The sequence below is a fragment of the Mesonia hippocampi genome, from assembly GCF_014197445.1.
GTDB lineage: Bacteria > Bacteroidota > Bacteroidia > Flavobacteriales > Flavobacteriaceae > Mesonia > Mesonia hippocampi.
Genome location: NZ_JACIFO010000001.1, coordinates 288,358 through 346,028, shown reverse-complemented (window position 1 = coordinate 346,028; position 57,671 = coordinate 288,358). Strand labels below are relative to the sequence as shown.

The 57,671-nt window shown below is 34.0% G+C and carries 48 protein-coding genes and 1 riboswitch (2 of these 49 only partly in view); of the genes, 30 read left to right on the top strand and 18 right to left on the bottom strand.

Translation table 11 applies throughout. The annotated features are described in order from the left end of the window. Positions 1 to 3,135, bottom strand: partial view of a metallophosphoesterase gene (locus GGR32_RS01620; protein ID WP_183475696.1) — the 5' portion only. The gene continues 561 nt to the left of window position 1, outside the view; 3,135 of the gene's 3,696 nt are visible here — the first part of the coding sequence; its start codon is at positions 3,133 to 3,135; its stop codon lies beyond the left edge, outside the window. 58 nt (positions 3,136 to 3,193) lie between these two features. On the opposite strand from GGR32_RS01620, the gene GGR32_RS01615 reads away from it, so the two are divergent. Further along, a complete protein-coding gene (locus GGR32_RS01615; protein ID WP_183475695.1) occupies positions 3,194 to 4,378 on the top strand; it encodes a Pycsar system effector family protein in 1,185 nt (394 codons plus the stop codon). Here the strand turns inward: GGR32_RS01615 and GGR32_RS01610 are convergent. Continuing rightward, a complete protein-coding gene (locus GGR32_RS01610) occupies positions 4,370 to 6,739 on the bottom strand; it encodes a GAF domain-containing protein (RefSeq protein ID WP_183475694.1) in 2,370 nt (789 codons plus the stop codon). The genes GGR32_RS01615 and GGR32_RS01610 overlap by 9 nt on opposite strands. A 144-nt stretch (positions 6,740 to 6,883) precedes the next feature. On the opposite strand from GGR32_RS01610, the gene GGR32_RS01605 reads away from it, so the two are divergent. Next, positions 6,884 to 8,035: a redoxin domain-containing protein gene (locus GGR32_RS01605; protein ID WP_183475693.1), complete on the top strand. Its 1,152-nt coding sequence runs from the start codon at positions 6,884 to 6,886 to the stop codon at positions 8,033 to 8,035. Positions 8,036 to 8,151: 116 nt separating this feature from the next. On the opposite strand, the gene GGR32_RS01600 is transcribed toward GGR32_RS01605, so the two are convergent. The 4 genes from GGR32_RS01600 to GGR32_RS01585 are packed head-to-tail and all read right to left on the bottom strand — an operon-like array spanning position 8,152 to position 10,192. After that, entirely contained in the window at positions 8,152 to 8,688 is a 537-nt protein-coding gene (locus tag GGR32_RS01600; RefSeq protein ID WP_183475692.1) for a DUF4252 domain-containing protein, read from the bottom strand. A 16-nt stretch (positions 8,689 to 8,704) separates the two neighbouring features. After that, positions 8,705 to 9,229, bottom strand: a complete 525-nt coding sequence (locus tag GGR32_RS01595) for a DUF4252 domain-containing protein (RefSeq protein ID WP_183475691.1) — start codon at positions 9,227 to 9,229, stop codon at positions 8,705 to 8,707. A gap of 11 nt (positions 9,230 to 9,240) precedes the next feature. Further along, positions 9,241 to 9,696 carry a hypothetical protein gene (locus GGR32_RS01590; protein WP_183475690.1) on the bottom strand — a complete coding sequence of 152 codons (456 nt, stop codon included), beginning with the start codon at positions 9,694 to 9,696 and terminating at the stop codon, positions 9,241 to 9,243. After that, a complete protein-coding gene (locus tag GGR32_RS01585; protein WP_183475689.1) occupies positions 9,677 to 10,192 on the bottom strand; it encodes an RNA polymerase sigma factor in 516 nt (171 codons plus the stop codon). Before GGR32_RS01585 ends, GGR32_RS01590 begins: the two co-directional genes overlap by 20 nt. Positions 10,193 to 10,301: 109 nt before the next feature. On the opposite strand from GGR32_RS01585, the gene GGR32_RS01580 reads away from it, so the two are divergent. After that, the gene (locus GGR32_RS01580; protein WP_183475688.1) at positions 10,302 to 11,693 is read left to right on the top strand and encodes a S41 family peptidase; all 1,392 of its coding nucleotides are present in this window, start codon (positions 10,302 to 10,304) and stop codon (positions 11,691 to 11,693) included. Positions 11,694 to 11,770: 77 nt separating this feature from the next. Here GGR32_RS01580 and GGR32_RS01575 read toward each other — a convergent pair whose 3' ends face one another. Then, positions 11,771 to 12,874 carry a YncE family protein gene (locus GGR32_RS01575; protein ID WP_183475687.1) on the bottom strand — a complete coding sequence of 368 codons (1,104 nt, stop codon included), beginning with the start codon at positions 12,872 to 12,874 and terminating at the stop codon, positions 11,771 to 11,773. A 5-nt stretch (positions 12,875 to 12,879) separates the two neighbouring features. Beyond that, complete coding sequence (locus GGR32_RS01570) at positions 12,880 to 14,709, bottom strand: TonB-dependent receptor plug domain-containing protein (protein WP_183475686.1); 1,830 nt, start codon at positions 14,707 to 14,709, stop codon at positions 12,880 to 12,882. A 32-nt stretch (positions 14,710 to 14,741) separates the two neighbouring features. After that, positions 14,742 to 14,976: riboswitch (cobalamin riboswitch) on the bottom strand. Positions 14,977 to 15,041: 65 nt separating this feature from the next. On the opposite strand from GGR32_RS01570, the gene GGR32_RS01565 reads away from it, so the two are divergent. The 8 genes from GGR32_RS01565 to GGR32_RS01530 all read left to right on the top strand — a co-directional run bounded on the left by GGR32_RS01565 (position 15,042) and on the right by GGR32_RS01530 (position 25,987). Next, positions 15,042 to 16,190 carry an ABC transporter substrate-binding protein gene (locus tag GGR32_RS01565; protein WP_183475685.1) on the top strand — a complete coding sequence of 383 codons (1,149 nt, stop codon included), beginning with the start codon at positions 15,042 to 15,044 and terminating at the stop codon, positions 16,188 to 16,190. Positions 16,191 to 16,194: 4 nt separating this feature from the next. Continuing rightward, a complete protein-coding gene (locus GGR32_RS01560) occupies positions 16,195 to 17,217 on the top strand; it encodes a FecCD family ABC transporter permease (protein ID WP_183475684.1) in 1,023 nt (340 codons plus the stop codon). A 1-nt stretch (position 17,218) separates the two neighbouring features. Continuing rightward, positions 17,219 to 17,989 carry an ABC transporter ATP-binding protein gene (locus GGR32_RS01555; RefSeq protein ID WP_183475683.1) on the top strand — a complete coding sequence of 257 codons (771 nt, stop codon included), beginning with the start codon at positions 17,219 to 17,221 and terminating at the stop codon, positions 17,987 to 17,989. A gap of 115 nt (positions 17,990 to 18,104) precedes the next feature. Then, positions 18,105 to 19,889, top strand: a complete 1,785-nt coding sequence (locus GGR32_RS01550) for an AMP-dependent synthetase/ligase (RefSeq protein ID WP_183475682.1) — start codon at positions 18,105 to 18,107, stop codon at positions 19,887 to 19,889. A 137-nt stretch (positions 19,890 to 20,026) separates the two neighbouring features. Then, positions 20,027 to 20,479, top strand: a complete 453-nt coding sequence (locus GGR32_RS01545) for a MarR family winged helix-turn-helix transcriptional regulator (RefSeq protein ID WP_183475681.1) — start codon at positions 20,027 to 20,029, stop codon at positions 20,477 to 20,479. Between the two features lies 1 nt (position 20,480). Further along, positions 20,481 to 22,889 (top strand): 3-hydroxyacyl-CoA dehydrogenase/enoyl-CoA hydratase family protein, encoded by a 2,409-nt coding sequence (locus tag GGR32_RS01540; protein ID WP_183475680.1) that lies wholly within the window; start codon positions 20,481 to 20,483, stop codon positions 22,887 to 22,889. 84 nt (positions 22,890 to 22,973) lie between these two features. Next, the gene (locus GGR32_RS01535) at positions 22,974 to 24,161 is read left to right on the top strand and encodes an acetyl-CoA C-acyltransferase (protein WP_183475679.1); all 1,188 of its coding nucleotides are present in this window, start codon (positions 22,974 to 22,976) and stop codon (positions 24,159 to 24,161) included. 29 nt (positions 24,162 to 24,190) lie between these two features. After that, positions 24,191 to 25,987 carry an acyl-CoA dehydrogenase family protein gene (locus GGR32_RS01530; RefSeq protein ID WP_183475678.1) on the top strand — a complete coding sequence of 599 codons (1,797 nt, stop codon included), beginning with the start codon at positions 24,191 to 24,193 and terminating at the stop codon, positions 25,985 to 25,987. Positions 25,988 to 26,055: 68 nt separating this feature from the next. On the opposite strand, the gene GGR32_RS01525 is transcribed toward GGR32_RS01530, so the two are convergent. The 5 genes from GGR32_RS01525 to GGR32_RS01505 all read right to left on the bottom strand — a co-directional run bounded on the left by GGR32_RS01525 (position 26,056) and on the right by GGR32_RS01505 (position 29,644). After that, positions 26,056 to 26,586, bottom strand: coding sequence for an RNA polymerase sigma factor (locus tag GGR32_RS01525; RefSeq protein WP_343066414.1), 531 nt, complete (start codon positions 26,584 to 26,586; stop codon positions 26,056 to 26,058). A 60-nt stretch (positions 26,587 to 26,646) separates the two neighbouring features. Continuing rightward, positions 26,647 to 26,844 (bottom strand): membrane or secreted protein, encoded by a 198-nt coding sequence (locus GGR32_RS01520; RefSeq protein WP_183475677.1) that lies wholly within the window; start codon positions 26,842 to 26,844, stop codon positions 26,647 to 26,649. 101 nt (positions 26,845 to 26,945) lie between these two features. Then, positions 26,946 to 27,959 carry a UDP-N-acetylmuramate dehydrogenase gene (gene murB / locus GGR32_RS01515; RefSeq protein WP_183475676.1) on the bottom strand — a complete coding sequence of 338 codons (1,014 nt, stop codon included), beginning with the start codon at positions 27,957 to 27,959 and terminating at the stop codon, positions 26,946 to 26,948. Positions 27,960 to 27,964: 5 nt separating this feature from the next. Next, on the bottom strand, positions 27,965 to 29,161 hold the full coding sequence (locus GGR32_RS01510; protein ID WP_183475675.1) for a pyridoxal phosphate-dependent aminotransferase: 1,197 nt from the start codon (positions 29,159 to 29,161) through the stop codon (positions 27,965 to 27,967). 114 nt (positions 29,162 to 29,275) lie between these two features. Continuing rightward, positions 29,276 to 29,644, bottom strand: a complete 369-nt coding sequence (locus GGR32_RS01505) for a DUF1573 domain-containing protein (protein ID WP_183475674.1) — start codon at positions 29,642 to 29,644, stop codon at positions 29,276 to 29,278. Positions 29,645 to 29,757: 113 nt separating this feature from the next. On the opposite strand from GGR32_RS01505, the gene GGR32_RS01500 reads away from it, so the two are divergent. Beyond that, positions 29,758 to 32,388 carry a valine--tRNA ligase gene (locus GGR32_RS01500; protein WP_183475673.1) on the top strand — a complete coding sequence of 877 codons (2,631 nt, stop codon included), beginning with the start codon at positions 29,758 to 29,760 and terminating at the stop codon, positions 32,386 to 32,388. Positions 32,389 to 32,460: 72 nt separating this feature from the next. On the opposite strand, the gene GGR32_RS01495 is transcribed toward GGR32_RS01500, so the two are convergent. Next, positions 32,461 to 34,518: a dipeptidyl-peptidase 3 family protein gene (locus GGR32_RS01495; protein ID WP_183475672.1), complete on the bottom strand. Its 2,058-nt coding sequence runs from the start codon at positions 34,516 to 34,518 to the stop codon at positions 32,461 to 32,463. Positions 34,519 to 34,597: 79 nt separating this feature from the next. Here GGR32_RS01495 and GGR32_RS01490 point away from each other — a divergent pair, with 79 nt between their 5' ends. The 4 genes from GGR32_RS01490 (at position 34,598) to GGR32_RS11955 (ending at position 36,592) form a co-directional block, all read left to right on the top strand. Continuing rightward, positions 34,598 to 35,671, top strand: a complete 1,074-nt coding sequence (locus GGR32_RS01490; protein ID WP_183475671.1) for a GyrI-like domain-containing protein — start codon at positions 34,598 to 34,600, stop codon at positions 35,669 to 35,671. 5 nt (positions 35,672 to 35,676) lie between these two features. Then, the gene (gene crcB / locus GGR32_RS01485) at positions 35,677 to 36,048 is read left to right on the top strand and encodes a fluoride efflux transporter CrcB (protein WP_183475670.1); all 372 of its coding nucleotides are present in this window, start codon (positions 35,677 to 35,679) and stop codon (positions 36,046 to 36,048) included. A gap of 71 nt (positions 36,049 to 36,119) precedes the next feature. Further along, positions 36,120 to 36,377: a GlsB/YeaQ/YmgE family stress response membrane protein gene (locus tag GGR32_RS01480; RefSeq protein ID WP_183475669.1), complete on the top strand. Its 258-nt coding sequence runs from the start codon at positions 36,120 to 36,122 to the stop codon at positions 36,375 to 36,377. A gap of 56 nt (positions 36,378 to 36,433) precedes the next feature. Further along, entirely contained in the window at positions 36,434 to 36,592 is a 159-nt protein-coding gene (locus GGR32_RS11955; RefSeq protein WP_221403672.1) for a hypothetical protein, read from the top strand. Between the two features lie 54 nt (positions 36,593 to 36,646). On the opposite strand, the gene GGR32_RS01475 is transcribed toward GGR32_RS11955, so the two are convergent. From GGR32_RS01475 to GGR32_RS01465, 3 genes are all read right to left on the bottom strand, one after another. Then, the gene (locus GGR32_RS01475; RefSeq protein ID WP_183475668.1) at positions 36,647 to 40,087 is read right to left on the bottom strand and encodes a methylmalonyl-CoA mutase family protein; all 3,441 of its coding nucleotides are present in this window, start codon (positions 40,085 to 40,087) and stop codon (positions 36,647 to 36,649) included. 106 nt (positions 40,088 to 40,193) lie between these two features. After that, positions 40,194 to 41,144: a phosphoribosylaminoimidazolesuccinocarboxamide synthase gene (locus tag GGR32_RS01470; RefSeq protein WP_183475667.1), complete on the bottom strand. Its 951-nt coding sequence runs from the start codon at positions 41,142 to 41,144 to the stop codon at positions 40,194 to 40,196. Between the two features lie 6 nt (positions 41,145 to 41,150). Then, complete coding sequence (locus GGR32_RS01465; protein ID WP_183475666.1) at positions 41,151 to 42,107, bottom strand: PhoH family protein; 957 nt, start codon at positions 42,105 to 42,107, stop codon at positions 41,151 to 41,153. A gap of 99 nt (positions 42,108 to 42,206) precedes the next feature. Between GGR32_RS01465 and GGR32_RS01460 the strand changes: the two genes are divergently transcribed. From GGR32_RS01460 to GGR32_RS01420, 9 genes are all read left to right on the top strand, one after another. Further along, positions 42,207 to 43,037: an SAM hydrolase/SAM-dependent halogenase family protein gene (locus GGR32_RS01460; protein WP_183475665.1), complete on the top strand. Its 831-nt coding sequence runs from the start codon at positions 42,207 to 42,209 to the stop codon at positions 43,035 to 43,037. Between the two features lie 2 nt (positions 43,038 to 43,039). Further along, positions 43,040 to 43,336, top strand: a complete 297-nt coding sequence (locus GGR32_RS01455) for a putative quinol monooxygenase (RefSeq protein ID WP_183475664.1) — start codon at positions 43,040 to 43,042, stop codon at positions 43,334 to 43,336. 2 nt (positions 43,337 to 43,338) lie between these two features. Further along, on the top strand, positions 43,339 to 44,064 hold the full coding sequence (gene gldF / locus GGR32_RS01450; protein ID WP_183475663.1) for a gliding motility-associated ABC transporter permease subunit GldF: 726 nt from the start codon (positions 43,339 to 43,341) through the stop codon (positions 44,062 to 44,064). A gap of 11 nt (positions 44,065 to 44,075) precedes the next feature. Next, positions 44,076 to 45,749 (top strand): gliding motility-associated ABC transporter substrate-binding protein GldG, encoded by a 1,674-nt coding sequence (gene gldG / locus GGR32_RS01445; protein ID WP_183475662.1) that lies wholly within the window; start codon positions 44,076 to 44,078, stop codon positions 45,747 to 45,749. Between the two features lie 162 nt (positions 45,750 to 45,911). Then, positions 45,912 to 47,030 (top strand): DNA polymerase III subunit beta, encoded by a 1,119-nt coding sequence (gene dnaN / locus GGR32_RS01440; protein ID WP_183475661.1) that lies wholly within the window; start codon positions 45,912 to 45,914, stop codon positions 47,028 to 47,030. Positions 47,031 to 47,185: 155 nt separating this feature from the next. Then, positions 47,186 to 47,491 (top strand): phosphoribosylpyrophosphate synthetase, encoded by a 306-nt coding sequence (locus tag GGR32_RS01435; RefSeq protein ID WP_183475660.1) that lies wholly within the window; start codon positions 47,186 to 47,188, stop codon positions 47,489 to 47,491. A gap of 104 nt (positions 47,492 to 47,595) precedes the next feature. Beyond that, complete coding sequence (locus GGR32_RS01430; protein ID WP_183475659.1) at positions 47,596 to 48,066, top strand: Dps family protein; 471 nt, start codon at positions 47,596 to 47,598, stop codon at positions 48,064 to 48,066. A 5-nt stretch (positions 48,067 to 48,071) separates the two neighbouring features. Beyond that, positions 48,072 to 48,977 (top strand): mechanosensitive ion channel family protein, encoded by a 906-nt coding sequence (locus tag GGR32_RS01425; protein WP_183475658.1) that lies wholly within the window; start codon positions 48,072 to 48,074, stop codon positions 48,975 to 48,977. Between the two features lie 706 nt (positions 48,978 to 49,683). Then, complete coding sequence (locus tag GGR32_RS01420) at positions 49,684 to 50,718, top strand: glycosyltransferase family 9 protein (protein ID WP_183475657.1); 1,035 nt, start codon at positions 49,684 to 49,686, stop codon at positions 50,716 to 50,718. A gap of 46 nt (positions 50,719 to 50,764) precedes the next feature. Here GGR32_RS01420 and GGR32_RS01415 read toward each other — a convergent pair whose 3' ends face one another. Next, positions 50,765 to 53,983: a cytochrome c biogenesis protein gene (locus tag GGR32_RS01415; protein ID WP_246415149.1), complete on the bottom strand. Its 3,219-nt coding sequence runs from the start codon at positions 53,981 to 53,983 to the stop codon at positions 50,765 to 50,767. 165 nt (positions 53,984 to 54,148) lie between these two features. On the opposite strand from GGR32_RS01415, the gene GGR32_RS01410 reads away from it, so the two are divergent. From GGR32_RS01410 to GGR32_RS01390, 5 genes are all read left to right on the top strand, one after another. Further along, positions 54,149 to 54,898: a Rossmann-like and DUF2520 domain-containing protein gene (locus GGR32_RS01410; RefSeq protein ID WP_183475656.1), complete on the top strand. Its 750-nt coding sequence runs from the start codon at positions 54,149 to 54,151 to the stop codon at positions 54,896 to 54,898. After that, on the top strand, positions 54,891 to 55,391 hold the full coding sequence (locus GGR32_RS01405) for a KdsC family phosphatase (protein WP_183475655.1): 501 nt from the start codon (positions 54,891 to 54,893) through the stop codon (positions 55,389 to 55,391). Before GGR32_RS01410 ends, GGR32_RS01405 begins: the two co-directional genes overlap by 8 nt. A 13-nt stretch (positions 55,392 to 55,404) precedes the next feature. Further along, positions 55,405 to 55,980 (top strand): Maf family nucleotide pyrophosphatase, encoded by a 576-nt coding sequence (locus GGR32_RS01400; RefSeq protein ID WP_183475654.1) that lies wholly within the window; start codon positions 55,405 to 55,407, stop codon positions 55,978 to 55,980. 4 nt (positions 55,981 to 55,984) lie between these two features. Further along, complete coding sequence (locus GGR32_RS01395) at positions 55,985 to 56,524, top strand: mechanosensitive ion channel domain-containing protein (RefSeq protein ID WP_183475653.1); 540 nt, start codon at positions 55,985 to 55,987, stop codon at positions 56,522 to 56,524. A gap of 90 nt (positions 56,525 to 56,614) precedes the next feature. Next, positions 56,615 to 57,671, top strand: the 5' end (the start) of a protein-coding gene (locus GGR32_RS01390) for a PIG-L family deacetylase (RefSeq protein ID WP_183475652.1). It continues 1,448 nt past the right edge of the window; 1,057 of the gene's 2,505 nt are visible here — the first part of the coding sequence; it begins with the start codon at positions 56,615 to 56,617; its stop codon lies off the right edge, out of view.

The following is a 57,671-nucleotide window of genomic DNA, read 5'->3' as shown; positions in this document are numbered from 1 at the left end:
TCCTCCAAAATGCATAGCTTCAAAAAGCTTATCGTTAACAAGTAGTTTATCAGAAAAATACCTATCGGTAGTATTAGCTACTTTTCGCCTAGCGTAACTCAGCTTAATAGCCGCAAAATTATTATTGTAATTATTGCGTTTTACTAGCCCTATACTTGCTCCTGCTCTACTAATTCTAATCCGGTTATAATCTTCCACTTTATCGCCGTAACGATTTTCATTAACAGAATTATTGCCGTAACCAAAAAAAGTAGTCGCATAATTAGGGTTTGTATAATGTGCCGAAACTTGTAAATTCAACTCTTTTACTACCTTAGCAAACTCGCCTTGATAACTGGTTGTAATCCCTTTAGACTCGAAAAAATAACCTGCGGTAAATTGATGTTTTGCAGAAAACGGATTCGTAAAAAATTTATGTGTTGTTAAACTGTGTTGTAAACCTAATTTTAAGCCATCGTCTGGGTTAAAGCCTACTGCTGGAACTAGCAAATTATTTTTGCGTACTTTCTTGTCTTTATCATATAGGTTAATGTTATAATCATCGGTACGTCGAATAATAGATTTTTTGGTAGCTCCAAATGTATTGGGTTTAGTTTTGTGATCGTAAATACGTATTTTTTTAGGGTTCTCTATGTGGTAAACATCATTATTTTGCCCGCCTATTATACGCGTTTTGATGTATTTATCAGACTGCCCTTTTACAGTAATAACATCATCATCATCTAAGGCATAAACCCAAATCTCTTTAGTTTCTGCTTTTTTAAATGTTCTCTCTTTCATTAAGGACTTCCGTTTTCCTTTTTTATTACGGTACACTTTTATGTTTGTTTCGCCATTAGGCAGCCTTGTTATGTCTATAAAATCATCTTTATCTGTGCCGGTTATAAGCCCTAATTTTGTAATATGTTTATAATACCTTTCGGTTATTACTTGTAAATTATCTCGGCGCAGCTTGGCTTTTTCTATAAGTTTTTTTGTTGAGGCATTGGTATATATTTCCTGCGGAAGCTTTTTAAATGCCTCATCTATTATAGCATCACTAAGCTGAGATTGTAGGTACTTAGCTTCGCGCAGCCAATCTGCTTTTGTTGCATTTTGTATTAAATTATGGTCTAAGTTTATGGCGGCAGTATTAAACCATTCTAAGTTATGAATGTCTTTCCCGTAAACCCCAAATTGATCGAACAAGTCGGTAAACATGCGTAAGGCTCCAAACAGAAATCCGTCATAATTAGAAAATACCTGGTCGCGATCTCTAGGGATTGGATTAAAGATATGTTCTCCGTTTTTATTTTTATTTTCTGTCCATCGCCACTGGTCTTTATGCCTATCCCAATCGCCCAAAAACATATCAAAAACCCTTGCTCTTATATAATTTGCTTCATCTATTTTATATTTTTCATCTCTACGTAAATGCTTAAATAAGCTTTCGGTACTTACTATATCTTTATTAGGTTTACCAAAAATATCATCTTGCATCCAGTTCTCTTCGGGTCGTTGTACAATCATATACAGTTCATCTCCATAATCTTCATTATATACACCTAATGCTCTTTGTTTTGGAATATAAAACAACAGCGGGGTTGTATGCAGAACATTGACTGCTTTAGATAGTTTAGGAACTACAGTAAAAGCATACGGATGTGAAGAGGTATAAAAATCTTCAATAATTTTTGTTGCTAAGGTATTCTCAAATTTATCTGTTACTACTTTTTCTTTAAAAGCTACTGTTTGTAAAAACTGTACAGCACTTTTTTTTAAGGCCCTCATATTGTATTCCTTCCCTTCTCTATCTCGTAAACGAAGTGAGCGCGTTTGGTGCCCTCCTCCTGCTCTTACAATTTCCACACCTCCAAAAAGTGTATCTAGTTTTACTTGTTTTACTTCGATATCTATACCGTAAAGCTTACGGTAGTGTTCTCCCCAAAAACCGCTATGCAATTTACTTTTTTGAGTGTTTTCTTTATCATAAACACTGGCTTGGGTATTTTCTGTAATAGGATAGGTAAACTCAAATGTTTTAGGTAAAGGATTTTCTATTATTTTCTTTTTAAAAACCACTTCTACACCTTGTTTTTTAGCCGCATAGAAACTTAGCCAAGCTTCTTTATTTTTAGTGATTTCTAAAACAGCAAAACCTTGCTTACTATAGGCAAAATCTGATGCGTTTTTTGATTTCGCATAACTTTCTTTAGAGCCTGCACCAGAAATAATTTGCCGTACATGTTCACGCGCTATATATTGTAAATTATGCTCATGTCCCGATACAAAAATCACATTGTCATAACCCGCGGAAAGTGTATAAATACGATTTACTAAAGAGCTGTACTTCTCATTTTGGATATCCTGATTTATCACTCCTCCATTTTTTCTTAATAATACGGCTAAAGAAGCGACCCCAGGAAGAGGAATATTTTTTTGAAATGGAAATAAATGTGCTCTTGCCGAAAAATTCCCTCCATGTACTCCGTTAGAAACTAGAGGATGATGCAAAGCTATAAGTAAAGTTTTATTCTGGTTTTTCTTTAATACCGATTCTATTTCGGTAAACACCGATTCTCTAGTTTTATGCTCTTCACAATCATCGTTTATTGTAGGATGTTTATCCCAATTTTCGAGGTACCATTGCGAATCGAGAATCAACATACTTATGTTGGCGGTAATTGCACGTACTTCCAACCCACATCCTGGCGTTGGCGCCCAAGTATCTTGCTTATGCGGTAAGTTTTCCTCTATATATGTTTTTTGTGCTTTTAGTCCTTTTATACCTTGTGCATACCAGTCGTGATTTCCAGGAATAAAAAGTACATTTCCTTTAAAATCCTGCAAAATATCAAGTTGCTTTTGTAACCTTAATTCTGCTTGTTTTCTGGTTTTATCGGTTATGCTTGGCATCCCGTTAGGGTAAATATTATCGCCCAAAAAAACAGCCGATGTATTGCTAGTATTGTGCTTTTTTATATATGCTGAAAAAGCTTTTAAGCCCTCAGAAGCTTCTAAAGCAGAGGAGTTTCCTGCATCTCCAATCAATACAAAACGCTGCTCTATTTCATGTTCTAAAACTTCTTGTGCGTTAAGAAAAAAAGAGCTTAGAAATACTAAAAATAAGAAAAGGGAAGTGTATTTTTTTTTCATATCTCAATTCGAGTCGCTTTATTTTTGTAATTTGGTACTTTAATTCTTTTGCAAATTTATGGATTCTATTTATCAGAAAGCCGATGATTTTGTCTTTAAGCTATTTAAAGAGCAGCTTCCCAGCACATTTTTATATCATAACTACAACCATACTTTGCGCGTGGTTAAAAGTACAAAAGAAATAATAGAAGCCTCTGAAATTGCTCCTAAAACTCAAGAACTTTTACTCCTTGCGGCATGGTTTCATGATACTGGATATGTAAAATCTATAAAAAATCATGAAGAAGCCTGTACCAGCTTTGTTAGTGCATTTATGCAGCAGCATGGGTATACAGAAAGCGATATTACCCAAGTAAAGCAATGCATTTTTGCTACAAAACTTACACATGAGCCTAAAAACCTGATGGAAAGTATTATAAAAGATGCCGACACCTCACACTTTAGTAAACCTTATTTTTTAGAACTTACCGAGTTTTTGCGTGAAGAATTAAGTTTACATAAGTTATGTGAATTTACAACGCCTGAATGGCTAGAGGAAAACATTAAAATGTTTACCCAACAGCACCGCTACTACACCGATTATGCGGCTAGAAATTGGAAAGAGGGAAAAGATAAAAATCTTTTACTTTTGTTAGAAAAGAAAAAGAAGGAAGACAATAAACTTGCTAAAGAAAAAACAAAGGCAGCCCTAAAAGCTCAATATAAAAACACAACACCAGAACGCAGTATTCAAACACTTTATAGAACAACTTTACGAAACCATATAAAACTTAGTGATATAGCTGATACTAAAGCAAATATTTTACTTTCTATCAATGCCATTATTATTTCTTTTGCTTTGGGTAATATTGTTCCTAAACTAGATGCGCCTTCCAATAGGCATTTAATGATTCCTACCTTTATACTTATTTGTTTTAGTGTAGCTAGTATTGTTTTGTCGGTTATGTCTACCAGGCCTAATGTCACCAATGGAGAATTTACAGAAGAGCAATTAAAAAACAATAAAATTAATATTCTGTTTTTTGGGAATTTTTATAAAATGCCTTTCGAGCAATATGCCAGTGCTATGGATAAGTTGATTAAAAATAAAGACAATATTTACAATGCTCTTACTAAAGATCTTTATTTACTTGGTGTAGTTTTAAATCGTAAATACAAATTATTGCGATGGACGTATACAATTTTTATGACAGGTATTTTAATCTCTGTATTTAGCTATATCTTGGCGTTTTGGTTAATATGATTTTATAACATCATTATAAGTAATTGCTGCTTGTTTTTTGGTTATATCTTCATGATATATTACTTCTACTCGTATAGCTTTAAGCCCAATAACGCCTTGAACATCTTCTAGCTCTACAATCTCTATTTTATCACCTAAATAATTTTTATGTTGTAAATAACTTATATAGCGTAAATACTCTCGCTCATCGGCACGTTGTGTATATACAATTACAATTTTTCCTTTTTGGGTAACACGTTCTTTTGTTCCTTTAATATGTGCTTTGTCTATTCGTTTTTTTATTATTTCGTAACGTGCATTGTAGGCGCCGTCTACATCAAATTTTTTTTCATCGGCACGATAACGAATCCCTAGGGTGGTATTATAAACTAAAATGAGCGATGCGGCCTCTATGCGTATAGGCATATCTGCTTGAAATTGGTAAAATTTATTTTCCATTTCGCACATTAACTGAAGTTGCCAAAGCCTTAAGTTATAAAGGTAAATTTCGTTAAACTGTTTATCTTTAACCATCGATTCGCCTACATAAATAGTATGCTCTACGCCATCGGTTTTAAAACGCTCAAAATAATGCGGATAAATTTTCTGAGCCTCTATTTGTTTTTCGTCTATAAAATGTGTTAAAAGGCTGTTTAGGTGCTGTACGGTTTCGTCATACTTACGGCGTTGGTTATAAATTAACCCTGTTTCTTTATAAGTATTTTTTTTATAACTAGTTATTAACTCCTTTATATTTTCATTATTAATCTCTTGTAAATGAATTAATAGCGGGCTAATTTCATTTTTTATAAAATTAATAAACTTTTGTTCGGTAGCAGCTGTTAAATGCAGCTTAATTTCTTCATAATATGTATCTATACGATAAACCACTTCTTCATAAATAGGGATTTCCTCTATTGTATGTGCTTTTTGAAAAATATCTTTTAATAAGTGTAATTGAAAAATTAAATCTTCTTGTATGCTGTGATTTCTTGTTTGTGCTGAGCTAATAATGTCTATCTGCCCGTATAATGGATATATATTTGCAAAAGCAATATCTTGAAACGTAGCATAGCCTTGTAATTCTTTTTCTATATAATATTTTACAGCTTCTTCCTCAAAAGCCCACAATACACTTGGGTGAATGGTTGTGCATTCATTTTGTATAATGGCTTTTATCATATTGGTATGCTCTTCCTTAGCACGTACAACTGCCATAACAATGTACGGGATAACATCATCTAGTTTTTCTGCATTGATGCTATTTAGCTCGTTTTTACGCGGTGAAACTAACTCTAAAATAGACAATAGCTTGCCTCTTTTTGCTATGGGAGCGAAAATACAACTCTCTTTTCCGCTTTTTAGCAAGTTTTCGGCGAGCTTACTTTTAGGGTTTTTCTTTTTATAATTACTTACGTGAGATATGCTAAAGTTTACACGATCGCTTATTAGCTTTTGATAATTAATTTCCTGTAAAATATCTCGACAACTACAAGATTCCTTGTCGTGTAAGATATAACTGTCTATTCCTTTTTGCGGAACTTTATAAAACGTATAATTATCGTAATAGGTAATGCCTACTTCTAAATCTGGAATTTGGTATATGGACCTAAAAATTTCTGTAACAACTTTATCGCTTGGTTTGGCATAGTTTGCAAGGTCGTTTTGTAATAGTTGTGTTTTTAAATCAGAGATTCCTTCATCTATGGTTACATCGGTTAAGTTTACAATTAAAAAACCACTAGACATCCAACTTCTTAGCGGAAATTTTTCTTCCCAAAGTGTAGTATCGTCTGGGTTTTCTAAAAGTAAATCATAATCTTCCTGCGTAATATCTATTGCCTGCTCGGTGGGTGCAAAGTCTATAAAATCGGCATTGATAGACATCCGGTAGTTTCTAATTATTCCATTTGCATCTGGAATATCGATATAAAAAGGCCTGTTTGCATCGATATTATAACCATAATAAGCATTTAATATAAGTAAACAAGAATAAATATAATCTAACCGCCACTCATAGTTACGAACTTTTAGCTCTGCTTTATCGCCTGCATCGTTCATTATTTTTTGCAAACGTTGTGTAGATTTTAAAACCTCAAAAGTTTGCGGAACAATTGCCGCTTTAATTTCATTATCGCTAAGTACGTTAGGAAAAATATCATCCAAAATAACATCTATTGCCTCTTGGTTTGCCTTGATATCTTCCATATCTGTAAAGCCATGAATCAATTTCGGGTGTTGTTCTACATAAGCAAGAATACCTTCTATATAACGCTGTACAATAGGATTGGTTTCTGAATTTAAACGCTCTTCAAAAGCCTCCACTACACGCTTAAAACTAACAGAAATGGTAAAGGGTAGATTTTCGTATTGGTGATTCATAACACACAAATTATTATTGCGGTTTTCCAAAAAAGCTTGGATACTTAAGTTATTACTCGGATAATACAAAATTACTAATATTTTCTCTGATATGTTCGTACAAACCAAATTAGTTATATACTTTTGTAAAAAACAGATTAAACAATGAAAAAACTAAGCCTTTTATTATTAGCTTCTTTTATTATTTTTTCTTGCCAGCAAAAGCAAGAAGGCGGTGTAAAACTCTCTGCTAAAGTTGATGTTCCCGATAACACAAAAGTTTACCTTTCTGTACTTAATGAGCAAGCAATGCCAGAGGTAGTAGATACCGTAGAGGTAATGAATGGAGCATTTGAGATGCCTTTACCTAATACAGATTTTCAGCAATTAAGCATTTTACGCTTAGACAATGTTCGCGGAAATATTATTTTTATTAATGAAAACAAACCCTTACATGTTTCTTTATATAAAGATAGCTTGCGATCTTCTGTTGTAAAAGGAAGTAAGCAAAATGAAGTGTTTGAAGGCTATTTGGAGCACATGAAAGATATGCGTAAAGAAATGGAAGCCCTGCGTAAAGAAATGGAAGCCCTGCGTAAAGAAGAATTTAGCGACCCTGCCGAATTACAAAAACAAATTAAAGAAAAAAGAGATCTTATTGCTCAAAAAGATACTGAAATTAGAAAAAAAATTATTCAGGAGAATCCAAATTCTTTAGTTTCTATCTTAATGCTTTCTGATTTAGTAAATATGAAAACATTACCTAGTACAGAAACTAAAGCCTTATTCGAAAGCCTATCTAAAGATGCTCAAGAAAGCGCTATCGGAAAAAAGATAAATGAAAGTTTTCAAGCAGCAGCAGTAGCAGCAGCAGCAGCAGCTTCTACAGAAGTAGGTGCTAAAGCACCTGAATTTTCTGCTCCTACTCCAGAAGGTAATCAGCTTGCCTTAAAAGATGCGATGGGGAAAATTACCTTGATAGATTTTTGGGCGTCTTGGTGTAAGCCTTGTAGAATTGCCAACCCAGAAATTGTAAAATTATATGAAAAATTTCATGATAAAGGTTTTAATATTTTGGGTGTCTCGCTAGATAGACCTGGACAAAAAGATAAATGGATAAAAGCTATAGAAGATGATGGCTTAACTTGGCCACAAGTTTCTAACCTACAGTTTTGGCAAGGACCAATTGCTAAACTATACGGCATCCGCTCTATTCCTGCAACCTATATTCTTGATGAAAACGGAATTATTGTTGCTAAAAACCTGAGAGGAAAAGCCTTAGAAGATAAAATAGCAGAACTTCTTGAAGAAAAATAATCGATAATAGTTCTAAGATTTAAAAAAAGGCTTTAGTTTAAAAAAACTAAAGCCTTTTTTGTTTTGGATAGTAAAATATACTTGTAAAAACTTTGTTCTAAAACATCGAGGATTAGTTAGAAATTACTTTGTATATCTGTAAATAAGCCTTCTACATCTATATTTTCATTTTTAATAGAGTGTAATAGTGTAATTATTTTATTTGGATTCATATTATCGCCTAAAATACGGGCAACAGCAAAACCTTTGGTATCATCGTTTCCTAACACAATAAGTTCTTTTATAGCGTCGCGCTGTCCTTGATATAAAATTTTAACTTTTTTCCCGTCGTGATTAAATTGTAGTAAGGTATGGTATTTTTCACCCAAAAGTATTGTGCTTAGCTTTTCGTATTCTTGTGTGTATTCTTTTTGCTTTCCTTCTGCTATAGGATACGCCAGAATATTTACTTTTTTGATGCTTTTTGCTGCTTTTTGATTGTCTGCAGAAAGTTTATCTATTTGTTTTATAAACATACTGCTAGGTACATCTAAGACTATAAAATCATTGCGTTCTTGATTTTTTACATAGTATTCTTGCAGACTTTCTTCTGAGTTACAACTAGAAAAAAGCAATACTATACTGGCTAGGGCAAATGTTATTATTTTTTTCATAAGAATAGTTTTGATATTATTTAGGTTCTACATCTTTTAAGGCATCGGCTCCTGGCACTTTTAAATCTTTGGCTAATTTAGAGACCTGTTTTAAGTCTATGTTTCCGCTAATTGACATTGCTACAGTTATTTTTTCGCCGTTTTCCTCTCCTTTAAAAAACATGATAAGACGTTTTACTACTGCAGCGCTATCTCCTGCTTCAAAATAAAAGCGAGCATCATTCCCGTCATCATTTACACGCATTAACTCTTTTAGTTGAGAAGAAGTAATATATGCATTAACATCGGCTTCTAATTGCTGTGCGATAGCTGGTTTTGATGTTGAGAGCACTTTTATATCTTTTAAATTCTCGATGAGGTTTACGTAGTTTTGCACTTCGGGGTCGCTACTATCAAAATCTATTTCGGCTAATAGCTTAAACATTTCGCTCGTAATTAATACAGAGCTTACACCATTCATACGTTCGTATTTATTAAAATCTTGTGCTTGTGAAAAGCTTAATGTACATAAAGCACAAAAAAGGAAAATTATCTTTCTCATAATATTTATTTTTATTGTTTTGTTTTTATTATCTTATTTTTTGTTTCTTGTATTTTTTCAATATAGCGCAATTGTTCTTTTCCTTCTCCTATAACATCGGTCATCATTTTAAGAAGTTCTTGGGTATTTTGCATTGCCAAAGCTTTATTTTCTGCACTTGGTATTGGTTTTTGGGCATGCTTATTTTGCCAAAGAAAAACGCTAAATACCAACAGAAAGCTTGCGGCAATTCCTGCAGCCAAAAACACATAATACGATGTTTTTGTCTTGGAAGTTATTTTAGGTAAAGGCTCATTATACTCCTGTTGTTTCTCTTTGTTAAAGAAAGAAAATAAGGGCTGATAATGTTTTAAATCGGGGTGTACATTTTCTTGCGAAAAATAAGCACTTAATTGTTTTTCTTCCGCTAAGCTGGTATTTCCCTCGAAATAACGCTCTATAATAGTTTTAATTTGCTGGAGTTCCATACTTATGTAATGCTAATACTTGTTCTCTAATCTTTTTTCTTGCTCTAGAAAGCGCCACTCGTATTGAGGTTTCTTTCATAGTGGTAATGGCTGCAATTTCGGTATATTCTAATTGCTCTATATCGCGTAATTGTATTAATGTTTGTTCTTGTTTGCTTAAAGTTTGTAAAAACGTATAAACTTGTTGTAGCTCATCTTTTACTTCTGTTGTATGCTGTATTTCAATAGCAGCATCTTTATAGTTGCTATGCTCTATACGCAAGTTATTGTGTTGCTTTAGTTTTAACTGGTCGTAGCAATAATTTTTCATCATTGTAACGGCATAGGCATCTGGATTGTTTACCTGTGTTATTTTCTCCTTATGCTTCCATAATTTCATACTTATTTCTTGTACGGCATCTTTTGCAGCATCTTCAGATACCAATAAACGCAATGCTAAACGAAATAGCAAATCTTTTATATTGGTTAAGTAATCTATAAAATTTTTATCGGTCATTATGAGTTATGCTCTTAAAACTTCAACGATTCAATTTACATATTGTTACAAGAATGTTATTTATTTTAATAAAAGAATAGTATTTTTAGTTCTTAAAAACAATCTATTCATGATAAAAAAACCTTTCCTTTATCTCTGTCTAACAGGGCTTTTGTTAAGCCTTACCAGTTGTTTTGATGATAATGATGATGTTGTATCTAAAGCTGATCCCTCTGATATTAATAACTTTATTTGGCGAGGATTAAACCATTATTACCTTTATAAAAGCAGTGTTCCTAACCTTGCCAATAATGCATTTGCTACTTCCGAAGATTATCTGCGTTTTTTAGCAAGCGAAAATAACCCAAAAGATTTTTTTAACAAGCTTCTTTCCCAAAGTGAAGATAGATTTAGTTTTATTACCGATGATTATATAAGCCTAGAAAAAGCTTTTCAAGGGGTTAGCAAAAGTAACGGAATGGCATTTGGCTTAGTACGCATAAATAATACGAATGATATTTTTGGATATGTACGCTATGTAATGCCAAATTCTGATGCAGAAGCAAAACAGGTTAAACGCGGAATGATTTTTAACCGTGTAAATAATACTAAACTAAGCGTTAACAATTATGAAAACCTACTTAATAATGAGCAATATAGCATTGGGCTTGCCACATTAATAGATGACAACCTTGAGGATATTGCTACAGAGATACCGCTAAACAAACAAGAACTTACAGAAAACCCTATACACATAACCAAAATTATCGAAAAAGAGAATCAGAAAATTGGTTACCTGCTGTACAACAGTTTTACCAGCAGTTTTGATAGTGAATTAAATGCTGTTTTTTCTAATTTTAAAGCTGCCAATATCGATAATTTAATTATAGACCTAAGGTATAATGGCGGTGGAAGTATAGAAACTTGTAGTGACCTTGCCAGTATGATTACAGGGCAATTTAACGAAGAGCTTTTTATTACTCAGGTTTATAATGAAAATTTCCCTGAAGAATCTAGAAAGTTTAACAACAAAATTAATACTGGAGCTAGCATAAATAGTTTAGGACTCACGCGTGTGTATATCTTAACTACACAAAGCAGTGCTTCGGCAAGTGAGTTACTTATAAGCGCCTTATTACCTTATATTGATGTTGTACAAATAGGTGAGGCTACTCGTGGTAAATTTCAAGGCTCTATCACCGTTTATGATTCTCCTAGGTTTACTAAAGTAAACGTAAACCCTAATCATACTTATGCCATGCAACCGCTTATTCTCAAAGCTGTAAATGCAAACGGATTTACAGATTATATCGATGGGATTACTCCTAATATCGAGGTAGAAGAAGATTATTTTAACCTGAAACCTTTAGGGGATGAAAACCAAGAACTATTCTTACAAACCGCTATTAACCATATAATAGGAAATGCTTCTACACGTTTACACTTCACCTATCAAAACAAGTTTGAAGAGCTATATGAAAACAAAAGCAACTCCCCTATCTTCCAGCGTATGTATAAATAAACCAACTAACAACTACATAAAGCAAAGAGGCTGCCCGAAAAGGCAGCCTCTTTTTTATAGAATAATCTAATTGACTCTTAGTCTAAATCTAAAACTGAATTAGGTAGAAGTTGTGTTTCTACAGTTTGTTTTAAGCTACCGTCTAGGTTGTAAATAAACAATTCTCCTAAAGAAATATAATCTTTAGCATCGGTGATAAAAATTTGGTCTTCCTCTAACGCAAAACCGTAAATAGACATTACTCCATCTGTTGCAAAATCTATTATTGGAGTAGCAGTAGTAAAATCGGTTTGAATGGTTTCATAAACACTACCGTTTAGCGTATAGTAAAGCTTATCACTCTCTTCCTCTAAGAAACGTGGGTGCTCCCCTTCTGCAAAATCTTTTTGCGCTTCTACCTCATAAGTATCAACATTTATCTTATACAGTCCTGCCATGGTTTCGTCTCCTGTCCATGCTGCTTTTCCGCTGCAAAGCACATAAAGCTTATCGTTTTCTTCTACCATTGCGCTTGGTACATCACCAACGGCAATTGTTCCAACAACAGTATCGGTATCGGTATCGATTACAGAAATGGTATTCCCGTAACCATATCCACCTTGGTGCGCTACAAATATTTTTCCATCCTCAGAAAGAATAGTTTCTGGACCCTCTGCAACACTAATGGTTGATAGTACAGCATGCGTATTTAAATCGATAACAGCTACAAAATCATCATCAGGATTGGTTGGATCTCCCCAGTTGGTAATATAACCTTTATTGTTTTCGAAAGCTATGTAACGAGGATTTAGAATATTTTCTGTAATACTGGCTTGGTGTGTAAAGTTTATATGCTGTGTATCGCCTTCAGCATCATCATCAAAGTGTAAAACCTCTACATTACTTGAATGATTCATAATGATATAAATGTGGTCGTCATTTTTAGCTAAACTTTGTCCTGTATCGCCTAAATCGTTACCAGTAAGGCTTTTGTAGAAAAAATGTGAAGGCTCAAAATTTTCGTCTAAATAAGTCAACGAAGCATTGTTTGCTCCTATATTTCCTTCATTTAATACAAAAAATCCTTTTTCTACCTCTGGTGCTGGCGGGGTAATATCGTCACGATCATTATCATCGCTTGTACAAAATTGTAAGCTCAAACTCAATAGAGCTACTCCTAAAAGTTTAAAATTTCTGTTCATAGTAATTATATATTTAAGTTAAGGTAAATTGTGTAATTTCTTCCTGGCATGGGTCTGTTTAAAACACTTTCGTATTTTTCATTCCATACATTTAAGGCTTGTAAGCCTATGGTAAGTTGTTGTTTTAGCTTATATTCTAATCCTAAATTTCCTGCCATATAACTGCCTATGGTATAATATTTTGAATTATCTGTGGTGTGAAAAACCTCTCCTGTATTAATGTACTGATAATAAGCGTTTATTTTTTTATATGCATAACTTAACGACCAAGTTAGCTTATGTTTTGGCACGTAGATAAGTTGCTTTTTGGTTTCTGTATTTTCTGAAATTGTATAAGCATAAGTAGCATTAAAGTTTACAAAATGCTTATCCCATAAACTTTGTGTTAAACTTAAAATAGCTTCTAGCCCGTAGGTTTGTACATTGTTGGTGTTTTCTGGTCGCCAGATACCTGATGCAGAAGGTGTCCAACGCAATAAATCCTCTATCTTGTTATAATAAGCGGTTAGGTTTAAACTATAATTTTTATAACTAAACAGGTTGCTAATTTCCACTCCATAGGAAGTTTCTGGTTTCAAATCAGGATTTCCTAAGCCATTCCAATATAAATCGTTATACGTAGGGATACGATAGTTTTTGGAAGTGTTAAATTTTAGTGTGTAAACTTCAGAAAACTCTTTTTGCAGCCCTATTCTATACAAAAACGGACTATCAAAATGCTCGTTTACCTCTTGCCTTAACATAACTTCATAAATAAAACTAGGTGTAGCTTGGTGTTTAAATCCTAAAGCTACAGCTCCAATATGACGCTCTGATTGAGAAAAATTTGTTCCCGAACCTTGGTTACGAGTAAGGTTTAACCCACCTGTTAGTAACATATTTTTACTTAATCGGTAATCTGCATCATACTTAAACAAATAGGTTTCTACTTTTGCTTTGCTGTGATACCAGTAATTTACATTAGGGTAATAGATATACCTATCGGTTAAAACAGCCACTTTTGCTGATGAAGAAAAACGCTGTTTATAATATTTCCAATTTAGTAAACTACGTGTATTAAAATCGTAATATTTATTTGGTAAAGCGTATGGATTGGGTAACGAAAAGTTTCTTCTGCTATCGTAAATATTAGCAAACCATTGCAGTTCATGTTGTTTATTAAGTTTGGTTCCTGCTGCAAGGCTAATGTTGGTGTTTTTGTAATGTCCGTTTTTGTTTTTTACTCCTGTTTTAGGATATTTATAATCGTTATCAGATGCATTTTTAGATAAACCGATAGAAATTCCTGTTTTTTTGTTAGAATAGCTCGATTTTACATGCAACCCATACGTATTAAAACTACCATACTGGATAAAAACATTGTTTTCGAAATTATGATTGTACGGAATTTCATTTTCAAGATAAATACTCCCTCCTATACTATTGCTTCCATCTACAACGCTTCCTCCACCGGGTTTAACAATTACTTTATCATATCCGCGTGTAGTTACGGTATTAAAATCGGTTTGCCCTGTAGTTTGCGAGTTGATCGAAATTCCGTTCCATAACACTGCTGTTTGTTGAGCCGTTGTTCCGCGAAAGCTAGGCGAAGCTACCATTCCGAGTCCGTTTTCTTTAAAATAAATGGTAGAATTAAAATTAAGCAGCTGTGTAAGCGATGCTTGGCTACGTTTAAGAATACTATCGTTAAGGATTAATTGATTACTGGTATAAACAGAATCTCTTAAAGGGTTATTTTCCAAGTATACTACCTCAAGCTGCTCTATTGGCTTTTGCTGAGCGAAAGTAGTACTGTAAAAACACAGGCAAAGAAGTAGTATTAAATAGTTTTTCATAAATCGGCAGACCTTTTACCCGAAAGTCTTATTTTGCAATTATAGCTTTGGCAGGTTTCCTGGCTTGTGTTTTACAAATTTCCCTTCCCGATGTTAAACACCAGTGGTATTATTAATCTGTAACTTTATAAAAGACATCTGTATAAAAAATACAGGTAACACTTACAGTTGCGGGAACAGCTTAGGTTTTGGTTGGTAACCGCACCTAATTCCCTTTTAATGAAAATCTATTTGCATAGAAAATCAACCAAAAGCAAGGCAAATATAAACATTAATTAAGTTTTCGTATATAAATATGAAATAATCTTATTTTTGCATCAAACAGAATTTTTATGAAGCAATTTGTATTTTTTATATTTTTATTACTTAGTTTATCTTGTAAACAAGAAAGCGCCCAAAAAAGTAATGTCACAACTCATGTTTCGAGCCCAGAGAAAAAAACGCTTATAAAATATGCCGATGGCTTCCAAATAGAAAACCATGACGGATACAAATTACTAAGCATTACCAAGCCTTATCCTAAAGCGCAAAAAACATATACTTATTTATTGGTCTCCGATAAGACCAAGCTTCCTAAAAAACATGCTGCAGCTGCTGTTATTGAAATTCCTATTCAAAAAGCTATTCCAACTTCTACTACCCATATTCCCGCAATAGAGCTCTTAAATGAATTAGAAAGCATTATTGGATTTCCTCATTTAGATTATATTTCTTCAGAAAAAACCCGAGCTTTAATCAAAAAAGGAAACATCAAAGAAATTGGACATAACGACCAACTAAACACAGAGATAACCCTAGCCCTACAACCCGATGTTATTATTGCTTCGGCAATGAATGCAGGAAACAAGTCTTACAATACTTTGCAAAAAAACAATATTCCTATTCTATATAATGGCGAATGGTTAGAAACAACCCCTCTAGGAAAAGCAGAATGGATAAAAGTGTTTGGCGCCTTATACCAAAAAGATAGCTTAGCCCAAACCATATTTAATACCATCGAAAAAAATTACCAAGATGCCAAACAACTTGCTACAACTAGTAAAAATAAACCTAGTGTACTTAGCGGAAATTTATATAAAGATGTTTGGTACTGCCCCGCAGGAAATTCTTGGCAAGCTTTATTTTTTAAAGATGCTAATGCCAATTATATATATGCCGATAAAATCTCAGAGGCCAGCTTAGCCCTGTCTATAGAAGAAATTTTAGCTTCTGGTAAAAATGCAGACTTTTGGGTGCTTCCTGGAGATTTTTCTAGTTATTCCCAATTATCAGATGCCTCTAAGCATTACAAACAACTTAAAGCATTTACCAATAAAAATGTATTTAGCATTAGTTTAACTAAAGGAGAAACAGGAGGTTTTCTTTATTATGAATTAGGACCAAGCAGACCCGATTTAGTTTTAAAAGATTTTATAAAAATTTTTCATCCTGAATTACTTCCTAATACACCTTTTAGCTTTTTTCAACCCCTAAAAAAATAATTTTTTGAAAGTACAGGCCAACTATTTTATTACTGGTAGCATAACATTAATCCTGCTATTTTTTATCAATATTAGCTTAGGTTCTGTGCATATTCCTTTAAAGGAAATTTTCAAGATTTTGAGTTTTCAGGAGGCTAGTAATGCTACTTGGGAATATATTATTTTCTCTTACCGATTACCCAAAGCTGTTACAGCCATTATAGTGGGTTCTGGGTTAGCGGTAAGTGGTTTACTTATGCAAACCTTATTTAGAAACCCTTTGGCTGGTCCTTATGTGCTTGGTTTAAGTAGCGGAGCAAGTTTAGGCGTTGCTTGTTTATTAATGGCTGGAAGCTGGTTTGGAAGTGTTTTCCAAACAGAAATCACCTCCTCATATAGTATTATCTTAGCGAGTAGTTTAGGGAGTTTTTTAGTTCTTCTAGCCGTTTTGGCCATGGCTGCTAAGGTAAAAAATACCATGGCTATCCTTATTATAGGGTTAATGTTTGCTAGCTTTACTGGTGCTGTGGTAAGCATCCTTTCTTTTTTTAGTAGTGCAGAAAAATTACAACAATATATTTTTTGGTCGTTTGGAAGTTTAGGCGATTTAAACTGGAAAGAAGTAAGTTTGCTCTCCCTATGCTGGGCTATAGGACTTATTTTGGCTTTATGCACGTTAAAAAACCTTAACGCATTATTATTAGGCGAAAGTTATGCGCGTAGCCTTGGCACTAAAATTACTCAAAACAAATTTATCATCATACTAGCTACAAGCCTTTTAGCAGGTAGCATTACCGCTTTTGCTGGCCCTATTGCTTTTGTAGGCATTGCTGTACCACATCTTGTAAAAGTAGTAATTAAAGGTAGTAATCATTTTATATTATACCCTGCTAGCATAATGACAGGAAGCGCATTAATGCTTATTTGCGACACCATTGCCCAACTTCCAGGAAGCGAATACACCTTACCCATAAATGCTATTACAGCTTTATTTGGTGCACCTATTGTAATTTGGCTATTAACGCGTAAGAAAAAAATAACCTTGTAAAATGCCTAAAAAAACTGTATTACATACCGAAAATTTGAGCATTGGATATAAAAACAAAAAAATAGCCAGCGTAAACGATTTTTTTCTTGAAGAGAGCGATTTTGTTGCCGTAATAGGTATTAACGGTGCAGGAAAATCTACCTTACTAAATACACTAACAGGAAACTTACCTCCTATTCATGGAGATATAAAAATAAACAAGCGTTCCTTACAAAAGTTCTCCTTACAAGAACGTGCAAAGGAAATTAGTATTGTACTATCTAAAACAGAAATACTCACGCCACTAACCGTTACCGAGGTAATCGCATTAGGACGCCAACCTTATACCAATTGGATTGGAAAATTAAGCAGTTTAGATAAAGAAATCATAAAAAAAAGTCTAAAACAATTAGACATCGAATTCTTACAAAACAGTTATTGCAATCAATTAAGCGATGGGCAGTTACAAAAAGTAATGCTAGCAAGAGCCGTTGCACAAGACACTTCGCTTATATTTTTAGACGAACCCACAGCTCATTTAGACTTATACCATAAGATATATGTATTAAAGCTATTAAAAGACTTAACTAAAAAAACAAAAAAGACAATTGTTTTTGCCTCTCATGAAATAGATCTTTGCTTACAGCTTTGCGACAAGATTATCCTGGTAAAAAACAACCAAGTATTTTTAGAAACCCCAGAAAACCTTATTAAAAAGAATCACCTTAGTGAGCTTTTCCCTGAAAATATAGTTAAGTTTGATAAAAATTTAAAAAAATTCACCATCTTGTAAGCTAACTTTAGTCTAATTAACAACAACTTAGGTTTTTTTATATTTATTTCCTAATAAATTTGAAACTCATCTATTTTTTTCCTAATTTGCCCATACTACTTTTATATTCATCAATATGAACGACGTTAAACGTATTTTTGATATTCCATATCATCAACAGCAAAAATATCCGTTAGCAAAAGCATTAAACACTAAAAGCAACGGAGTTTGGGAGGCAACTTCTACAGAAGCTTATATCAATAAAGCTAACCAAATTAGTAGAGGGCTACTAAGGTTAGGTATAGAACCTAACCAAAAAATAGCCATTATCTCCACCACCAACCGCACAGAATGGCATATCATAGATATCGGAATATCGCAAATAGGCGCACAAACCGTGCCTATCTACCCCAACATCTCTCCAGAGGAATATAAATATGTTCTTAACCATAGCGAGGCAGTTTTATGCTTTGTTTCCGATACAGAATTATTAGAAAAAGTAAACACTGTTAAAGAGCAAACTTTTCTTAAAGAGGTATATAGCTTTGATGAAATTCAAAATTGCAAAAACTGGAAAGAAATACTAAATCTTGGAACAGACAATAGCAACCAAGAAACAGTAGATGAAATAAAAGATAAAATATCAGAAAACGACTTAGCTACTCTTATCTACACCTCAGGAACCACAGGAAAACCTAAAGGAGTAATGCTAAGCCATAAAAATATTGTTAGCGATGTTCTTAACAGTGCTTGCCGAATCCCTTTTAACGAAGGTTCTTCCATCGCTTTAAGCTTCTTACCTATATGTCATATTTTAGAACGCATGGTAGTTTATCTATACCAATATTATGGTATCTCTGTTTACTTTGCAGAATCTATCGATAAAATGGGCGATAATCTAAAAGAAGTTCAACCTAACGTAATGGTTGTTGTTCCTAGAGTACTAGAAAAAGTATATGATAAAATTTATGCCAAAGGAGCTTCACTTACAGGAATAAAGAAAAGAATTTTCTTTTGGTCTATAGCATTAGGAGAAAAATTTAACGCTTACCATGGCAATAGTGCATGGTATAATTTTAAACTTAGCATAGCACGCAAACTTGTTTTTAGCAAATGGCAAGAAGCACTTGGAGGAAACCTAGACCTTATGGTATCTGGAAGCGCTGCCTTACAACCTAGGTTAGCCAGAATTTTTGGAGCAGCAGGCATCCCAGTAATGGAAGGATATGGGCTTACAGAAACCTCGCCAGTAATATCGGTAAATGATAAACGAAATAAAGGCTGGAAAATTGGTACCGTAGGAAAAGTAATTCCAAACGTAGAAGTAAAAATTGCCGATGATGGCGAAATTCTATGTAAAGGACCAAATGTAATGATGGGATACTATAAAGATGACAAAAAAACACAAGAAGTTATCCAAAATGGTTATTTCCACACCGAAGATATTGGCGAAATTGACAGCGATGGTTTCTTAAAAATAACCGACCGTAAAAAGGAAATTTTTAAAACCTCTGGAGGTAAATATGTTGCACCTCAACTTATAGAAAATGAAATGAAACGTTCTCGTTTTATCGAGCAAATAATGGTTATTGGAGAAGGCGAAAAAATGCCCGCAGCCTTTATACAACCAAATTTCGATTTCATAAAAGAATACGCAAAAAGAAAAGAAATAGACTATCAAGACAACATAGAAAACCTTATCAATAACCCTAAAATAATAGACCGTATTTTTAAAGAAGTAAGCATCTATAACCAAAAATTTGGAAAATGGGAACAAATAAAAAAAATAGAGCTTACTGCCGATGAATGGTCTGTAGACGCAGGACACCTCACACCTACCATGAAGCTTAAACGGAAAATTATTTTGCAAAAATATAAAGATCTATACGATAAAATATATCAAGCAGACCACCAACATTAAAAACTCATTAACAGACTGTTAAACTTTAGCATGTCTGTTTTTTTATTTCTATATTCTTTGTAAATTTCATAAGAAAATTACACTTTTACTATGCATGCATAGCTTTTTTTTCTATCTTTGAGAAGAAGCTATAACGTATGAAAGAAAAAACTATAGATTATGTACTGCGAGCCACTTGGATAGCCGTAGCTAAAATGTATAACGAAGAAGCAGGAAGAAAAGGAAGCACCATGGCAACTGGATTTGCTTTACTAAACATAGATCCAGACAAAGGCACACCATCTACCTCCTTAGGACCAAAAATGGGGATGGAAGCTACAAGTCTCTCACGTACATTACGTGCTATGGAAGATAAAGGACTAATCACAAGAGAAAGAAACCCTGAAGACGGTAGAAGCGTCCTTATAAAACTTACCGAATTTGGACTAGAAATGCGTAAGTTCTCTAAAGATGTTGTTCTTAAATTTGATGAGGCAGTAAAACAAGTCGTTCCCGAAAAAGATTTAGACAACTTTATAAATGTAGCGAATACAATAATGGACTTAATCTCTAATAAAAAAATCTATAAACCCGAAACTACTATAAAATAACATGAAAAAACGTACTATAAAAAAAGTTGCCGTAATAGGTTCTGGAATCATGGGAAGTGGTATTGCTTGCCATTTTGCCAATATTGGTGTAGAAGTATTATTACTAGACATTATCCCTAACCAATTAACCGAAAAGGAAGAAGCTAACGGATTAACATTAACCGATAAACAAGTAAGAAATCGCATTGTAAATACTTCCTTACAAGATACATTAAAATCTAAGCCCTCCCCTATTTATCATCAAAAATTTGCTAATAGAATCACTACAGGAAACCTAGAGGACGATATCCATAAAGTAAAAGACGTAGATTGGATTATCGAGGTTGTTGTAGAACGCTTAGACATAAAAAAGCAAGTATTCGATAACCTAGAGAAACACCGTACACCAGGAACTTTAATCACTTCAAATACTTCGGGTATTCCTATAAAATTTATGACCGAAGGCAGAAGCGAAGATTTTCAACAACATTTCTGCGGAACTCACTTCTTCAACCCACCACGTTACCTAAAATTATTTGAAATTATTCCCGGACCAAAAACAAAACAGGAAGTTTTAGATTTCTTAAACAATTACGGAGAAAAGTTTTTAGGTAAAACCGCTGTAATAGCAAAAGATACTCCAGCTTTTATAGGAAACCGTATCGGGATTTTTAGCATCATGAGTCTCTTTCATACCGTAAAAGAAATGGACTTAACCATAGAGGAGGTAGATAAACTTACCGGTCCTGTTATTGGCAGACAAAAATCAGCAACCTTCCGTACGGTAGATGTAGTAGGCTTAGACACCCTAGTACACGTAGCCAATGGTTTGTATGAAAACGTTCCTAACGATGAGCAACATGAATTGTTCAAACTTCCAGATTTTATCCAAACAATGATGGATAACAAATGGTTAGGTAGTAAAACTGGACAAGGATTTTATAAAAAAGTAAAAAATACAGATGGCCAAAGCGAAATAAAATCTTTAGACCTAAATACTTTAGCGTATAGAGACCGAAAAAGTGCAAACTTTGCTACATTAGAACTCACCAAAAGCATAGACGATGTTGTAAAACGTTTTCCTGTACTCATCAAAGGAAAAGATAAAGCTGGTGAATTTTATCGTAAAAACTTTGCCGCCTTATTTGCTTATGTATCACATCGTATTCCCGAAATTTCTAACGATCTATATAAAATAGACGATGCCATGCAAGCAGGTTTTGGTTGGGAGCACGGTCCTTTCCAAATCTGGGATGCAATAGGCTTACAAGAAGGGCTAAAACTTATTGAAGAGCAAGGCTATAAAGTAGCCGATTGGGTTACAGAAATGCAAAACAATAACGTTAAACACTTCTATACCATAAAAGAAGGAAACACCTACTATTATAACATTTCTGAAAAAAAATATATAAAAATTCCTGGGCAAGATGCTTTTATCATTCTAGATAACATCAGAGAAACCAACACCGTATTTAAAAACACTGGTGTTGCCGTACAAGATATAGGCGATGGTATTTTAAATTTAGAATTTAGAAGTAAAATGAATTCTATTGGAAGCGATGTACTTGTAGGTATAAATAAAGCAATAGATATTGCCGAAAAAAATTATCAAGGTCTTGTAGTTTCTAACAACGGGAAAAACTTCTCTGTAGGAGCAAATATCGGGATGATTTTTATGCTCGCGGCAGAACAAGAATACGACGAGCTAAATATCGCGGTAAAATACTTCCAAGACACCATGATGCGCATGCGTTATTCCTCCATTCCAACTATTGCAGCCCCTCATAATATGACACTAGGAGGCGGTTGTGAACTTTCTTTACACGCTGATAAAGTTGTAGCTCATGCTGAAACTTATATAGGTTTAGTAGAATTTGGAGTTGGTGTAATCCCTGGCGGAGGTGGCTCGAAAGAAATGACGCTTAGAGCTTCAGATAGCTTCCACGCTGGCGATGTAGAAATAAACAAACTCCGTGATAACTTCCTTAGCATAGGTATGGCAAAAGTATCTACCTCTGCCTATGAAGCTTATGATACAGGAATTTTACAAAAAGGAAAAGATATTGTGGTTGTCAACAAAAATCGTCAATTAGCCATTGCTAAAAAACACGCCCTATTAATGGCCGAAAATGGCTACACACAGCCTGTAAAACGCAGCGATATTAAAGTACTAGGTAAACAAGCACTTGGTGCCTTTTATGTTGGAACAGACCAAATGTTTGCTGGTAAATATATTAGTGAACACGATAAAAAAATAGCCAATAAACTTGCCTATGTAATGGCAGGAGGAGACCTATCTGAAAATACTTATGTAAACGAACAATACCTGTTAGATTTAGAACGCGAAGCATTCTTATCCCTAACCACCGAAAGAAAAACACTAGAGCGTTTACAACACATGTTAAAAAAAGGTAAACCCTTAAGAAATTAATAGGTTGCTATATTATCATAAAATCACATACCACACTATAAACTGTATAACTACTAAAGCTTATACAACTAAATACAAAATAAAATGAAAACAGCATATATCGTAAAAGCATACAGAACTGCCGTAGGGAAATCAAATCGAGGCGTATTTCGTTTTAAACGCCCAGATGAGCTTGCCGCAGAAACCATCAAATACATGATGGATAAACTTCCTGAATTTGACAAAAGCAGAATAAATGATGTAATTGTAGGGAATGCAATGCCAGAAGCAGAACAAGGACTAAACGTAGGTAGGTTTATCTCTCTTATGGGGCTAAATACCGTAGATGTACCTGGAGTAACCGTAAACCGATATTGCGCTTCTGGTTTAGAAACAATAGCCCTAGCTACCGCAAAAATACAAAACGGAATGGCAGATTGTATTATCGCTGGAGGTACAGAAAGCATGAGTTACATCCCTATGGGCGGATATAAACCAGTACCCGATTACAAACTGGCAAAAAATGGCCATGAAGACTATTACTGGGGTATGGGACTTACCGCAGAAGCAGTGGCACAAAAATATAATGTATCTAGAGAAGATCAAGACGAATTCTCTTTCAATTCTCACCAACGTGCATTAAACGCACAAGCAGAAAATAGATTTAAAGACCAAATTGTTCCTATCGAAGTCGAACAAAACTATCTTGATAAAAACGGAAAAAAACAAACAAAAACCTATACCGTTACCCAAGATGAAGGCCCAAGAAAAGGAACTTCTATAGAAGCACTTTCTAAATTAAGACCTGTTTTTGCACAAGGCGGAAGTGTAACTGCTGGAAACTCTTCACAAACTAGTGATGGCGCAGCATTTGTTATGGTGATGAGCGAAGAAATGATGAAGGAATTAAACCTAGAACCTATTGCCAGATTAGCAAGCTATGCCAGTGTTGGTGTAGAACCTAAAATTATGGGAATAGGTCCTGTAAAAGCTATTCCTGCAGCCTTAAAACAAGCTAATTTATCTAAAAATGATATCGAATTATTTGAGCTCAACGAAGCTTTTGCTTCGCAATCATTAGCGGTAATTAGAGAGCTTGGACTTAATAAAGAAATTGTAAACGTAAACGGAGGTGCCATAGCCCTAGGGCATCCATTAGGATGTACAGGTGCAAAATTATCGGTGCAAATATTCGATGAAATGAAAAAACGAAACCTTGCCAATAAATACGCCATGGTAACCATGTGTGTAGGTACAGGACAAGGTGCCGCAGGAGTTTACGAAGTATTTTAATTCTAATCTAATCAACAAAATATAAAAACATGGAAAATACTATAAGAGGAGGTCAATTTCTGGTAAAAGAAGCTAATTGTGAAAGCATTTTTACACCAGAAGATTTCAATGAAGAACAAAAAATGATGAAAGACTCTGTAAAAGAGTTTATCGAACGTGAAGTTGCTCCTAACCAAGAACGTTTCGAGAAAAAAGATTATGCACTTACAGAAACCTTAATGCGTAAAGCAGGAGAACTTGGTTTTTTAGGAGTTGCTGTTCCTGAAAACTATGACGGATTAGGGATGGGATTTGTTTCTACCATGCTTGTATGCGATTATATTTCTGGAGTAACAGGATCTTTAGCTACTGCCTTCGGAGCACATACAGGAATAGGTACAATGCCCATTACTTTATACGGAAATGAAGAACAAAAGAAAAAATATGTACCTAAATTAGCTTCAGGAGAATGGTTTGGGGCTTATTGCTTAACAGAACCTGGAGCTGGTAGTGATGCTAATTCTGGAAAAACAAAAGCTGTACTCTCGGAAGACGGAAAATATTACAGCATTAGCGGACAAAAAATGTGGATTTCCAATGCAGGATTTGCAAATCTTTTTATTGTCTTTGCTCGTATTGAAGACGATAAAAACATTACCGGGTTTATCTTAGAATATGATAAAGACAATCCAAATGGAGTATCCTTTGGAGAGGAAGAAAAAAAATTAGGAATCCACTCCTCCTCTACACGTCAGGTATTTTTTAACGAAACAAAAATTCCTGTAGAAAACATGCTTTCTGAACGAGGAAATGGATTTAAAATTGCCATGAATGCATTAAATATTGGTCGTATAAAACTGGCAGCCGCATGTTTAGATGCTCAACGACGTGTAATTGATAATTCTGTTAAATATGCAAATGAACGTGTACAATTTAAAGTTCCTATTTCTTCTTTCGAAGCAATACAATACAAACTTGCCGAAATGGCTACCTCTGCTTATGTAGGAGAAGCCGCAAGTTATAGAGCTGCATACGACATAGAAAACCGTATTAATAAACGCATAGCAGAAGGCAATACACACGCTGAAGCAGAATTAAAAGGTGTAGAAGAATATGCCATTGAATGTTCCTTACTTAAAGTTGCTTGTTCTGAAGATATTCAAAATTGTAGCGATGAAGGTATCCAAATTTATGGAGGAATGGGATTCTCTGCCGATACTCCTATGGAAGCTGCATGGAGAGATGCTCGTATCTCTAGAATTTACGAGGGTACAAACGAAATAAACCGTATGCACGCAGTAGGTATGCTTATTAAAAAAGCGATGAAAGGACATGTAGATTTGCTAGGACCTGCACAAGCTGTTGCTGATGAATTAACAGGGATTCCTTCGTTCGATATGCCCGATTATAGCGAGTTATTTTCTGAAGAAAAAGAAATCATTAAAAAACTAAAAAAAGTATTTTTAATGACGGCAGGTAGTGCGGTACAAAAGTATGGTCCAGAATTAGAAAGTCATCAACAACTTCTATTAGCTTCTGCAGATATTTTAATAGAAATATACATGGCAGAATCAGGTGTTTTACGAGCTGAAAAGAATGCAAAGCGTTTTGGGGAAGACAGCCAAAAAGAACAAATTGCAATGGCAAAATTGTATTTATATAACGCCGTAGAGAAAATAACTCAAAAAGCTAAAGAAGGCATCATCTCATTTGCTGAAGGTGATGAACAAAAAATGATGCTAATGGGATTAAAACGTTTTACAAAATATCAACAATATCCTAACGTTGCCGCCTTAAGAAAAGAAATAGCAGAAAAGCTAATTTCCGAAAATAAATATTGTTTTTAAAAATAGACATTTATCTTAGCTAATAAGAAAGGTTGGTTTTTTACTATTAAAAACCAGCCTTTTGTGTTTTAACGTTCTTGTGTAGAGTTTTTAATTTCTTCTGCAAGCAGCTTTTTAGCACGAAGCAATTTTACTTTAACGTTATTTACAGGTTCATCAATAACCTTTGCTATTTCTTTATAACTAAGCTCTTTAAAAAAACGTAAATGAATAATTTCCTTATAATGTGGTTGAAGTTTCTTGATATGTTGCAAAAGACTTTTTAAATTTTGCTCGTTAATAAGCTTATCTTCTGCTGTAGGCGTCTCATCGGCTATTTTAGATTGGGTTGCCTTATCTACCGAGGTTATTTCTACCTCCTTTTTGCGTATAATATCTATGTGAATGTTTTTAGATATTGTAATTAACCACGTTTTAAAACTGTATTTAGGGTTATACGTATCTAGCTTATCAAAAGCTCGAGAAAAAGTTTGTATAGTTATCTCTTCCGCTAAATATCGATTCTGGATTCGTTTTACTTGAAAGGCATAAACGTCTTGCCAATATAAATCTAATAAATATTTATAAGCTTTTTGGTTCCCTTGTCGGGCAAGTTGTATTTGTTCTTGTAGTTTTATTGTGAGCCTATTTTATAAATAAACTATGTTATGATAGTGTAATTAGTTATCCTTTGCTTCACAATTAGCTTCGCTAGGTAACTTCCCACAGAAACCACAAGCTTCTCCCGATTTATTAAGCATAGGATTTTGGCTTGCACATGTTCCTGCAAATTTCCCATCTTTCTTAGCCCAAATTTTTATTGCAATTCCTGCAACGCCAAGTGCTAATAACCCAATGCTTATCAATATAAGTTTCATGACTTTTTTATTTTTAATCTAACAGGTAGATTGTACATTCTCGTACAAAAATACAATTTTATCAGGAGTTTAAAAAACATTAAACTCCTGATCCTTTCTTTTTAGAATATATTAACTTCTGGTTCTAAAGCTATGCTAAATTTTTTCGCAATACTGGCTTGTATGGTTTTTGCTAATGCTAAAATTTCATTTCCAGTAGCTGCTCCATAATTTACCAACACCAGAGCTTGTTTTGGGTGTACTCCTGCATCTCCTTTTCTATAACCTTTAAAACCTGCTTGCTCGATAAGCCAACCTGCAGGAAGTTTTACTTTTGTTTCATCTACTATGTAATGTGGTATTTCTGGATGTGTTACTTGAAGCGTTTTAAACTTAGACACTTCAATAATTGGATTTTTAAAGAAACTCCCGCTATTTCCTATTTTTTTAGGATCTGGAAGTTTACTTTGCCTAATTTTTATAATAACATCCGATATATCTAAAATACTTGGCGATGAAATATTTTGAGTTAATAGTTCTTTATCTATAGCCCCGTAAGTGGTATGTAACCTATGTGCTTTTTTAGTAAGTTTATACTGCACATGAGTAATTACATATAAGTTTTTTGCTTCTTGTTTAAATATAGAATTACGATAACCAAAATTACAAGCTTCCTTTTTTAAAACAGATTCTTCTAAAGTTTGTTTATTAATTAGCTTACACAATACAAAACAATCTTGCTGCTCTACTCCATAAGCACCTATATTTTGAATAGGCGCTGTACCTACATTTCCTGGGATTAACGATAAATTTTCTAACCCACCATAATTATTCTCTACACACCAGCGTACAAAGTTATGCCAGTTTTCTCCTGCTGCAACTTCTATCGTAATGCTGTCGGCTGTTTCTTCTACTATTGTTTTCCCTTTTAAATTAAGGTGAACTACTGTGACATCTACATTTTTGGTAAAAAGCACATTGCTTCCTCCTCCTAATAGAAGTATTTCTGAAGCATAGGCTTGTTGTAAAACTTCTTTTAAGTTTTCTGTAGTTGTAACTTCTACAAACTGCTTTGCATCAACCGCTATCCCGAAGGTGTTGTAGTTTTTTAAGGAATAATTTTTATGTACTTCCACGTAAGTTATGCTTTATGTGGGTAAACTTCTAATGCTTTTGCTAATATTTCTATTGCTTTTCCTAGGTCTTTCTTGTTTAAAACATAAGCAATTCTTACCTGATTTGTCCCTGTATTAGGAGTTGAATAAAAACCTGCTGCTGGTGCTACCATTACAGTTTCATTCTGGTAATCAAAATCTTCTAGAAGCCAACGTGCAAAATCTTCTGCATCTTTTACAGGAAGCTCTACGATACAATAAAAAGCGCCTTTAGGGGTAGCTACTTTTACTCCTTTTATTTGTTGTAAGCCTTCTATTAACGTATTTCTACGAATAACATATTCTTCTATCACTTCTGTGAAATATGATTCTGGCGTATCTAAAGCTGCTTCACTTGCTATTTGCGCAAAAGTTGGAGGACTCAACCTCGCCTGTGCAAATTTTAAAGCTGTTTGAATAAATGTTTTGTTTTTAGATACCACACACCCAATACGAGCACCACACATGCTGTAACGCTTAGACACAGAGTCTATCATAATGGCATTTTCTTCGATGCCTTGTTGTGCCATTACCGAAAAGTGCTTGGCATTATCATAAGCAAACTCACGGTAAACTTCATCGGCTACCAAAAATATATCGTGTTTTTTTACTAAAGCTGCTAATTGTTCTATTTCTTCTTTAGTATACAAATAGCCTGTTGGGTTTCCTGGATTACAAATTAATATAGCTTTTGTTTTTGGAGTAATTAATTTTTCAAAATCAGCTATTGGAGGTAAGGCAAAATTATTCTCTATACTTGCTTGTACCGGCACTACTTTTACTCCATTAGAGGTTGCAAAACCATTATAGTTTGCATAAAAAGGTTCGGGGATAATTATTTCGTCATCGGTATCAGTTATACTCCCTAAAGTAAAAAGTAAAGCTTCAGAACCTCCCGTTGTTATAATAATCTCCTCTGAAGTTACAGGGATTTCATGTTTTTGATAGTAAGCTGCTAGTTTTTCTCTATATGAAGCAGAGCCAGCCGAGTTGGAATAAGCAATCACTTCTAAATTATTGTTTTTTACAGCTTCTAGGGCTACTACTGGGGTTTTTATATCGGGTTGACCAATATTAAGGTGGTAAATATGTTTTCCTTTTTGTTTTGCGGCATCGGCAAAAGGAACTAACTTTCTGATAGGTGATTCTGGCATTGCCATACCTTTGTTTGATATTGCGGGCATGATAAATTATTTTTTAAAGGCAAATTTGCAAAATTAAAACTGATTTACTTACTTTTTGTTATAAAAAAAGCCGCCCATAAAAGAGCAGCTTATTTTTCGATTAATAAAAGTATGTTATTCTTTATTAATCATTCCTTTAATCTTTAACGGATAAGGTGAATTCTCTGTGTTTGCATAAACAGTTATCGTTTTACGGATAGGCCCTAAACGTTTTGTATCGTACTTCACCTTAATCTCTGCGGTTGCTCCTGGTGCAATTGGTCCTTTTGGTTTTTGAGGTACCGTACAACCACAAGTAGATTTAATATCTTTAATAATTAAATCTTCATTACCCGTATTGGTTACTTTAAAGGTACGTACACCATCTGCGTTTTGGATTATTGTTCCATAATCTACTACATCTGTGTCAAATTTCATATTTGCTTGTGCATTCATTGCCACTCCTGCAAATACAAACATCATTATTGCAAAAAAATTCTTCATAATTTATTATTTTGGGACTAATGTACTAATAAAATTCATTTTTCAAAAGTTACTTTTAAAATATATAGGATATCCCTACTTTTGTTTTTTATTTCAAAAACCAGACCAAAAATATGGCAATAGCAGCAAAGTACGATCCTAAAACAATAGAAGACAAATGGTATAGCTACTGGATGGAAAACAACTATTTTCATTCTGAAGTAAATGATAAAAAACCTTACACCATTGTCATTCCTCCTCCTAACGTTACAGGGGTGTTGCATATGGGACATATGTTAAACAATACAATCCAGGATATTCTTATCCGTAAGGCACGTTTACAAGGCTTTAATGCATGCTGGGTTCCTGGTACAGATCATGCTTCTATTGCAACCGAGGCTAAGGTTGTGGCTAAGCTTAAAAGCGAAGGAATAGACAAAGCCTCTATAAGCCGAGAAGAGTTTATGAAACATGCTTGGGAATGGACCGATACATACGGAGGAAGGATTTTAGATCAACTTAAAAAACTTGGTGCCTCTTGTGATTGGGAACGAACAAAATTCACCCTAGACAACAGCCTATACGAATCTGTTATACAGGTATTTGTAGACCTTTACAACAAAGGCTTAATCTACCGTGGCTACCGTATGGTAAACTGGGATCCTGAAGCAAAAACAACGCTTTCTGACGAAGAAGTTATCTATGAAGAAAGACAAGGTAAATTATACTACATTACCTATGCCATAGAAAACTCTGAAGAAAAATTGACCATTGCCACTACCCGTCCCGAAACTATTTTTGGCGACACAGCAATTTGTATTAACCCTAACGATGAGCGTTTCCAACATTTAAAAGGTAAAAAAGCAATTGTACCTATAGTAAACAGGGTAATTCCGATTATCGAAGATGAATATGTAGATGTAGAATTTGGAACAGGATGCCTAAAAGTTACTCCAGCACACGATGAAAACGATAAAAATCTTGGAGATAAACACCAATTAGAAGTTATCGATATTTTTAACGATGACGCTACCTTAAATCAGCACGGCTTACATTACCAAGGTAAAGACCGTTTTGAAGTTAGAAAAGCTTTTACCAAAGAATTAGAAGAAAAAGGATTTATAACAAAAATAGAAGACTACACCAACAAAGTAGGAACTTCTGAGCGTACAAAAGCTGTAATAGAGCCTAAATTATCTGACCAATGGTTTCTTAAAATGGAAGAATTGGTTAAACCTGCTATCAAAGCAGTACTGGAAGATGACGAGGTAAAATTATTCCCTAAAAAGTTTGAAAACACCTACAGCCATTGGATGAATAATATTAGAGACTGGAACATCTCTAGGCAGTTATGGTGGGGGCATCGTATCCCTGCTTATTATTATGGCGAAGGAAAAGACGATTTTGTAGTAGCAAAAAATATAGAAGAAGCGTTGGTACTCGCTCAAGAAAAAACCAACAATCCAGATTTAACCGCTAATAACCTTAAACAAGACGATGATGCTTTAGACACCTGGTTTTCCTCTTGGTTATGGCCAATGAGCGTTTTTGATGGCGTAAGAAACCCAGACAATAAAGAATTTAACTACTACTACCCTACCAACGACTTAGTTACAGGTCCAGATATTTTATTTTTCTGGGTTGCCCGTATGATTATTGCAGGATATGAGTTTACCGGAAAAAAACCTTTTACCAATGTTTACCTTACAGGTTTAGTACGCGATAAACAAGGTAAAAAAATGTCTAAATCCTTAGGGAACTCTCCTGATGCTCTAAAACTAATAGAAGATTATAGTGCAGATGGCGTACGTGTAGGTTTACTACTTAGTAATGCTGCAGGAAACGACTTATTATTTGACGAGTCATTATGCCAACAAGGTAAAGCCTTTGGAAATAAAATCTGGAATGCTTTTAGACTTATTAAAGGGTGGGAAGTTGCCGACATCCCCCAACCAGAATCTTCTAAAATAGCCTTAGAATGGTACAAAGAAAAGTTTAAAAACACCTTAAACGAAATTAACGACCATTTTGAAAAATACAGAATCTCCGATGCTTTAATGGCTACATATAGACTTATTTGGGATGATTTCTGCTCATGGCTTCTAGAAATGATAAAACCTGCATATGGAGCACCTATAGATAAAGTTACCCTAGAGGAGACCATACAATTATTAGAAAACAACCTGAAAATTCTTCATCCATTTATGCCTTTCCTAACCGAAGAAATTTGGCAGAATATTACGGAAAGAAACCCTCAAGAAGCGTTAATTATTGCTAGTTGGCCTAAAGATACTAAAGCGAACACACAAATGATTAATGACTTTGAAGTGGTAAAAGAAGTAATTGCAGGAATAAGAAAAATAAGAAAAGAAAAAAATATCTCATTTAAAAACACAATCAACCTACAAGTACTTAATAATGATAATTTTAGCAAGGAATACGATACTGTTATCCAAAAGCTAGGAAATATTACAACGTTTTCTTACACCACAGAAGGTATCAACAATGCATTATCGTTTAGAGTGAAAACTAATGAGTATTTTATTCCTATTGGAGACAATGTAGATGTTGCCGCAGAAATTGAAAAATTAAAAGAAGAACTTAGCTACAATGAAGGCTTCTTAAAATCTGTAGAAAAGAAATTAAGCAACGAACGTTTTGTAAACAATGCTCCAGAAAAAGTAGTGGCTATCGAAAAACAAAAACAAGCCGATGCCATTGCTAAAATTGAAGCGATAAAAACTAGTTTGGCTAACTTACAATAACCAATAATCTCCTTTTTTTAAAAAGCAAAAGCCCTGGAATTTCAGGGCTTTTTTTAGTGATTATCTTAAATGTTATTTATTTACAGATAAAAAGCTATATTTTTTAGCATATTCTAGCATCTGAGCTTCAAAACTTTCTGGTTGTGTTACTTTTATGGCAGTAATTTCTCCAGCTTTATTAGTTTCAGGTACTAAAACAGGGTTTACAAATCCGCTATAAGGCTTTCCTTCAAATTTAGACGAACGCTCTAGTACTTCTTTATGGATGGCTTGGTCTACCTTCACCCCATAATTTTCTACTAGATTTTTAGCCGCATCATAATCTCCTTCAGATTTAATACGTTGTGTTTCTTTTAATAATTCTCCAAAAAGTTCACGTAACTTATCATAATCTTTTATGTCAAAATAGGTTTTTCCATCTTTGGTTATTTTTTCTATAACTTTAGCATCTTTACCTTTTTCAAACACCCATGCACTTACCCATTGGCGGTTACGCATGTGAGCTTCTTCGATATCTTTTCCTAGTTCTATACGAGTAAGTTGCGTCATCATTCCGTTACGGATATAATCGTTATAAGCAGCTTTACCAAGTTTTACATAATCGTCTGTTAGCCCTAGCTCTTGTAGTTTCGGGTCCATTAGGTAATATAAGCCTACCAAATCTGCACGACCTTCTTCTAAAGTAGAAGCATAGCTTTTTAATGTTTCTTTAGTTTCTCCTACCCCTGGGTTAATTTGCCCTGAAGCATGCCCCACAACTTCATGTAAAGTAGTGTGTAATTTATCTGCCAATTGCCCATAGTTTTCAGACAAGGTAACTTCTTCCTTATCGTGGGCAAACTCGTGTAATTTTTCGCCACCTCCTGCATTATTATATGCGTTTATAATGTTTCCTAAGGATACCGATTTACTTCCGTGAGATTGTCTTATCCAGTTTGCATTAGGTAGGTTTACCCCTATTGGTGTACTTGGTGATGCATCACCCGCTTCTCCTGCTACAATAACCGTTTTGTAAGTAACTCCTACAACGTTTTTCTTTTTATGCGCGTCCATAATTGGTGCATTATCTTCAAACCACTGCACCTCTTTTTCTACCACTTGCATTTTTTTAGACATATCGAAATCTTTAATTTGTACGATATTCTCGTAAGATCCTCGATATCCTTTAGGGTCGTTATAAACCTCAACAAAACCATTGATATAATCTATATTTCCTTCGGTTGCTTCTACCCAAGCAACATTATAATCGTCCCAAGTTTGTAAGTCTCCTGTTTGGTAATAGTTAATTAAAAGTCCTAAGGCATCGGCTTGCTTTTTGTTCTCTGCAACAGTTTGTGCTTTTTCTAACCATTTTATAATTTCATCTATGGCTTCACCGTAGAGTCCTCCACTTTTCCAAACTTTTTCAACAAGTTTTCCGTTTTCTTTTACCAATGTAGAATTAAGTCCAAATGATAAAGGTTTTTTAGGGTTTGGCGATTTTTTTTCTGCATAAAATTTATCTACATCTTCGGCGGTAACATCGGTTCCGTAAAAATTTATGGCAGAACCTAACAATAAACCTTTAGATTTGTCTAAATTAACTTTCTTCGCATCTTTCTGATTAAAAATAACTTCAAAAGCCTCTCCTTTAAGTGTTGTATTTGTTGCTGTTAGCAACTCATTTAAATAGGCTTTATCAAATTCAGGCATTATTTTATCGGTAGAATAATGGTGATGGATTCCATTAGAAAACCATATACGTTTTAAGTAGGTTTCAAAATTCTTCCAACTATCGGTAGTTTTATCTCCTTGGTAATGTGTGTACACGTTTTCTAGGGCTTTACGTATTTTTAAGTTATGGCGATAGTTTTGATCCCACATAATATCACGCCCTGCTAAACCTGCTTGCGTAAGATAATAAACTAACTTTTGCTCTTTTAAACTTAAGTTTTCCCAACCTGGAATTTGGTACCTTAGCACTTTGATATCAGCAAATTCTCCTGCGGTATAATCAAACGCTTTCTGGGTTGATGCTTGCGTTTTTTGGATTTCTGTTTTGTTTCCCTCCGTAGTTTTCGGTTCTTCTTTACATGAAAATGTTAATAAAGATGCACTTAAAAGCACAGGGAAAATTGGTTTAATCTTCATTAGTTCTTAAAATTATTATGAATAACAAATATAATATTAACAGTTTACTTATCTTAGCATAATGTAAAAATTCTACTTCATGAAAGTTTTCAAATACATTTTCTTACTCTTTATAATAATTATTATTGGAGGGTCTTTATACATTGCTACAATTGATGATGAGTTTGATTTTAAAGCAACGCTTATAACAAATATACCACAAGAAGTTGCTTTTACAGAAGTAAATAATTTAGAAAATTGGAAAAAATGGAATCCTTTACAAACAGAAGATCCTACAATTCAGTTTTCTTTACCAGAAAAAACAATAGGTAAAAACGCTAGCATCTCGTGGAATTCAGAAAAATTTGGAACGGGAAACATCACCACCCTAGAAACGCTTCCTTATAATAGTATCACACAAGAAATAACCTATAAAGCGTTGGCTAGTAATCCTACACAGGATATGTATTGGATTTTTGAAGAAAAGAAAGAGAAGAATGCTATAAAAATATCTTGGGGAATAAAAGGTAAGCTTTCTTTTTTAGAGAAAATCTACCTAATTATTAATAATGAAAATCATCCCGAAAAACAACTTAAACCGTACCTGGAAAAAGGACTTGTAAATCTTATAGATAAAATAGAAAAAGAAATGCAAGCCTATGATATACATATTGATGGTGTTACTAAGCATAGCGGTGGATTTTACATCTATAATACAACTGCTACAAAAAACACTCCCGAAAATTTGAGTGAAAAAATGAGCCTCATGTTTCCGAAAATAACCCAATACATGGCACTTCATAACATCGAAATAACAGGCGCTCCTTTTACCCTTTACCACAAGATAGATCAGGCTAACAATAGTATTATTTTCTCTGCAGGAATACCCACAAGCAATCGAGTAATTACAACAAGTAGCGATATTTTATGTGGCTATTTACCACCTCAAGAAACATTAAAGCTGACGCTAAAAGGTAATTATAACAATATTTCTAAAGTTTGGGAGGTTGCACAAAATTACCTTAATGAGAATAATCTTAAGCAGGCATCAAACGGAAATACGCTTGAAGTATACGTTAACGACTCTACTAAAGAGCCTAATCCTGCAAAATGGGTTACTACTATTTATATTCCAATACAACAAGAACAACCTGATAACCCCTCGGAAAATTAAAAATAATGAAACAACTTTTACTTGTTTTTATTGGTGGCGGTAGCGGTAGTGTTTTACGCTACTTACTCGGAAAATGGCTCAACAACATAGAAACAGGAATACCTTATGGTACTTTTTTAGCCAATATTTCAGGAAGTTTTTTTATAGGAATAATTTTAGGCTTGGCTGCAAAAAATCAAAGCTTATCGCCACACAGTACCCTATTACTTGCTTCTGGATTTTGTGGTGGTTTTACTACTTTTTCTACTTTTGTATATGAAAATCACGTATTTCTAAAAGCAGGCGATTATTTACATTTTTTTATTTACCTCTCGCTTAGTATTATCATAGGCTTTATTGCTGTTTTCTCTGCAATGTATCTTGTTAAACAAATTTAGTAAAGTCTTGCTACTTTATTTATATATATATTTTTTGTAACTTACTGCATGCTAACACTAAAATGTATATTATGGGATTTTTATCGTGGATTATTTTCGGATTTATTGCGGGATTATTAGCTAAAGCTGTAATGCCAGGAAAAGACCCAGGAGGATGGGTTGTTACTATTTTAATTGGAATTGCAGGAGCTTTTGTAGGTGGTTTTATTGGAAGATCGTTAGGAATATTAAATGAAACTACTAGTTTTTGGAGTTTTGCCGATTGGATATTTGCCATCCTAGGTGGATTTATTGTACTATGGGTATGGAAACGTTTCTTTGCCAAATAAACAATATAAAAAGGTCTGTTTTTTGTTAATTAAAGCAGACTTTTTTATTCCTCTATATGTCACGTCCTGAAATAGCGATACAAAAAGAAATCGTTAAAAACAATTATGTAAAACGCACTCAGCGCGATTACAGTATGTCGTTTGTTGATGAATTGAAAGCCTATTATGATGATCGGATTTTTAAACTCCGAAAACGAACTAGAACAAAAAAATAAACCTCTTAGAAATTTCTAAGAGGTTTATTATACTTATCTGCAAACATTGTGTGCTTACATGTTTCGTCTGTATTGACCACCTACTTCAAATAAGGCTGCAGTAATTTGTCCTAACGAACAAACTTTAGTAGCATCCATTAATTTTTCAAAAAGGTTTTGATTGTTAATGGCAGCCGATTGCATTTCAGATAAAAGTTGTTCTATTTTATCTTCATGTGCTTTGTTTAAGTTCTCTTTCGTTTTGATTTGGAATTGTTTTTCCTCCTCTGTAGCACGAATCACCTCTTGTGGAGTAACCGTTGGAGAGCCTTTAGAACTTAAGAATGTATTTACACCAATAATAGGGAATTCACCAGTGTGTTTTAAGGTTTCGTAGTATAAACTTTCTTCTTGAATTTTAGAACGTTGGTACATCGTTTCCATCGCTCCTAAAACACCACCACGTTCTGTAATTCTGTCGAATTCAGTTAATACTGCTTCCTCAACTAAATCAGTTAATTCTTCAATAATAAATGAACCTTGAATTGGATTTTCGTTTTTAGCCAATCCTAATTCTTTATTAATGATTAACTGAATTGCCATTGCACGACGTACAGATTCTTCTGTAGGTGTAGTAATCGCTTCATCATACGCATTCGTATGTAACGAGTTACAGTTGTCGTAAATCGCATATAAAGCCTGTAGCGTTGTACGAATATCATTAAAATCAATTTCTTGAGCGTGTAATGAACGTCCAGAAGTTTGAATATGATATTTTAACATTTGAGCTCTAGGGTTTGCTGCGTACTTATACTTTAGAGCTTTTGCCCAAATTTTACGAGCTACACGACCAATCACCGCATATTCTGGATCAATACCATTTGAGAAGAAGAACGATAAATTTGGACCAAACTTATTGATATCCATTCCTCTTGATAAGTAGTATTCTACGTAGGTAAACCCGTTTGCCAACGTTAATGCTAACTGTGTAATAGGGTTTGCACCAGCTTCTGCAATATGATATCCAGAGATTGAAACTGAATAGAAATTACGAACATTTTTCTCAATAAAATACTCTTGTACATCTCCCATTAAACGTAAAGCAAATTCCGTAGAGAAAATACACGTATTTTGTGCTTGGTCTTCTTTTAAGATATCTGCTTGAACCGTACCACGTACTTGTGCTAAGGTATTTGCTTTAATTTCAGCATATACATCGGCAGGTAAGATTTGATCACCTGTAACACCTAAAAGTAATAATCCTAATCCGTCATTACCTTCTGGTAAATCACCATTATATTTAGGACGTTCTATCCCTTTATCGTCATATAATTCTTTAAGCTTTGCTTCAACCTTTTTTTCTAATTTGTGCTCTTTGATGTATTTCTCACAGTTCTGGTCGATAGCTGCATTCATAAAGAATCCTAATAACATCGGAGCAGGACCATTAATAGTCATAGAAACCGAAGTCATAGCATGACTTAAATCGAAACCAGAATATAATTTTTTAGCATCATCTAAACAACAAATAGAAACCCCAGCATTACCAATTTTACCATAAATATCTGGTCTGTGCCCTGGATCGTTACCGTATAAAGTAACCGAGTCAAATGCTGTAGATAAACGTTTCGCAGGCATACCTAAACTCACATAGTGAAAACGACGGTTAGTACGTTCAGGTCCACCTTCACCGGCAAACATACGTGTTGGATCTTCTCCTGTACGTTTAAAAGGATATAATCCTGAAGCATATGGGAATTCTCCTGGAACATTCTCTTGTAAATTCCAACGTAATAAATCACCCCAAGCTTGGTATTTTGGTAAAGCAACTTTCGGAATTTGCGTGTGTGAAAGTGATTCTGTATGTGTTTCTATTTTAATTTCCTTATCACGTACTTTGAACGAGTAAATAGGATCTTTGTATTTTCTTACTTTCTCTTGCCAGTTTAAAATGATTTCCCAGTTATGTGGGTCAAGATTCAGTTTTATTTTATCAAATTGAGCAAATAGCAATTTTGCAAAAGGTTGCTCGTCATTTTGAACTTGTTTCTGAATTTCATCTTGGTCAATTCCGTTTTTTGTAAGGAAAGATTCCGTCACTTCGTTCGGAATGACAGATAAGATAGTTTGATAAACTCCGTAAAGTTTCTGAGCTACTTTTTCTTGCTCATTAACTGTTTTATCATAGGCGCGGTTGTTTTCTGAAATTTCAGATAAATAGCGTGTTCTACTTGGTGGAATTACGAATATCTTTTCAGACATTTCTTTCGTAATTTCAAAAGTAGACTGTAAATCAGCTCCAGCCTTTTCAACCAACTTGTCCATAATCGCTTTGTATAGCGAATTCATTCCTGGATCGTTGAATTGAGATGCAATCGTACCAAAAACAGGCATGTCATCCATGTGAACATCCCATAAATTGTTGTTACGCATGTATTGTTTTTTTACATCGCGTAAAGCATCTAAAGCTCCTCTTTTATCAAATTTGTTAATAGCTACTAAATCAGCAAAATCAAGCATGTCGATTTTTTCTAACTGAGTTGCAGCACCAAATTCAGGAGTCATTACATACAACGAAGTATCAGAATGTTCAATAATCTCTGTATCTGATTGTCCGATACCTGAAGTTTCTAAAATAATTAAATCAAATTCGGCAGCTTTTAATACTTCTACCGCTTCGTTTACATATTTAGATAAAGCTAAGTTTGACTGACGTGTAGCTAATGAACGCATATATACACGTTCGTTATTGATGGCATTCATACGAATACGATCACCTAATAAAGCACCACCCGTTTTTCTTTTTGATGGATCAACAGAAATTAATCCAATCGTTTTGTTTGGAAAATCAATTAAGAAACGACGAACTAATTCGTCAACTAAACTCGATTTACCAGCACCACCAGTACCAGTAATTCCTAATACAGGAGTTTTAGAGTTTTTATTTTTTTTGTGAATGGTGTCTAAAGCTTCTTTAGCAACCTCTGGAAAGTTTTCGGCAGAAGAAATTACACGAGCAATGCTTCCTATTTCTTTGTCGGCTAACTTGTTTACTTCACCATTCAATTTGTCTCCTATGGCAAAGTCCGATTGTTGAACTAAATCGTTAATCATTCCTTGTAATCCCAATTCACGACCATCATCAGGAGAGTAAATACGAGTAATTCCGTAGTCCATCAATTCTTTGATTTCCTCAGGTAGAATTACTCCACCACCACCACCAAATATTTTAATATGTCCAGCTCCTTTTTCTTGCAATAAATCATACATGTACTTAAAGTACTCGTTGTGTCCACCTTGGTACGAAGTCATAGCAATTGCATTAGCGTCCTCTTGAATAGCACAGTTTACTACTTCTTCAACGCTTCTATCATGCCCTAAGTGAATTACTTCAACCCCAGTAGATTGAATAATTCGGCGCATAATATTAATAGCAGCATCGTGCCCATCAAATAGAGAAGCTGCAGTTACAATTCGTACTTTGTGTTTAGGTTTATAGGGAGTTATTTGTTGCATAATTAAGTTAAGGTTGAATTTTTGAAGCGTAAATTTACAAAATAATACGAGAATGTACACTCGCCGTTATCATGTTAGCCTTATTTCATTTTTAAGAGAATAAATTTTATTGTGTTTTTAAAAACGCTGCTATATTATCGTTGATACGTTTTTCTATATTCTCTAAGGGAGCCTTTATAAATTTTTCGCCTGTAATTTTCTCGTATAATTCTATATAGCGCTCTGAAACCGTATTTACATATTCATCGGTCATTTCTGGTAAGGTTTGCCCTTCTTTACCTTGAAAATTATTCTCGATTAACCACTGACGAACAAACTCTTTAGAAAGTTGCTTTTGAGGCTCGTTGTTTTGCTGTAATTCCTCGTAGGTATCTGCGTAAAAATAACGAGAAGAATCTGGGGTGTGAATCTCATCGATAAGTACTATTTTACCGTTGGCGGTTTTCCCAAATTCATACTTTGTATCTACCAGTATCAAGCCTCTTTCTTGTGCTAATTTTGTACCTCGTTCGAACAATAAATAGGTGTATTTTTCCAACACCTCATAATCTTCTTTACTTACAATCCCTTTTTTTAAGATATCTTCTTTAGCGATATCTTCATCATGATCGCCTTGTTCTGCTTTTGTTGCTGGGGTTATAATAGGTGAAGGTAGTTTATCATTCTCCTTAAGTCCTTCAGGAAGTTTTACGCCACAAAGCTCTCGTTTTCCAGCTTTATATTCTCTTGCGGCATGCCCTGCTAGATAGCCTCTAATTACCATTTCTACTTTAAAAGGTTCACAGCTTTCTCCATAAGCTACATTAGGGTCTGGAGTTGCCTCTAACCAATTAGGCACGATGTCCTGTGTATCTTGCATCATTTTAGTTGCAATCTGATTAAGAATTTGACCTTTATAAGGAATTCCTTTAGGCATTACCACATCAAAAGCACTAAGCCTATCGGTGGCTATCATTATAATTTTGTTGTTTTCTAATGTATATACATCTCTAACTTTGCCTTTGTAGACTGTGGTTTGATTAGGGAATTTGAATTGTGTTTTGGTAAGGGTATTCATGTATTATTAAGATTCTGGGTTATCAAGGGCAGCATAAGCTGCTATTACTTTTTTTACTAATTTATGCCTAATTACATCTTTATCGTCTAAGAAAATCATCCCGATTCCTTTTACGTTTTTAAGCACCAACAAGGCTTCTTTTAATCCTGAAATTGCTCTTGGGGGCAAATCTATTTGTCCAGGATCTCCGGTTATCATAAATTTTGCGTTTTTCCCCATACGGGTAAGAAACATTTTCATCTGAGCGTGGGTGGTATTTTGTGCTTCATCGAGTATCACAAAAGCATTATCTAGAGTACGACCGCGCATAAAAGCCATAGGGGCTATTTGTATCACTCCTCGTTCGATATAAGCTTCTAATTTTTCGTGAGGTATCATATCACGAAGAGCATCGTACAAAGGTTGCATGTAGGGGTCTAACTTTTCTTTTAAATCTCCAGGCAGGAAACCTAAATTTTCTCCTGCTTCTACTGCTGGTCTGGTTAAAATAATTCGTTTTACCTCTTTTTCTTTTAAGGCTTTAACCGCCATAGCTACTCCTGTATAGGTTTTTCCTGTTCCTGCAGGACCTACGGCAAAAACCATATCGTTTTTAGCAATAAAATCTACCAATTTGCGCTGGTTGGCTGTTTGTGGTTTTATAAGTCTACCGCCCACCCCGTGTACCAAAACATCGTTATGCTTGGCAGAAGTTTCATAATCTTCTTTTTTTTCACTGGTAAGAATACGTTCTATAATATTCTCGTCTAGCTTATTATATTTACTAAAATGCTCTAAAAGCATATTTAACCGCTTATCAAATTCCTCTAAATGCTCTTCATCGCCAAAGGCTTTTATACGGTTTCCTCGTGCTACCAGTTTTAATTGCGGGAAGTATTTTTTTAGCAACTCGATATTAGCATTATGATGCCCAAAAAACTCTCGAGGACTAATTTCTGATAATTCTATGATAAGTTCGTTCAAAAGCTAGTGTGTTTATTAAGGTATATTAACTAAATTCGCACAACAAATTTAATTAAAAATTACGAGCTTATCTCTTTAAAGTATTAACATTATTTAAACATGGCAATTATCACTCTAACCTCAGATTTTGGTTATAAAGATCCTTCAACAGCAATGGTTAAAGGTACTATCTTGTGTGAACTCCCTAACGCTAATATTGTTGATATCTCTCACGACATTTCTCCTTTCCATATTATGGAGGCGGCTTATGTTATTAAAAATGCTTATAAAAGCTTTCCAAAAGGAAGTATTCATATCATTAGCGTAGATACCGAGCAAACTTATAATAAAAAACAAATTGCCCTTTTTATGGATGGGCATTACTTTATTTGTGCTAATAATGGTGTTTTATCACTTGTAGCATCTGAAATAAATCCCGATAAAATCGTAGAAATTAATATTCAAGAAAACAAAAATCCAAGTTTCCCTACCCTAGATACTTTTGTGAAAGTAGCTTGCCATATTGCCAGAGGAGGAAGCTTAGATGTAATTGGTAAAAATGTAATTTCTCTCGAAAAACTAAAAGCCCATAAACCTATTATATATGAGCAGGAACAAAAAATAATTGCTCACATTATTTATATTGATAATTATGGAAATCTTGTTACCAATGTAAGTAAAAAACTATTTAACCAGATAGGAAAAGGACAAACATTTATTATAGATGCTCGCTCTAATAAATTTACAAAAATAGTAGCAAGTTATAGTGAAGTTATTAAATTTGATACCGAAAATAGCAACCTAAACGAAAGCGGAAAAAAAATTGCCCTCTTTAACACCGCTTCTTATTTAGAGTTAGCTATTTACAAAAGCAACCCTAAAACAGTAGGTGGTGCAGCTAGCCTTTTTGGCTTAGGACTTTCTGACACTGTAACTATAAAATTTAACTAAACATGCTTGTACGAATTGTAAAACTAACATTTGAGTTTACCGAAATAGCTAATTTTAAAGCACTTTTTAACGCCTCTAAAGAAAAGATAAGAAACTTTGAGGGCTGCCTTTTTTTAGAATTATACCAAGACATGCATCAAGAAAATGTTTTTTTTACCTACAGCTATTGGGAAGACGAAACTGCCTTAAACACCTATAGAAAATCTCCCCTATTTAAAGAAGTATGGCCAGCAACAAAAGCAAAATTTGCTGCTAGCCCAGAAGCCTGGAGTGTAAACAAATTAGCCAGTTTAAAATAATTATGAGAGCTATTTTATATAAAGAAATTAACGCCTTTTTCTCATCAGCAATAGGTTATGTAGTCATTGCTATTTTCTTGATTTTAAACGCCTTATTTCTATGGTTTTTAGATAGTGGATATAATATTTTTGACCAAGGTTATGCTAGCTTACTACCCTTTTTTAGTTTAGCGCCATGGGTATTTATATTCCTTATCCCTGCAATTTGCATGAAAAGTTTTTCTGAAGAAAAAAAACAAGGTACTTTAGAGTTACTCCAAACATTACCCATTAATACATGGCAATTGGTGCTTGGAAAGTTTTTTGGAGCTTTACTGTTAAGTGTTTTAGCCTTATTGCCCACGCTTATCTATGTTGTTTGTATTTATTACTTAGGCAAAACTCCAGGTAATTTTGATACAGGAGAAATATTAGGTTCCTATATTGGTTTATTTTTTTTAATAAGTATTTATACCGCTATGGGTATTTTTGCTTCAAGCCTTACCAATAGTCAAATTATAGCTTTTATGACAGGAGCTTTTCTTTGCTTTATTAGTTATTTTGGTTTTAGTGGGCTAACCGATGCTATTTTAAATTCCGATATTTATGCGCTAGAATATTTAGGTATAGCGTTTCATTACAAAAGCATTAGCAGAGGCGTAATCGATACGCGAGATATTGTTTATTTTATTAGCGTAACAGCATTATTTCTAAGCTTAACGCAGTTTAATTTAAATAAGAAAAATTAATAATGAGCAGTATGAAAGATAATCGATTTTCTAAACTTCTCCTTCCTATAATTATTGTTGTTTGCATCAATATACTAGCAACTTTCTTCTTTAAACGAGTTGATGTTACCAGTAATCAACGCTTTAGTTTAGCAGAAACTTCACAACATATACTCACTAGTGTAGAAGAACCTATTTTAATTGAAGTTTTTCTAAAAGGAGACTTCCCTTCTGAATATAAACGCTTACAAAACGAAACACGTTACTTACTAGAAGAATACGCAGCTCAAAATCCGCTTATAAAATTTAGTTTCATAAACCCTTTAGCCGAAAATATAGATGCACAAAGCGTAGCAGAGCAATTTTACAAGGCAGGCATGATACCCGAAACAATTAACGTTAACGAAAACGGAAAAATATCGGAAAGCATTATGTTTCCTTGGGCAATGGCAAGCAACAGCAAACAAGCTATACCTGTTAAATTATTACATCGGAAAATAGGCGATACAAACGAAGATATTATAAATGCTTCTATACAACAATTAGAATACGTATTTTCTGATGCTTTTAAACGTTTAACCAGCAAACGCTCCAAAAAAATTGCCATTATGCGAGGGAATGGAGAATTAGCCGATGCACAATTAGCCGATTTTCTTACCGAGCTAAAAAAACACTATTTTATAGCTCCTTTTACACTAGATTCTGTTGCTAACAATCCTCAAAAAACACTTCAGCAATTAAGTCAATACGATTTAATTTTAGAAGCAAAACCAACACATCGTTATACCGAAAAAGAAAAATACGTACTCGACCAATACCTGATGAATGGTGGAAAAGCAATTTGGTTACTAGACAATGTAATGGCAGAAAAAGATAGCCTATTTACGAGCGAGCATCAACGTATGCTCACTTTTCCTAGAGATTTAAACCTTACCGATTTTTTCTTTCAATACGGTGTTCGCATTAACCCAAGCTTAGTTACCGATGTTATTTCGGCTCCTATTGTATTGGCAAATGGGCAGGGAGACCAAACAAGATTTAATCCGTACCCATGGGTTTATGCGCCATTAGCTTTTTCTAACGCATCGCATCCTATTGTTAAAAATATAGAAGCCGTAAAATTTGATTTTGCCTCGCCTATAGATACACTAAGAAACAATATCAGTAAAACCATATTGTTAACGAGTTCAGAAAACACTAAGCTTATAGGTACGCCTGCCGAGGTTTCTTTAGCTATAATTAATACTCCTCCTAACCCCGAAATTTATAACCAAGCAAGTGTTCCCTTAGCTGTTTTATTAGAAGGAACATTTAAATCTGTTTACCAAAACAGAATAAAACCTACCACCCTAACTTCTCATAAAGATACTAGCACACCTACAAAAGTTTTGGTAGTTAGTGATGGAGATATTATTAAAAATGAAATGAAAAATGGGAAACCCATGAGCCTAGGTTACGATCCTTATACAGCGACTACCTATGGTAATAAAAACTTTTTGATTAATGCTGTAAATTACATGCTAGATGATGATGGGCTTTTAACCTTAAGATCTAAAAATGTTCAATTAGCATTTCTCGACACACAAAAAGTAGAAAACAACAAAAGCTTATGGCAATGGCTAAACATAGGGATTCCTCTAATTTGCTTAGGAATATTCGGTTTTATTTTTGTGTTGATAAGAAAAAATCAATTTATAAAAAAGTAATGGACAGCCATTATTTTACATTTTTATTCACATAAAAAAACACACTACTCATTTTCAATACCTTGAAAAGCTTTTATGTTAATAAAATTTGTACCTTTAAGCATTAAATAAAACTGTAAAAAGATATATTTGTAAATCGAGTAAAACTACAACACTGACATTATGAAATTTATAGTATCGAGTTCATACTTACTAAAGCAATTACAAATTTTAGGTGGCGTTATTAACAATAATAACACACTTCAAGTACTAGATAACTTCCTTTTTGAAATCAACCAAAACGAGCTAAAAGTTTCAGCTTCCGATTTGGAAACCACCATTACTTCTACACTAGAAATAGAGTCTGAAGCAGAAGGAAGCATTGCAATACCTGCAAAACTATTACTAGACACCTTAAAAACCTTTCCCGAGCAACCCCTTACCTTTATTGCAGACGGCAATAACAGTATCGAGTTAAGCTCTAGCCATGGTAAATATGCTTTAGCCTATGCCGATGGAAATGAATTTCCTAACCCTGTAGAACTTGAAGACCCTAGTAAAACTATTGTTCCGGCAGAAGTTTTAGCAACTGCAATTAGCAAAACTATCTTTGCCTCAGGAAACGATGATTTACGCCCGGTAATGAGCGGTGTATTTTTCCAATTCACGACAGATAGCCTAACTTTTGTAGCTACCGATGCTCATAAACTAGTAAAGTATAAAAGAGAAGATATCCAAGCTTCACAAACGGCAGAATTTATTATGCCTAAAAAACCTTTAAACTTACTTAAAGGAATACTAGCAAATAGCGACAGTGAAGTAGCTATAGAATATAACGACACCAATGCCAAGTTTACTTTTGATAACACAGAATTAATCTGTAGACTTATAGACGGAAAATACCCTAACTATGAAGCCGTTATCCCAAAAGAAAACCCTAATGTATTAAGCATTGAAAGAAATCAATTCTTAAGCTCTGTAAAAAGGGTTTCTATCTTCTCTAACAAAACTACACACCAGGTAAAACTTAAAATTGCAGGAGCAGAATTAAACATCTCTGCAGAAGATGTAGATTACAGCAATAAAGCTGAAGAGCGTTTAACTTGTGATTACCAAGGAGATGATATGCAAATTGGATTTAACTCGCGCTTTTTAGTAGAAATGCTTAACAATTTAAATACAGAAGATATACAGCTAGAAATGAGCCTTCCTAACCGTGCAGGAATTTTAACTCCTAAAGACGGGCTAGACGAAGGCGAAAGCATAACCATGCTTGTTATGCCCGTAATGCTTAATAGCTAATACAGCATAATACCAAATAATATAAAAAGCAGCCTATTGGATAGGCTGCTTTTTTTGTTTCAAACCAATTTTAGGGTTAATTTTCTATTAAAAAAACAATAATACTTGTATTTGTTTACATATTTAATTAATTTAATAGAAAAATATTTTGAGTTATGAATAGTGATTTTGACACCTTATCAGAAGCCATCAACGCCCTAAAAAAAGAAGGCTATACCGAGGATTTTAATCTCCTAGAAGACTGTATAGAAAGCAATCTAGAAGCCTGTAAATTTATGCCAGATGAATTTGAAATTGATAAAATATACAGGTTTGAAGGCATGAGTAACCCTGATGACAATGCTATACTTTTTGCTGTAACCACTAGTACCAACCTAAAAGGAGTTTTAGTAGATGGTTATGGAATCTCGGGCGGACAAATTTCAAAACAGCTCATAGATAAATTACATAGAAAAAAGTAAAACCATTTGTTAAACTTATAACAAATACAAGGAATCACTTTGTTAAGCAACTTGATAATTGTATTTTTGAATAGAAATTAAAAAAATAATAAACAAAAACTATCATGGGATACTTAAATTTAGACAAAGAAAAAACAAACACAACTGTAGGCCAATTAAACATATTACTAGCCGATTACCATTTATACTACCAAAAGTTAAGAAATTTTCATTGGAATATTAAAGGGCAAAGTTTCTTCTACCTTCATGAAAAATTTGAAGAAATGTACAACGACGCTAAACTCAAAATAGATGAAATAGCTGAACGAATTCTTACACTCCGTCACCATCCAGTTAGTAACATATCAGACTACCTAAAAATGTCTAACCTAGAAGAATCTACTTCCGAATTAACCGATGTTGAAATGATTGAAGATTTGCTTAAAGATCACGCTAGCCTATTGCAACAAATGCGTGAAGTTGTAGAAGCTGCTGATGATAGTGATGATGAAGGAACAATAGATTTGGTAGGTGCTTACATAAGAGAATTAGAGAAAACAAGCTGGATGTTAAACGCGTGGGCAACTAAGAAATAACCTATATGCAAGAAGCTAAATTAAGTTTAGAAAGGTATATAGAAAAACTTTGGGCTACAACCTCAGACTGGGTAGAAGACTTTGCTGGTTTTCTACCCAGTTTAATTGTTGCCATTATCATCTTAACCGCTTTTATTTTCCTAGCCAAATATATCGCTAAATTAACATTAAGAATACTCCTAAAGCGGGATTTACAACAATCAGTAAGAAACATAATCTCGCGTATTATAAAATTTATTGTAATTACCATAGGTATTTTTATTGCTTTATCTGTACTTCATTTAGATAAATTCTTAACCACACTATTAGCCACCGCTGGTGTAGGAAGTTTAGCAATAGGTCTAGCTTTACAAGGAACTTTAAACAACACCTTTTCTGGCATTGTATTGAGCTTTATACCTGAAGTGCAACTACGTGATTGGATAGAAACCAATGGTTATTCTGGAGAAGTTTTAGAAGTAAACCTACGTAATATTGTTATTAAAGAAGCTGATAATAATTTTGTTGTTATCCCTAATTCTAAAATAGCAGAAGGTACATTTAAAAATTATTCTAGAACAAAAAGAACTCGTATCATGCTTAATTGTGGTGTAGGCTATGAATCTAATTTAGATTTTGTGGAAGAATTAACCCTTACCACCATCCGGAATAATTTTAAAACAAGGCGTGGTGAATATATCGACTTTGCCTATACCGAATTTGGAGACAGCGCTATTAACTATGTGGTTAGGTTTTGGGTCAATGCAGTAAACAAATCAGACGAGCTTATGGCTAAACACCAAGCAATAAAAGCCATTAGAAAAGCCTATAATGAGCATGATATAAACATACCTTTCCCTATACGTACATTAGACTTTGATAAAAATAAATTTAGGGCAGAAACTATTCAGGTAGAACATAAAAATAATTAAATAAAATTTTAACAAGATTTTATTATTATAAATTCAGTTACATTAGTTTGGTCGAATAGCTCAAACAATAATGTATCATTATTAAACCACTATATGCTAGACCAGTACGTTGTTATTTTACTATAGGACTTCGTGAATATAAATAGTTGAGAGACAAACTCCGTACCTATTTGGGTGCTGAGCTGTCTTACATCAAATACAAATCATTTCTAAATTATAGCCAACGCCCTAACAGATGTGACGATTTGTGTTGAAGTGTTAACTTCATATATATAACTTTTGGTGCAAAAACAAGAAGGCAGTATAAGTTTTAATGGTTAATTATAGAGTATCGTGAAAAACTTTAGGCTTTGTAAAAAACCGTTTGTAAATCTATGCTCTACTTTTGTTTATATTCAACTATATGCTATTCAGCCAAACCAATACAACCCAACTTTTGAATAGTTAAACTGTGATTGTAGCCCTAAAAATAGGGCTTTATTCTTCTTATGTTATTTTGTTACTTTGTTCTTGTATTTATAATCCGTTCCTTTCTACAGGCTTGATCGTCAATAAAAATGTTTTGCAGATATTTTCTCAGTCTATAATCGATTAAATAATGGTAACTATAATAAAACATAACTATTTAAGGTTTTAAAACAATTATTGTCTAGTTTTACTGCCTAAAATACCATTTTAGTAAGAAAAGCTAACCAAATTACACTTAATGCAACTTTTTAAAAAGCTTAATCCTTTAAAGCGAAAATTATTTAAATCGCTTACTGCATCTTTTAAAAACTCCAAGAACTTAAAAGAGCTTTCTTCCATCAGCCCAAATAAAGTAACACGTATATTGATAGTTAGACCTAATCACAGGCTTGGCAATCAGTTATTGTTATCTCCTTTAATTCAAATATTAAATCTTGAGTTCCCTCATGCAAAGGTAGATTTAGTAGTAAATGGCGGTATCTCTGATATTTTATACGCTAATTACCCTAACGTAAATTACATCTACAATCTACCTAAAAAGCCTTTTAAAAATTTTGGGAATTATATCGGTGTTTCCTATAAAATTATTTCTACCAAATATACACTTGCCATAGCAGGCGAAGCAAAATCTAATTCTGGAAAAATTTTCCTGAAATTATCTAGAAGTAAGTTTAAAATATTTAATAATGGAGAGTATCCTATACAGTCTATACACATGGCTCATAAGCCTATTGATAACCTTCGTTTTTTTCTACACAAAAATCAATTAAACATCTCTAAGGCTTACCCTAAAATAGATTTAAAACTAACCGATAAAGAAATTAATAAAGGCAGACAAATTATCCTTTCTTATTTTAAAAACAACCTCCCAGTTATTGCTATTTTCACTAATGCTACAGGAGATAAAAAATTACCGGAAGTTTGGTGGAATAATTTTACAGCACTACTGGAAAAAACCTTTCCTAATACCAATATCCTAGAAATTCTTCCTAAAGAAAACACCTCGCAAGTAAATTTTAAATATTCACATTTTTACAGTAAAGATTTAAGAGAAATAACTGCTGTAATTGAAAACTGCAACCTTTATCTAAGTGCCGACTGCGGAATTATGCATCTTGCCTCCGCTACAAATACACCTACTGTGGGTCTTTTTAACGGTGCTACTAATCCAAAAATCTATGCTCCCTACGGCGAGAATAAGTTTGCAATTGATATTAATAAATTTTCTAACAATAAACTTATAAAACATATAGCAGATAAGCAGTGGCTATAAAAAACCGTCCCAATTTTGACTATTGAGACGGCTTCTTTTTTTAAAATTATTTTTTATAGTATTTTTTGAATTTCATATAGGCAAGAATTCCTAACGTAATCCACAAACCAAGTGCTATTACGATAAATTGATAACTTATTATCTGATCTCCACTTGCGTAAGAATGCAGTCCTGTTAGGTAAAAGTTTACTCCAAAATACGTCATCATAATAGATGATAAAGCAAACACCGTTGCCCAGTTAAAAGCAAATAACCCTCTTAATCCTGGCACTAAGCGCATGTGTAAAACAAAAGCATATACCATGATGCTAATTAATGCCCAGGTTTCTTTTGGATCCCAACTCCAATAACGCCCCCAACTCTCGTTTGCCCATTGCCCACCTAAAAAGTTACCAATGGTAAGCATTACCAAGCCTACTGCTATTGCCATTTCTGTAATCACAGTTATTTCTTTTATATTAACTTCTAGTTTCTTTTTGTTTTTAGCAGTTGTAAAAATCATTAATAAAAGGGCTAAAATTCCTAAAATAAAACTTAGTATAAAAGGACCATAACTTGCCACAATAATAGCCACGTGTATTATTAACCAATATGAATCCAGTACAGGAGCCAAATTTGCAATTGCTGGGTCTAACCAGTTTTGATGTGCAAAAAACAAAACAATAGCAGCTACAAAAGCAGTAGAGGCGTATGTTAAGTTACTTTTCCTCCCAAAAATAATTCCAAACAATACCGTTGCCCAAGCTACGTAAATCATACTCTCGTAAGCATCACTCCAGGGTGCGTGTCCAGAAATATACCAGCGTGCAATAAGCCCTAAGGTATGTAATATAAACGATATTCCGATAAGCCCCTTAAAAGTGCTCACACCTAGCCTTATTGCTTTATTATTTTTGAAAATTCTTATAATTACAAAAGTTAACATTAAGGCTCCAAACAATAAATAATACTGATATAGTTTTTTAAAAATATCATATTTATTGTACAGGATTTCTGCCTGAATTTTTTGATCTGATGGTAAAATATCAGCTCCATATTTTTTCTGAAAACCTTTTATACTTTGCAGTAAATCTTCTGCTTGTTGGTAATTTCCTGTTGATTTTGCAATACGTACCGATTGCATATACAAAGGCAATGCTTTATAGATATACAAGGAATCCTGTCCTGTAAAAGCATCTTTAAATTCAGAAATTTCAGGATAAGATATCCACTTATTATGCTCATTGTGAGGAACAGGGAAAACTTTAAATATTTTACCTTCTAAGGTATTGTAAAGCAAGTTAACTAATTGATCTGCTCGTTTATAATCTTTCTGAAATTTATCGGGTACCTCTGCGCGGTAAGCTTCTTCTAGAAAAGGGGCAAGTTTATACTCTCCTCTTTCGTTAAAAAAATGAGTTAATGCCACATGTTTTTCTCCTTCTTTTATTCCTAGTACATGGTGAATACTATCATTTTGTGCTTCTAGATGAATAATAGGTACATTATACCAAAGCATAGGGTTTTCTAGCATCGAGAAAAGTACTTGGTCACCATCTAATCCTTCATAATTATCACTTTTACTTAATTTACGTAATAATTGTGATGAATATGTGTTTGCAGGCTTCATACGTCCTCCAATATCTTGGATAACTAATTCTCCAAATTTATCGGCATGTGCTTGCGTTATTGCATTTGCTTTAATTACAGAATCGACATAGGTTTTCTGGAAAACTTTTTTATCTATTGGAGTGTGCGAGTAATGTTCCTCGGTGTGTTGTTGGTTATTTATTGTTCCAGAAGTGGCTTCTTCCTGTGCGTTTACACTTAAACCAATTAAAGCGAGTATTATCCCTAAGCTTGTTTTTTTATCGGTAATTTTTTTCAGTTGTTTTCGTAAGGTTCCAAAGCGTGTTCCTTTTCCAAAAAACATCCAAATCATTCCTAAATATAATAAACTATAACCAGTATAAGTTATCCATGTTCCCCACCAGTCGTGATTTACCGAAAGGATAGTACCTTTTTCATCTGGATGAAAAGATGCTTGAAAAAAACGATAACCTTTATGGTCTAAAACGTGATTCATGTAAATTTCTTTAGGTACAGATTTTCCTTCATCAATCAGTTCTACTTTACTTTTAAAAGAAGCATAACTTGGGGTTGGGTTATATTCTGTTCCTGGGTGTTTCTCTGCAATAAAATCGTTAAGTTTTAAGGCAAAAGGTAATTTAAATTCTTTACTACCATAGCGTATATATATTTCGTATCCGCCTAGGTTTATTTGTTTAAAGTCTTCTATCATTCCTTTCGCTCCTAAAAGTTGTACTTCTTCTTGCTCTCCTCCTGCCCTAACCTGAAGACGAACTCCGTCTGGTCCTGTTTTCTTATTTTCTGGAGCTTCTACCAGTGCGTATTTTCCTTTTATAATAGGGTCTGGAAACACAAATTGCATTCCTGCCATATTATACAATGAGCGTAACATAAGAGGCTGTATACTATCTTTACTTACATTACCTTTATGTTGGTCTGCCATACGCATATAATCTCCTGCAAAAGGAGTTTTTAGCTGGTAGTTTCCTTCTTCATCAACCAATATATTTATAGCGCCATCGGTAGGTTCATTTAAAGCAAAGAGTACGTTATGGATACTGCTCACTTTCCCTTCTTCTAAAAAATGTTCGTGCCTATCGCCACCACTAGCTTCTACTAGTTTTAGGTAATTTTTACCATTTTCATCTGCTACCAATCCTTCTTTTGCTCCATTTATATATTCTATAACTTCAAAAGTAATTGGGTTTCCATCAAAATCGGTTTTTATGGTTTTATGGTTATCCAGTAACGGAGCTAAGCCTAAAGGATGCTCTTGCGCTCTACGCGTAGGTTGCCCGTTCATTTCTCCATCAATATAAGTGGTAAGATAAGTTTTTTCAGACATCATTGTATTGGCTACTTCGCCTTCTCGAATAGGCATAATGCCTTCGTAGCTAATGTATCTGGTTACCCCTGCGCCCAAAATAATAAGTATGAAGGATAGGTGAAATATAAGCACAGACCATTTTTCTCTTCTCCATAAACGGTAGCGTTGAATATTTCCTATAAAATTAATAACAAAAAGCACTAAAATAAGCTCAAACCACCATGAGTTATAAATCCACGCTTTAGCTGTTGCTGTAGTGTAAGAGTTCTCTACAAACGTAGCAATTGCCATAGATAAAGCAAAAACCACATATAAAACAGCCATTAAACGAGTAGAGAAAAGAAAATTAGCAATTTTTTTTTGAATCATTTCCGAAGAATTTAAATTGTCGCAAATTTAAGGATTTAGAATGAAGATTATAGCCTATTTAAGAACTAAAAAAAGTTAAATATTTAAAGTTTTAAACGCTGGATTTCTCTTTTTTGTTAAATTTATAAGTAATAATTAATCCTTATTTTTACAGAAATTTTATTCATGATAAATTTAAGCATCTTAGGTACAGGAAACGTAGCCAGCCACTTAATAAAAGTATTTCGAAATGCTGAGAATATAAAGATAAATCAGATTTACACCCGTAGAGAAGCAAACTTGCTTCCTTATAAAAAAGAGTACAATACCACTACAAACATAGATGCGCTTACTCCTGCTGATGTTTTTATCATTGCGGTAAAAGATGATGCGATAACCAATTTGATAGAAAAAATTAACATCCCAAACCAGTTTATTGTACACACTTCAGGAAGCTTACCTTTACAGACTATAGCTAACAGAAATGGTGTTTTTTATCCGCTTCAAACATTTTCTAAACATACCGAAGTAGATTTTACATCGATTCCTATGTGCCTTGAAGCCGATACGCAAGCGGATTATAAAATTCTTGAAGAATTGGCTCATGCCATTAGCGATAAAGTATTTCCGATATCTAGTTCACAACGAAAATCGTTACACCTCTCGGCTGTTTTTGTATGTAATTTTGTTAACCATTTATATGCCATAGGCAACGAACTATGCGCAGAAAACAACGTCCCTTTCGAGGTATTATACGCCTTAATGGAAGAGACCACAAAGAAAGCAAGCCTTAACGCGCCTAAAAAAGTACAAACAGGCCCTGCAATACGCCATGATGAAGAAACAATTCGGCAGCATTTATCACAATTAAATAAGCCTATCTATAAAGAAATTTATACCTTGCTCACCCAATCAATACAAGCAACAAATGAGTAGAAATTATAAAGAAATATTAAACGACATTAACACCTTTATTTTTGATGTGGACGGTGTTTTTACAAACGGAAACATCTTGATAACCTCAGAAGGAGAATTATTAAGAAGCATGAATATTAAAGATGGTTATGCACTAAAAAAAGCCCTTAACGAAGGCTATACGGTTTGTATTATTTCTGGCGGAAAAAATGAAGGCGTTAGGGTAAGACTTCGCAATTTAGGCGTTACCGATATTTATCTAGGAATAAGCGACAAGGTAGCTTGTTTAGATGAATTTTTAGACGTTTATAATATCGATAAAGCACATACAGCTTATATGGGCGACGATATGCCAGATATTCACCCTATGAAAATGGTAGCCTTGCCAACATGCCCACAAGATGCAGCCCCAGAGGTAAAAGCCATATCGGCTTATATTTCTCATAAAAATGGCGGAGAAGGCTGCGTAAGAGACCTTATCGAGCAAGTACTTAAAGTGCAAGGAAAATGGTAATCCCTAAGTGTTTATGTTAACAGAAATTTCTAAAAAATACGAGTTTATTTTAGGTTCTACTTCCCCTAGAAGAAAACAGATACTTACCGATTTAGGTTTAACTTTTAAAGTAAAACAACAAGAGGTAGAAGAAGTTTTCCCTAATGATTTATCGGGGAAAGCTATTGCCGAATACTTAGCAAAACTTAAGGCAGATGCATATACGCTCAACAACAATCAAATAGTAATTACGGGCGACACCATTGTTGTTCAGCAAGGAAATGTTTTAGGTAAACCCAAGTCTGATAATGAAGCTAAACAGATGTTAGCCGCTTTATCTGGCAATAAACATGAGGTTATTTCGGCTATTTGCTTAAAATCTAATCAGAAAACCATCGTATTAAGCGATTGTACTCAAGTATATTTCAACCCTTTAACAGCAACCGAAATAGCATATTACATTTCTAACTATCAACCTTTTGATAAAGCAGGTGCTTACGGGATTCAAGAATGGATTGGGCAAATAGGAATCCATAAAATAGAAGGTTCTTTTTATACCGTGATGGGCATGCCAATACACCTATTATATCAAGCACTTAAAACATTTTAACAACATGCTTAATTTTTTAAAAACATACCAACAAGAGTTACTAATTACATTTATAGCTTTAGTACTCTTGTTTATCTTCCAAAGCCTTTTAAAAAGTTTTACTACAAAAGCAGGAAATAAAGCCTCGATAAACATAGCTAGAATACATTTAGTTATGCGTTATATTAATGCTTTATTTATTATGGTGGCTGTTTTTATTATTGCTATGGTTTGGGGAGCCAATGTAAATCAAATTGTTTTAATTTTCTCTTCGGTTTTTACTGTTATAGGAATAGGCTTATTTGCAATTTGGTCTATTCTTAGCAATGTAACTTCTGGAGTAATTATGTTTTTTTCTTTTCCTTATAAAATAGGCGATAAAATAAAAATTCATGATAAAGATTTCCCCATAGAAGCTATTATAGAAGATATAAAAGCTTTTCAATTACACCTAAGAACCACAGAAGGTGAACTAATTACCTACCCTAATAACTTAATACTACAAAAACCCGTTTCGCTTGTAGAAAAAGATGCCGTTATGGATGATGGAGTCAGCAATTTATAACAAAACTAATGCTAAACTGTTAAAAAAATTAGACTCTACATTATTTTAGTATATTTGAGCAAACCACAACTGCTTAAATTATATTGATATATGAAGAAAAATAGTATTCTTCTCCTATTTTCCTTATGTTTTTGTTTCATTCTACAAGCACAAAACACCACAAGCTTAACAAGTGCCGAAATCTATCAGAAGTTAAAAAAATTAAACTTTTTAGGCTCTGTATTATACATCGCTGCGCACCCAGATGACGAAAACACAAAACTCATCTCCTATTATGCTAATTATAAACATGCGCAAACAGCATACCTTTCGCTTACCCGAGGTGACGGTGGGCAAAATTTAATTGGCCCAGAGCTCAGAGAGCTTCTAGGGGTAATTAGAACCGAAGAGCTAATGGCAGCAAGAACCATTGATGGCGGCCAGCAATACTTTAGCAGAGCTAATGATTTTGGTTACTCAAAACACCCAAAGGAAACTTTTAATATCTGGGAGGAAAATAAAGTTTTTGAAGATGTTGTAAAAACAATCAGACAGTTTAAACCCGACGTGATTATTAATCGGTTTGACCATCGCAAAGAAGGCATTACTCATGGGCATCATACTGCTTCTGCCCAATTAAGTGTAAAAGGATTCTCGGCAGCGGCTGATAAAAACATATTTCCTGAACAAGTTGAAGAATATGATACATGGCAATCCCAACGTTTGTTTTTTAATACCTCATGGTGGTTTTACGGGAGTCAAGAAAAATTTGACGCCGCAAATAAATCGGATATGCTTGCGGTAGATGCTGGTATTTATTCTGCTATTTTAGGAAAATCAAACACAGAAATAGCTTCGTTAAGCAGAAGTCAACACAAATCGCAAGGCTTCGGAAATAGTCCAAATCGAGGAGAAAGTTTAGAATATTTAGAAATTATAAAAGGAGAAAAACCTAAGAATAACGATATTTTTGAAGGAATTAACACCAGTTGGACACGAGTAAAAGGAGGTAAAAAAATAGGTGAGCTTATCACCCAAGTCATCGAAAAGTTCAACTTCACCCAACCCGAAAAAAGTATTCCCGAGCTCATTAAAATCCGAAAGCTTATTGCTAAGGTAGAAAACGCCCATTGGAGAACTATAAAACAAAAAGAAATCGATGTAATAA

What these genes read in the sequence shown, in the direction of transcription:
- GGR32_RS01615 (WP_183475695.1), top strand. Translation starts at nt 3,194, where the DNA reads ATGGATTCTATTTATCAGAAAGCCGATGATTTTGTCTTTAAGCTATTT.
- GGR32_RS01610 (WP_183475694.1), bottom strand. Translation starts at nt 6,739, where the DNA reads ATGAATCACCAATACGAAAATCTACCCTTTACCATTTCTGTTAGTTTT.
- GGR32_RS01605 (WP_183475693.1), top strand. Translation starts at nt 6,884, where the DNA reads ATGAAAAAACTAAGCCTTTTATTATTAGCTTCTTTTATTATTTTTTCT.
- GGR32_RS01600 (WP_183475692.1), bottom strand. Translation starts at nt 8,688, where the DNA reads ATGAAAAAAATAATAACATTTGCCCTAGCCAGTATAGTATTGCTTTTT.
- GGR32_RS01595 (WP_183475691.1), bottom strand. Translation starts at nt 9,229, where the DNA reads ATGAGAAAGATAATTTTCCTTTTTTGTGCTTTATGTACATTAAGCTTT.
- GGR32_RS01590 (WP_183475690.1), bottom strand. Translation starts at nt 9,696, where the DNA reads ATGGAACTCCAGCAAATTAAAACTATTATAGAGCGTTATTTCGAGGGA.
- GGR32_RS01585 (WP_183475689.1), bottom strand. Translation starts at nt 10,192, where the DNA reads ATGACCGATAAAAATTTTATAGATTACTTAACCAATATAAAAGATTTG.
- GGR32_RS01580 (WP_183475688.1), top strand. Translation starts at nt 10,302, where the DNA reads ATGATAAAAAAACCTTTCCTTTATCTCTGTCTAACAGGGCTTTTGTTA.
- GGR32_RS01575 (WP_183475687.1), bottom strand. Translation starts at nt 12,874, where the DNA reads ATGAACAGAAATTTTAAACTTTTAGGAGTAGCTCTATTGAGTTTGAGC.
- GGR32_RS01570 (WP_183475686.1), bottom strand. Translation starts at nt 14,709, where the DNA reads ATGAAAAACTATTTAATACTACTTCTTTGCCTGTGTTTTTACAGTACT.
- GGR32_RS01565 (WP_183475685.1), top strand. Translation starts at nt 15,042, where the DNA reads ATGAAGCAATTTGTATTTTTTATATTTTTATTACTTAGTTTATCTTGT.
- GGR32_RS01555 (WP_183475683.1), top strand. Translation starts at nt 17,219, where the DNA reads ATGCCTAAAAAAACTGTATTACATACCGAAAATTTGAGCATTGGATAT.
- GGR32_RS01550 (WP_183475682.1), top strand. Translation starts at nt 18,105, where the DNA reads ATGAACGACGTTAAACGTATTTTTGATATTCCATATCATCAACAGCAA.
- GGR32_RS01545 (WP_183475681.1), top strand. Translation starts at nt 20,027, where the DNA reads ATGAAAGAAAAAACTATAGATTATGTACTGCGAGCCACTTGGATAGCC.
- GGR32_RS01540 (WP_183475680.1), top strand. Translation starts at nt 20,481, where the DNA reads ATGAAAAAACGTACTATAAAAAAAGTTGCCGTAATAGGTTCTGGAATC.
- GGR32_RS01535 (WP_183475679.1), top strand. Translation starts at nt 22,974, where the DNA reads ATGAAAACAGCATATATCGTAAAAGCATACAGAACTGCCGTAGGGAAA.
- GGR32_RS01530 (WP_183475678.1), top strand. Translation starts at nt 24,191, where the DNA reads ATGGAAAATACTATAAGAGGAGGTCAATTTCTGGTAAAAGAAGCTAAT.
- GGR32_RS01520 (WP_183475677.1), bottom strand. Translation starts at nt 26,844, where the DNA reads ATGAAACTTATATTGATAAGCATTGGGTTATTAGCACTTGGCGTTGCA.
- GGR32_RS01510 (WP_183475675.1), bottom strand. Translation starts at nt 29,161, where the DNA reads ATGCCCGCAATATCAAACAAAGGTATGGCAATGCCAGAATCACCTATC.
- GGR32_RS01505 (WP_183475674.1), bottom strand. Translation starts at nt 29,644, where the DNA reads ATGAAGAATTTTTTTGCAATAATGATGTTTGTATTTGCAGGAGTGGCA.
- GGR32_RS01500 (WP_183475673.1), top strand. Translation starts at nt 29,758, where the DNA reads ATGGCAATAGCAGCAAAGTACGATCCTAAAACAATAGAAGACAAATGG.
- GGR32_RS01495 (WP_183475672.1), bottom strand. Translation starts at nt 34,518, where the DNA reads ATGAAGATTAAACCAATTTTCCCTGTGCTTTTAAGTGCATCTTTATTA.
- GGR32_RS01490 (WP_183475671.1), top strand. Translation starts at nt 34,598, where the DNA reads ATGAAAGTTTTCAAATACATTTTCTTACTCTTTATAATAATTATTATT.
- crcB (WP_183475670.1), top strand. Translation starts at nt 35,677, where the DNA reads ATGAAACAACTTTTACTTGTTTTTATTGGTGGCGGTAGCGGTAGTGTT.
- GGR32_RS01480 (WP_183475669.1), top strand. Translation starts at nt 36,120, where the DNA reads ATGGGATTTTTATCGTGGATTATTTTCGGATTTATTGCGGGATTATTA.
- GGR32_RS11955 (WP_221403672.1), top strand. Translation starts at nt 36,434, where the DNA reads ATGTCACGTCCTGAAATAGCGATACAAAAAGAAATCGTTAAAAACAAT.
- GGR32_RS01475 (WP_183475668.1), bottom strand. Translation starts at nt 40,087, where the DNA reads ATGCAACAAATAACTCCCTATAAACCTAAACACAAAGTACGAATTGTA.
- GGR32_RS01470 (WP_183475667.1), bottom strand. Translation starts at nt 41,144, where the DNA reads ATGAATACCCTTACCAAAACACAATTCAAATTCCCTAATCAAACCACA.
- GGR32_RS01460 (WP_183475665.1), top strand. Translation starts at nt 42,207, where the DNA reads ATGGCAATTATCACTCTAACCTCAGATTTTGGTTATAAAGATCCTTCA.
- GGR32_RS01455 (WP_183475664.1), top strand. Translation starts at nt 43,040, where the DNA reads ATGCTTGTACGAATTGTAAAACTAACATTTGAGTTTACCGAAATAGCT.
- gldF (WP_183475663.1), top strand. Translation starts at nt 43,339, where the DNA reads ATGAGAGCTATTTTATATAAAGAAATTAACGCCTTTTTCTCATCAGCA.
- gldG (WP_183475662.1), top strand. Translation starts at nt 44,076, where the DNA reads ATGAAAGATAATCGATTTTCTAAACTTCTCCTTCCTATAATTATTGTT.
- dnaN (WP_183475661.1), top strand. Translation starts at nt 45,912, where the DNA reads ATGAAATTTATAGTATCGAGTTCATACTTACTAAAGCAATTACAAATT.
- GGR32_RS01435 (WP_183475660.1), top strand. Translation starts at nt 47,186, where the DNA reads ATGAATAGTGATTTTGACACCTTATCAGAAGCCATCAACGCCCTAAAA.
- GGR32_RS01430 (WP_183475659.1), top strand. Translation starts at nt 47,596, where the DNA reads ATGGGATACTTAAATTTAGACAAAGAAAAAACAAACACAACTGTAGGC.
- GGR32_RS01425 (WP_183475658.1), top strand. Translation starts at nt 48,072, where the DNA reads ATGCAAGAAGCTAAATTAAGTTTAGAAAGGTATATAGAAAAACTTTGG.
- GGR32_RS01420 (WP_183475657.1), top strand. Translation starts at nt 49,684, where the DNA reads ATGCAACTTTTTAAAAAGCTTAATCCTTTAAAGCGAAAATTATTTAAA.
- GGR32_RS01415 (WP_246415149.1), bottom strand. Translation starts at nt 53,983, where the DNA reads ATGATTCAAAAAAAAATTGCTAATTTTCTTTTCTCTACTCGTTTAATG.
- GGR32_RS01410 (WP_183475656.1), top strand. Translation starts at nt 54,149, where the DNA reads ATGATAAATTTAAGCATCTTAGGTACAGGAAACGTAGCCAGCCACTTA.
- GGR32_RS01405 (WP_183475655.1), top strand. Translation starts at nt 54,891, where the DNA reads ATGAGTAGAAATTATAAAGAAATATTAAACGACATTAACACCTTTATT.
- GGR32_RS01400 (WP_183475654.1), top strand. Translation starts at nt 55,405, where the DNA reads ATGTTAACAGAAATTTCTAAAAAATACGAGTTTATTTTAGGTTCTACT.
- GGR32_RS01395 (WP_183475653.1), top strand. Translation starts at nt 55,985, where the DNA reads ATGCTTAATTTTTTAAAAACATACCAACAAGAGTTACTAATTACATTT.